The organism is Paenibacillus lacisoli (assembly GCF_030580655.1).
Taxonomy (GTDB): Bacteria; Bacillota; Bacilli; order Paenibacillales; family Paenibacillaceae; genus Paenibacillus; species Paenibacillus lacisoli.
This window is the reverse complement of the sequence record NZ_JAUQTB010000001.1, coordinates 749,730-794,344: the sequence shown is the minus strand read 5'-3', so window position 1 is coordinate 794,344 and position 44,615 is coordinate 749,730. Positions and strand designations below refer to the sequence as shown.

Sequence of the window (44,615 nt, the reverse complement as noted above, 5' to 3'; positions counted from 1 at the left end):
TCACTCGTCCCCTCGTTTGTTTTCATTTTATTTCATACGAGGGTGTTTATCGACTGCATTTTTATCGTAGCACTCCATGATCTGCAAGGGAAGCTTAGTACTGACAATCAATCGCTGCTATACGAGGATATTCACCATGAGTCGCTTCAATTGGTATTTAGGGATCTTGGCGAAGTGGAATTACATAGTATAAGCTCTGTTCAGAGGCAGGTCATTTAAGATTTGCAGAATGGGTTAACCCTGGATAAAGGTAGTATTTTAAGAAGATAAGAAACAAGGATAAAATCGTAAAAACTCTGCAGCTTTGTTATACAAACTGAACTTTTGAATTAAATGCGAATACACAGTCGGTCAATGACTTCATCCGGTCTGGAATTCACCCGTTTCATAAAGGCAGCGACATTGATGCGAATGTGGTAAAACTTCTTGTAAACACGTTATGGACCACATCACTCTTCAACCTGCGTCCAGAAAGTGAATAAAAGCTGGCGTATCTTATCGCTCACCATCGCGGTAGAGCACGTAGCCCGTCTCATAGTTCAATACGCCAAACAGTTTCGCGCCTTCATGACGGCCATACATAGGAACTTTTCGCTGTTGCCCTACCGGAAACCAGTTATATTGCAGTGACTGATATGCCCGAATCATATACTCATCCTCAAACAGTAAGTGGTCGATCTCTTGGTTCATCAACTTTTTTTAGAGATGGAAAGGTATTCGACTTAAAAGCCTCCTGTTCTTCAGGGTCGGCCAGTTCCATCGTATAGGTCGCCTTGGTATGGCTGAATCCCAGTCGATGCAGCAGCACCGACATCCCTTTTTCCGTGTAGCGTTCTCCAAATTTACGCTCGACGAAGAGCATGGCCAATTTTAGAGTCCAGGTATACTTGGCCTCGATCCCCACGTCAACTGGCCGCTTGTTAGCCATCGTGTCGGCAAGGTTCTGTTCTTGCTCATCGGTAAGTCGGCGAGGTTTACCGGGTGAATGTCCAAGTGCTAAACCCTCAATTCCATCACGCTCGTAGCTATGAATGTATCCAGCGGTCGTTTTCTCTGTACGTTTAATCATCTTTGCGATCGCTTTAATCGTACGACCTTCAAGACGATGAAGAACGGCTAAATAACGCTCATACATTCGCTTGTCGGAAGTTTCACGGAGGGCTTGTTCAATACTATGTTTTCAATCTGTAATTGTCATATGATCACATCCTAAATGCTTGTTGTTCCCTTTATTACCCTGTTTAGGAGTGAACGATTTTAGAAAGAGTAGTTCTTTATTTCAGTCTATATAGTAGAGTTTTTTTGAGGAAAACATGACTGAATTAGGTATTATGAACTATTTGAGTACATGATGATAAAAGACTATATATAGATAAATTAGTTCTTTGGAATGAAGACTTTATGACTATTCGCGATTAAGATGTAAAAAGTATCTTTTAAGTATTTATTTAGGAGGAAAAAGATGAAAAGCAAAAAAATTGGCATATTAATTGTTACGTTTGCTCTATTGTGGATTCTTACTCCAAGCCATTCAGCGTTTGCAGCAAATACCTATAAAGGAGGGCTTCTGGATGGTTTGACCTTGCAGAAGGGAACCTCAATTGGCAGCCCCGCGGCTGTGGGAACTACATTGCTGACCGATGATGATGCCGCTACTTCTGAAGTTGTGCAATCCAATAATTTCATTTGGTACAGCTTCTCTGCACCTCAGAAAATATCAGCGGTAATGTTGAGAAAATCTGGTGTAGGAACTATAGAATTCTATGATGCAACCAATGCGTTGCTGTTATCCTATACTCCGGTAGGAAATGATACGATGGAATCTCTTCCTCAAGCTTTAGATAATGTGACGACGGTCGTCTTAAAAGGCAATTCAATCAGAGTCTATGAGTGGAATGTATACACAACGCCATCCGCTCCGCCATCCCCTACAGCAATTAATTGGATTCAGGCAGGAGACCAAGTAGTTAATCTGGAATGGAATACGATTGCCGCGAAATCTTATACTGTGAAAAGAGCTGTGTCTTCTGGAGGACCTTACACAGTTATAGCTTCCTCAGTTACAAGTGTTAATTATCAAGATACAAATGTAAATAACGGCACTACATACTACTATGTTGTGAGTACTAATAACGAATTTGGGGAGAGTGCTAACTCGCCTGAGAAGAGCATAAAACCTAGTTCCACTAAGTATACTAATGGATTGCTAGATGCTGTTGCACTAAAAGTGGGCAAGAATATTAAAGATGGTTCTGATTCAACAAAGTTACTTACTGATAACGATGTGTCTTCGGTTAGTAGTTTATTGATCGTAGCTGGTAATAATAATAACATTGTTTGGCATCAATTTGAGAAACCACAAAACATATCATCCGTCATTGTCAATAAAAGCGGTATAAATAATGCAACCATCGAATTTTATAATGCAAAAGACTTGCTACTAATGTCATATTCAACGGTAACTAGTGATGGGGTAGAGTCACTGCCGCAACAGGTAAAAGATGTAACAACCGTTGTTCTTAGAACACAATCATCAGTTAAAGTCTACGAATGGAACTTATTTGGAACTTCAACAAATCCGCCCAATACAACTGCGATCAGCTGGATTCAAGGTGGGGACAAAATTGTTAATTTGGAATGGAAATCTACAGGAGCTAAAAGTTATAACATCAAACGAGCTTCGTCTTCAGGAGGGCCCTACGCTACTATTGCGACTGGTGTAACCGGCACAGAGTATAAAGATAAGAAAGTAGTAAACGGTACTACTTATTACTATGTGGTTAGTTCAGTGAACGAGGCTGGGGAAAGTGGGAATTCCGCAGAGAAAAGCATGGCGCCAAGCGCAACAAAGTTTACGGGAGGATTGCTTGATGGGCTTACTTTGCAGTCAGGGAGTGCCTACCCGAACGCTACGGGAACCGTGCGAGAACTAACGGATAACAGTGTTGCTACCTCTGCCATGATTCGCCCGACTTTTATGGTATGGTACACTTTTTCTTCTCCTAAAGAGATCACTAGTGTTGTTGCTGCTGAATCTAACATAGCTCAAGATTCCACAATAGAATTTTATGATGATAAAAACGAACTTTTACTTCGTTATACTACAATGACTCTGGATTCAATAGAGACTCTTCCTGTACCAGTAGCGAATGTAAAAACGGTGGTGCTAAAATCAAGCACGGGTATTGGAAGAGTGTATGAATGGAATGTATTTGGTGCGGGAGTAGAACAACCAACCGAGGAGCTTACGCTGTCTGCGGCTGGATCCGAGCAGAAAGTGATTTTGGACTGGAACCTGATTTCCCAAGCCTCTAATTACGTGATTAAACGTGGAACAACAGTAGGTGGTCCATACAAAGAAGTCGCTGCAGTATCGGGTACAACTGCAACCTACACAGATTTTTCTGTAGCAAATGGTACGACCTATTATTACGTCGTTACCGCTGTTATCGGGACCAGCACTTTAGCTTCTTCCAATGAAGCTTCGGCTACACCAAAGGCTAGTGCAGGTGAAGAGCCGAACCCTAATAATCCTACTACGCCACCTGTTGACGAGAACTCTGGTGATCGCGCAATATTATCAATTATGTTGAATACTGGAGAAGTGAAAGAATATGATCTTTCAATGGGAGAGGTAAACGCATTTATCAATTGGTATGAACAGCGAGCGGATGGAACGGGAAGGATTACTTTTGCAATCGATAAACATAGCAACAACAAAGGACCATTTAAAAATCGAAAAGACTATATCATTTTTGACAAGATCATTACTTTTGAAGTGAACGCTTATGATGCATTAAACAACAATTATTAAAATTTATACCAAACCCCTGCGGCTTTGTTGCAGGGGTTTGGTATTTTATCATTTTAGCATACATACTTTACTAAGCCATGGCGTCACTATCTATTCAGCAGGAATGAGAGATAGAGTCTGCTCCATGGCTGTTCAGTATAACAGCATTTGGAGCAGCATCGCTAAATTACTTAGAGAAACATTAGATGTTGTACTATAAGATTAAAAGATACTCGCGTACTGTATTCCAGCAAATTAAAGCCTCACGCAGGTAAGGAGATCAAACAGATGAAATCAATATACAATAAAATTGAAGCCCTATCTGATATTCATGCGAACGCTGTTCAATGACGGCATCCTTCACTGGATCAAGACCTTCCAACCCCAATGGATTTATGAAAATATGATGTTCTGTCATGGAACACCGGATAGCAATTATACGTACCTGACCGAACAGGTGACTCCTGACGGGGCAGTATCCAGGTCTCCTTAACAGCTTGCTGAGGAGCTGCAGCATATTCAGGCAGATTATATTTTCTGCGGCCACAGCCATGTAGGTTGGACAATCGCCCCGAGGAGGTTGGAATAGAGCAGATTTTAGTTGAGTATGACTGGAATGAAGCGGGCCGGCAAGCGAGGCGAACAACCGACCTGATTATGCAGTTCCCATTAAGATCGGATACACGGAAAAAAAGTCTACCTAATATTGGAATATAGTGTTAGGATATTTTTAATGTATACATATCGCTTGACCCGGCTGTCACTGCAGCGGGGTTCTTTTCATTATGGCTTAGGAGGGTGACGGATGATACGCAGCAAGGAGAACGCAGAGCGTTATAATTGGGGAGAGAACTGTGACGGTTGGCGGCTCGTCGATGAGACTGAGCGCAGTATAATCCATGAGCGTATGCCGCAGCATACCAGTGAGACCCGGCATTATCATTTGCAGGCCAAGCAATTTTTCTTCGTATTATCGGGTTGTCTGCAGATCGAGATCGAGGGGAGCATCAACGAGCTTCGTGAAGGAGAAGGCATTGAGGTAATTGCCGGGCAGCGTCATCGGGCTTTTAACAGTGCGGGCGAAGATGTTGAGTTCCTGGTGATCTCCAATCCCAATACGCGAGGCGACCGGTTCGAGGTGGAGCAGGAAGAGGGAACTTAATCGTAGTAGGGGGACAGGTATTATGGAAAATCGTGTGGAAGAGCGTCTGAAGCAGCTCGGAATCGTCCTGCCGACAGCCGGCAATCCTGCAGCGAGTTATACGAACTATGTCATTGTGAACGGGCTCATGTTCGTGTCAGGCAAGGGACCGGCAGGTCACCCCAAAGGGAAGCTGGGACAAGAATATACAACAAGCGAGGGTCAGTATTTTGCCCGACTGGCAGGGATTGAAGTCTTAGCTGTGCTAAAAGATGCGCTGGGTTCACTGGATCATGTGCGGCGTGTGGTCAAAATTCAGGGCTTTGTCAATGCTGCGCCGGATTTTGAGGAACATCATAAAGTGCTTGATGGCTGTTCTGACCTTATGCTGGATGTATTCGGAGAAAAGGGGGTCCACGCCAGATCCGTACTGGGCGCTGTATCGGTTCGTGACAACCTGCCAATCATTGTAGACTCTATTTTTGAAGTGAGGGTGTAGACGGGATGTGCCGAAGAGCATAAGGGGATCTTTTCTAGCAATCGCAGTCTCTGGTTCGTGCCCTGTTCGTATATGTTGTACAGCGCAGACAGATTCAACCCACTGCCTAATGAGAAAAGCTTATCTGGCTTGTGATAAGGCGGGGGCTTTTCAATTTGGTAAATGGTGTTTACTGGTAATGAATCCTTGCTTATAATCAATCCCGTAGACGATTTAATAGAATCATGGTTATCGTTAGGAGAGGACAGCATTGTTTTCCAGTAAACCACAAGCGCACAACAATGATCCGGACGGACAGGCAGGCTTGAATAAAGCATTGCAGGCAGATTGTGAATCATGCTTTGGCTTGTGCTGCACGGCACTTCCTTTTGCCGCTTCAAGTGACTTTGCCTTGGACAAAGCTGCTGGCCAGCCGTGCCGTCATTTGCAGAAAGATTACCGCTGCGGTATTCACAGCTCTCTAAGAGCCAAAGGATTTCGCGGCTGTACGGTGTATGATTGCTTTGGTGCAGGACAGAAGCTGTCGCAGCAGACCTTTGCAGGGAGAGACTGGAGGGAGAATCCGGCATCGGCAAATCTCATGTTCGAAGTCTTCCCGATATTGTGGCAGCTGCAGGAATTAAAGTGGTATCTGACACAGGCATTGTCTTACGAGCCCCCAGTCCCGTTACATACTCAGCTCCGAGAAGCCTTGGAAGAGACCTGCAGACGGAGTGATTTGGATCCGCAGTCTTTACTCAAGATCAGTGTCTCCGTCTGGCGGGCTGAAGTGAACGTTCTGCTGCTGGAGATCAGCGAGCAGATGAGGTCATCGGCCGAACAGCCTGCGGGCAAACCTTCTCCGGAACGCCGGAAGACCGGCCGCGGGGCCGATCTGATTGGGGCCAAGCTGCAGGGGGCAGATCTCCGGGCTGTGAACCTGCGTGGAGCCTATTTGATTGCTGCTGATCTGAGAGGAGTTGACCTGCGCGGGGCCGATCTGATTGGAGCCGACCTGAGGGACGCAGATCTCCGAGGAGCAGATTTGTCGCAAACCCTATTCCTGACCCAGCCTCAGCTGAATGCAGCGAAGGGAGACGGGGAAACCCGCCTGCCGGAGGGATTTGCTATTCCGGAGCACTGGTTGTTGCCTTAAAATTTATTAGAGGCAGGCTTTCGTTTATCTTCGCTTCAGAAGAGGTAATAGATACTAGCAGACGGGTCCGGCCATGCCGGAGCCAAGCATGCAGACAGAAGAATATCAATCTATTACGAAGGAGAGAATTCGTATGGAATCAGTGACAGTAGGATATAAGGTGAACGAAGCGATCGGCAGCCAGCGTGTGATCTGGAGCGAAGATAAGTCCATGCAGATGGAGATCGAAGCGGACTTTTCTAACTTTGATGCTGTGCGGGATGAGGCAGAGACCAAGATCAGTGAAGAGGAGAATATTCCTCCCAAAGAGATAAAAATCCTTAATCTGGAACGCGTGTCCGGCTAAGGGGAGGATGTTTGGAAGCGAAGACCACAATATAAGAATACGAAATGAAAGACCTGCCTAACACTTCGGATCACGAAATGTCGGCAGGTCTTTTTGCTTTACTTAGAGATGGGGCCTTTGCAAAGGGTTTGGTTATCCGGGCTCCTCCCGTTCACGTTGGTACCTGTACACCTTGGCCCGCTAACTTGAAAGGGGTTGAGCCCTGGCTGAATGTCCGCTGAAAGGTCAATGGCTGCCTAGAAAATGCTCCAGTCCAGCTCCTGGGACAGACGCTCGAGCAGGTGCACGCCCGCAATGCTGTTGCCTTTGCTGTTCAGGGCGGGCCCAACGACACCGATGCCGTATTGTCCCGGTACCAGCGTCAAAATCCCTCCGGATACCCCGCTCTTCGCCGGCAGCCCCGCCTGGATGGCAAACTCTCCGGAAGCATTGTACATCCCGCAGGTAATCATAAAGGTCTTGGCGATCTGTACGTACCGGCGTGGAATGAGCGTATCCCCGGTCAGCGGATCCTTTCCGTCAAAAGCCAGAATCAAACCCATACGGGCCAGATCGGCACAGGTCACTTCAATAGCGCAGTGACGGAAATATACTTCGAGCACATCTTCGACACTGCTGCCGCCAAGTACTCCGTTATCCAGCAGGAAATAGGCGAGGGAGCGGTTGCGGTGTCCGGTCTCCGACTCGGAATGATAGACGTCCATATTGTAGTCCAGTGTATCGCTGCCGGCCAGCCGGCGGAAGAATTCCAGAATGCGTGCAGATTTCTCTTCAGGTCCGTCACCTACGATCAGCGAGGAGATCGTAATAGCACCAGCATTAATGAACGGGTTAAAAGGTATCCCCGGCCGCACCAGCTCCAGCTTCAGCATAGAATTAAAATCATCTCCGGTCGGTTCCATGCCCACCTTGGCAAAAATCGCTTCTTCCCCGTGATCCATAAGAGCGAGAATGAGGGTGAACACTTTAGAAATGCTCTGCAGGGTGAAGACATGACCGCAGTCGCCGGCAGAGACATGTTCGCCATTGCCGCACATGATGTGAATTCCCAATGCCTCTTGCGGAGCTTTGGCCAGCTCAGGGATATAGGCGGCTGTACTGCCATGCACGGTCTGAAGCCGGCTCGTTTCCAGCCACTGCGGCAGGACAGAGTTAATGAATTCATAGTTTTTAGCGGAAGTCATAGGGGAATTCCTCCTTCATGATCAACGAATAAGCAAAAAGTGATTTATCATATGATTTTTGTTTTGGATCAGCAGATTATGGGGCCAAAGGTGACATGCCGCTGCGATACTGTCCGGGCGTGATGCCGGTTACTTTCTTGAACGCCTTCGTAAAATAACTCTGATCATTAAAGTTCAGCAGACTGCAAATATCAGACAGTGAATAATCCGAGAGCCTCAGGAGCCGCTTGGCCTCTTCCACACGTTCCTGGCGGATATAATCGGTCAGGCCGGTGCCGACTTCTTTCTTGAACCGTCTGGAAAGATAGCCGGGATGGAGCCCGGTGGCTTCGCCAAGCTTTTGCAGGGAAAGGTCATCGTAAATATGGCTGAAAATATAGCGTCGGCACTCCACAACCGGTTTGGAGAAGGGGAGTTCCCGGTTTTCCCGGACACGCCGGGTGAAATCCATCATCGCATGATCGAGCAGCTTCTGCACTTCGCCTGAGGTCGTCTGTTCCTCAATCTGCTGAATGTAGAGATCGCTGAGTGTAAAAGCAGTCTCCTCTTCCATACCCCCTTCGATCGCTGCCCGGGTATATAGAGTGATGCCACAGATTCCCAGATTCTTCTGGTTGCGAAGAGGGCTTTTGCGTGACAGGGTACCATATTTGGCTTCTCTGCGCTGAACCTCGGCCCAATGCAGCATTTCATGCTCATGCCCTTCACGAATGAACTGGAGCATTTGTTTCTCATAACGGTAATTATGATGCAGGTCAAAATTTTGACGGCTGACAGCAAGGCTGCGGATCAGCTGCTCATCCGTATGAATCATCTCCGTTCTCATGTTCTGCAGATGCACGTCGGCGATATCCAGCTGCTGGCGGTAGATGCTGTAATGGATCAGCATGCCGGCCTGCAGCAGACTTGTTTTACCCACTACGGAAGTAGAAGCGCTCCTGTTCTGAACCGCAGCCTCACCATCAGACTCGTTGTTCGCTTCAAGCAGCCGAACCGGTCCCATCATAACGTGACCCAGGAAGTCACTGCCGTTCTGCAGCCGGATCGTTAGGAAGCTTTCCCCGCCAGCCAGACGGTGAATTAGAGGAAGGGTCGACTGATACACTTCGGACTCCGTATCCATCAGCAGATGATGCAGTACCTCATAGGCTGCTTCTTCGCCGGCTTCAGCTAGCGGAGCAAGCCCTATAGACGGTTCGCCCTTTTCGTTCACGACGACAACCGGAAATTTGTAGCTCTCTGAAGCCAGTTTGCACACATATTCCATCTCTGCCAGCGAGCTGTACACGTTGTTCATTCATCTGCCAATCCTTTCTTTTCTTATTACCCTATCGCCTATCGTACAGTCATTGTTCTCGATTTAGCAACAGAATAACAGCTGTAATTGATTCGAAAAATACAATATAGATGCGAATAATACCATACGCTTTGTTTAAAAGCGATTACAATGATGAAGAAAGCTCTTACACAACCATCAGGCAGCGCTAAGAAATTTTTGAAGGTGTCTGCTGCAGCAAGCATCACAATTCGAATTTATCCATATAGAAGGCGGGGCGTTACAAATGGCAAGAGACATTAAACAGCTGATTTCACAAATGACATTAGAAGAGAAAGCCGGCATGTGTTCCGGTCTGGATTTTTGGCATCTCAAAGGTGTAGAACGACTGGGGATCCCATCCATTATGGTAACCGACGGGCCTCACGGCCTGCGCAAGCAGGCACAGTCAGCGGACCATCTGGGTCTCCACGACAGTGTGCCCGCAACCTGCTTCCCGTCAGCAGCCGGTATTGCCAGCTCCTGGGACCGTGATCTGATTGAGAAGATGGGGCAGGCCCTTGGCGAAGAGTGCCAGGCTGAAGATGTAGCCGTTCTCCTCGGACCAGGTGCGAACATCAAACGTTCTCCGCTGTGCGGCCGTAACTTTGAGTATTTTTCTGAAGATCCGTATTTGTCTTCCCAATTGGCGGCCAGTCATATCCGCGGGGTACAGAGCCAGGGTGTCGGCACATCCCTCAAGCATTTTGCTGTGAACAACCAGGAGCATCGCCGGATGTCGGTGGATGCGGTTGTGGATGAACGTACTTTGCGTGAAATTTACCTGGCAAGCTTTGAGGGAGCCGTCAAAGAAGCACAGCCATGGACTGTCATGTGCTCCTACAATCAGGTGAATGGAGAATATGCTTCCGAGAATGAGATGCTCCTGACCGATATTCTGAAAAAACAGTGGGGACATGAAGGTTTTGTGGTCTCTGACTGGGGCGCTGTCAATGAACGTGCCGAAGGGCTGAAAGCAGGACTTGAGCTTGAAATGCCCTCCAGCAGTGGAGTAGGTGACGCCAAAATTGTAGAAGCTGTACGCAGCGGTGAGCTGGAAGAAGAAGTGCTGGACCGCGCAGTAGAGCGGGTGTTGAATGTAATCTTCCTGGCCGTCGACAACAAAAAGGAAAATGCAGCCTATGACCAGAATGAGCATCATGAGCTGGCCCGCGTCGTAGCCCGTGAGAGCATGGTGCTCCTCAAGAACGAAGACGCGATTCTGCCTCTGCAGAAGGACAGCCGCATTGCGGTTATCGGTCAATTCGCCCAAAAACCGCGCTATCAGGGCGGCGGCAGCTCACACATCAAGCCAACCCGTCTGGATCATATCTACGATGAACTAGTTCGAGCAGCCGGTGCATCAGCCAGTGTGACTTATGCCGCAGGCTATGATCTGAATAAAGATGAAGCAACTTCAGAATCTCTGCAGGAAGCAGCGGATCTGGCGGCTGCAGCAGATACAGCGGTTCTGTTCCTCGGTCTTCCGGACAATTATGAATCTGAAGGTTATGACCGGACGCATCTTCGTCTGCCGGACAGCCAGTTAAAGCTGCTGGAAGCCGTAACAGCGGTGCAATCCCATGTTGTCGTTGTATTAAGCAATGGCTCTGCCGTTGAGATGCCGTGGCTTGGTGATGTCAAAGGGGTGCTGGAAGCCTACTTGGGCGGTCAGGCATTGGGCGGCGCGATTGCGGATCTTCTGTTCGGCGTGGTGAGTCCTTCCGGTAAGCTGGCGGAGACATTCCCGCAGAAGCTTGCCCATACACCGGCCCACCTGAACTTCCCTGGGGAAATGGACCGTGTAGAATACAAAGAGGGGCTATTCGTCGGATACCGTTATTATGATGCCAAGGAGATCGAACCGCTCTTCCCATTCGGTTATGGCCTGAGCTATACCGAGTTTGAATACTCGAATCTTCAGGTTGACCGCAAACAGCTGAACGACAGTGATAAGCTGAAAGTAAGTGTCACAGTAACCAACACGGGTTCAGTTACAGGAAAAGAAATTGTACAAATCTACGTCAATGATGTTCAGAGCACAGTGATCCGTCCGCAAAAAGAACTGAAGGGTTTTGCCAAAGTAGAGCTTCAGCCCGGTGAATCGCGTACCGTTGAAGTAACCCTCGACCGCCGTGCATTTGCCTATTATGATACAGACCTGCAGGAATGGCATGTGGAGAGCGGCGAGTTCTTTATCCTGGTCGGCAAATCTTCAAAGGAGATTGTCTTGTCCAAGTCGGTGACTGTGAATGCTCCGGCAAAGCCGGAACGCCCGGTGACACGTAACTCCCTGGTTGGTGATCTGCTGCATGAAGGCCGCCTGAGCGAAGAGAAGCGTAAGCATGTCATGGATTACGTCCAGTCTTCCATGGGACTGTTCAGTGCATCTGAGGATGACGAGGACGGAAATCCGGAGATGATGGAAGCGATGATGCGCTACATGCCTCTGCGCGCTGTGATTGCCTTTGCCCCGGATAGCGAAGGGGAGAAGAAGCTGCAGAGCCTGATCTCCACATTGAACAGCTGATCACTGCCTAACAGCTTCAGCTGTACCGAAAAAAGAGAGTTTGCCGGATGTAGCTGGCAGGCTCTCTTTTTTTAATAGATTGAACGGAAATAAGGGAATGTATGTTCTTAAAATAGTTGTTTTGGCCCATTGAGGCCGTGAGTCGAGCGTGTTAAGATGAACCGGTTCTACAACCCGATACAGAAAGGAAATTTGACATCATGATGGGAAGAGCTCATCTGGTCATCGGCACCGGGGTGTCCCTGTCACTGCTGCATCTGCAGGGAGTTCCGGTTACTGTGGGCGCGGCGGCAACAGCTCTGGTCGGATCGCTGCTGCCTGATATTGATGAGCCCAATTCACTGCTGATGACTCGCACGATGCCGAACGGTATGCTCCGTGTTCTGCAGCTGGCCATGGTCATTCTGGCAGTCTGGCTGTGTGTGGACGGGGCAGTACAGTCTCCGTGGAACATCGTCTTATCGCTGGCCATCGCGGCTGTATCCTTCCTGCCTTTCCGTGCCCTCCGCAAAGTGCTGATGCTGATCATCGGAGTGGGGCTGGCCGTCTACGGCGGGGATTATACTCCGTGGAATCTGGTTGCCGGGTGCCTTCTTGTCGTCTGCACGGTGCTTCCGCACAGGGGCCTGACTCATACTGTCTATGGTCTTGCTGTATGGACCGCACTGCTTTACGGAACGACATCGAACAGCGGTGACAGCATTTGGCTGGCAGGCGGAATAGCCTACTTGCTGCATTTGCTGGCAGATTCCTTAACGAATCGCGGCATCAAGCCGCTGCCGCCGTTCAAATGGCGCCTGCGCTTCAATCTGATGAGCACCGGTACAAGACATGGTGCCATCGTGGAGAATGTGTGTATTTTGCTGACCCTGCTGCTGACTGGATTTGTATTTTTACCAGGCTGGGGATGGGGGAACTAGCCGTTCTTCAACTCTTATTGGGAATAGAAAAGGCCTTTCATGGCTGCTCTCGGGCAGCGGATGAAAGGCCTTTTTATTAACGTTCAGGCTTATGCCTGTTCAATAATGGTGTTCAAGGTGGTGCGATCCAGATTCTGTACGAGCTTGATCAGCAGCTCTTTCGCTGCATCATAATCGTCGGTATGCAGAATGGAGGATGAAGTATGGATATAGCGGGCGCAAACACCGATTACGGTGGATGGTACCCCGATGCCGCTCAAATGAACTTGTCCTGCATCGGTACCCCCCGGTGAAATGAAGTATTGATATTTGATTTTGTGCGTGTCAGCCATATCTTTTACATATTCCACAACACCGCGGTGAGTCAGCATGGTCGGGTCAAATACACGCAGGAGCGCGCCGTGGCCCAGGTGGCCGAAGGCTTTTTTGTCCCCGGTCATGTCGTTCGCCGCACTGCAGTCCAAGGCAAAGAAGATATCCGGCTGAATCAGATTCGCTGCCGTACGCGCACCGCGCAGGCCCAGCTCCTCCTGAACGGTAGCGCCCGAGTAGATCGTGTTCGGCAGCTTCGTCTTATGCAGGGCTTCCAGCAGCTCGATAGCCAGTCCGACACCGTAACGGTTATCCCAGGCTTTGGCCATAATTTTCTTCGGATTCGCCAGCGGGGTGAAGTCACATACCGGGACAATGGCTGTGCCAGGCACGATGCCCAGGTCTTCCGCTTCCTTCCGGCTGTCTACGCCGATATCCAGGTACATCGATTTCAGATCAACGGGACGGTTGCGCTGGGAATCATCCAGCAGATGGGTTGGGGTAGAGCCTACAATTCCAAGAACCGGTCCATTTGGCGTGATTACCTGCAGGCGCTGAGCCAGAACGACCTGGCTGAACCAGCCGCCGAGCGGCTGGAATGTAATCATACCCGTCTCGGTAATTCCGTTAACCAGGAAGCCTACTTCGTCAAAATGACCCGCGACCATTACTTTGGGACCGTTCTCCTCACCGCGCAGCACCCCGAAAAGGCTGCCCAGCCGATCCTGTACAAACTCCTCCGTATATGCAGACATCTTTTCTTTGACCCAGGCGCGAAGCTCGCGCTCATGACCCGGAACCGAAGGGAATTCGGTTAGGGTTTTGAACAATTCCAGCGTTTGCTGTTCCATCTCGCTATTCACTCCTTCAAATTAATCAACCAGTGGTTATCCATTCTAGTATGAAGGCATCTGCCGGTATTGTCCATTACTTGGGAAAGGTACAAGCACGGTACCTGCACCCGGTACATACGGTATAACGGGCTGCCAGAAGCAGCTGTCGGAAGGGAGTCCTCGACCATGTTAACGGTAGAACGTGCTGTACAGGTTATCCTTATTCTTGTTCTGTTTCTGCTGCTCGTCATCGCGATTTTCTTCCTTTAATACTCACCGGAATGGTCAGGGTTTATGTATGCTTTTCACGGCAGGACCTGGTGTCCTGTCCTGGGTCCGATTGGACAAGCAAGATGAGCGATCTTTTTCCAATCATAACAATCAGGATCTAAGCGAATAATGTAAGCATCAAATACCAAGATGGAGGTGCGCGCAGTATGTCATCTACAACCCAGCAGGGCGGTGGAATCCGCAAAGAGAGTCCCGCTTTGTCTCTGAGCCAGGAGGAATATAAGTCCATTGCCAAAAAGCATGAGCCCAAGCGGAAAGCGTTCGCGAACTGCCTGCGGGCTTTTGTCGTCGGCGGATTGATTTGCGTGTTGGGTCAGGCGATCATTGAATTTTTCAAAGCAGCCTTCGACATGACTGCCAAGGAAGCCAGTAATCCTACCGTTGCCGTTCTGGTACTGATCTCGGTCATTCTCACTTCGCTTGGTGTGTATGACAAGATGGCTCAATTCTCAGGTGCGGGTACTTCTGTGCCGGTAACAGGCTTTGCCAACTCCATGTGTTCGGCGGCGCTGGAGCACCGTTCCGAAGGACTGGTGCTTGGTGTAGGCGGCAATATGTTCAAAGTAGCAGGCGCAGTTATCGTATTTGGTGCTGTCGCCGCTTTTATCATCGGCATTATTTATGCAGTCCTTGGCGTGGGGGGAAATCATCTATGAAGCGGGTCGGTGGGCATACGTGGGAGTTTGAATCCGGTACACGAATAATGGCCAGTGCGACCGTGGTCGGCCCTGAAGAAGGACAAGGCCCGCTGTCTCTGGACTTTGACTACATTTATGACAACTTGAAGATCAATGAGAGCACCTGGGAGAAAGCGGAACGCCGCTTGTTCGAACAGGCAGGAGAGCTCGCCTTGGTGAAAGCAGGTATTCAGAAAGAAGATCTGCAGTTTTTTATTGGCGGAGACCTCATGAACCAGATTATCAGCAGCTCCTTTGCTGCCCGTAAACTGGCGGTGCCTTATCTGGGCGTCTTCGGCGCCTGCTCCACATCGATGGAAAGCCTAGCCCTCGCCGCGTTGATTGTGGATTCGGGCGGTGCGGACCATGTTCTGGCCGGAACCTCAAGTCATAACTGTACGGTTGAGAAACAGTTCCGCTACCCGACAGAATACGGTGCCCAAAAGCCGCCGACAGCGCAGTATACCGTAACCGCATCGGGCTGCGCCGTTGTAGCCCGCGAGGGGAACGGGCCGCTGATCAAGCGGGCAACGGTAGGCAGGGTGATGGACATGGGGATCAAGGATCCGTTCAATATGGGGGCTGCGATGGCGCCGGCGGCTGCAGACACAATCAAAACCCATTTTAAAGATACGGGACTGGTGCCAGGTTATTATGACCTTATTATTACCGGTGACCTTGCTTCAGTCGGATTGCCTATAGCCAAGGAGCTACTCAAGAACGAAGGTGTGGCCATGGACCAGACGGAATTCAGCGACTGCGGGCTGCTGATCTTTGACCGGGAGAAACAAAAGTATGTCATTGCCGGAGGAAGCGGCTGCGGATGCTCTGCTGCAGTTACGTATGGTCATTTGGTCCGGCGCCTGAATAAGGGAGAACTTAAAAAAATATTAGTTGTGGCCACCGGTGCGCTGCTGTCGCCGCTTTCTTATCAGCAGGGGGAAACGATCCCATGTGTGGCCCACGCCGTGGCACTCGAAGCGGAAGGAGGGAACAGCGAATGATCTTTGTATGGGCTTTTATTATCGGCGGTCTGATCTGTGTCGTGGGACAGCTTATGATGGATGTATTCAAGTTAACGCCTGCGCATACGATGAGTACCCTTGTCGTTGTTGGCGCCGTGGCGGATGCCGTGGGATGGTATGATCCGTTAGTCAAATTTGCAGGTGCGGGTGCCTCGGTTCCTATTACCAATTTCGGCAACTCCCTCGTTCATGGTGCGCTGACGGAACTGGAGAAGGACGGCTGGATTGGTGTCATCACCGGGATGTTCAGTCTGACTAGTGCAGGGATTTCAGCAGCTATCATTTTCTCCTTCATTGCAGCTCTTGTGGCCAGGCCGAAGGGGTAAGGATTTTTCTTGTTTATGAACCATAGATGAGCAAATGATTCGAACACCCTGAGACAAGTTTCAGGGTGTTTTGTCATGGGTATAACCGGGTATTTGGTCATAAAAAGAGGTTTAAGGCTCGCGGCAAGTGTACTATGAACCCGCCATCATGTACAATAATAGGAAAACCTGTCTTATTTTCATAAGATATTATACAATGAGGTTCACATTTTGTACGTTACAGGGTCTTTATTTACTTTTAGGAGGTTTCTGAATATATGCCCGTAAGCAAAGAATCCATTCAAATCGTATCAGCAGTACGTTCCAATCTGGAATCTGCCATTCTAGGCAAATCCTTCGAAATACAGCTTCTTCTTACCGCATTGCTGGCCGGCGGACATATTCTGATTGAGGATGTTCCAGGTACGGGCAAAACGCAAATGATTAAGGCGCTGGCCAAATCGATGCGCGGTGATTACCGCCGCGTTCAGTGTAATCCAGATATTCTGCCGAGTGATATCACAGGTGTCTCCGTATTTCACCCCCGCGAGGAACGCTTTTTCTTCCGGCCAGGTCCGGTCATGACCAACATTCTGCTGGCTGACGAAATTAACCGTGCGACGACCAAAACCCAATCGGCCCTGCTGGAAGTTATGGAAGAGCGTAATGTGACGGTGGACGGGGAGACCTATGAGCTGCCGCATCCGTTCATGCTGTGTGCAACTCAGAACCCGATTGATTTCGAAGGGACTTACATGCTGCCGGAAGCGCAGCTTGACCGGTTTATGCTGAAGATTAGTCTGGGTTATCCGGATGCTGCCACGGAAAAGGAGCTGCTTATGCGCCATCAGCAGGGCCAGCCTGTGGACAAGCTGCAGTCGGTTACGCATATGGATCAAATCTCAGCGATTCAGAAGGAGATTCGCCTTGTGTTTATGGATGAGGCGGTTACAAGCTATCTGCTGGATATCGTCCGCAGTACCCGTGAACATCCGTCGGTGCTGCTCGGAGCAAGTCCCCGGGCTTCACTGGCTTTCATGCAGGCTGCCAAGGCGTTTGCATTCCTGCAGGGCCGTGAATATGTCATTCCGGATGATGTGAAGACGCTGGCACCGCATGTGCTGGGTCACCGTATTCTGCTTCGGCCGGAGGCAAGACTGGATCACGCCAATTCGGCTGCGGTCCTGCAGACCATTCTGCAGAGAGTCAGTGTGCCTGTGCAAATGGAGCGGATTTAATCTATGAGCAAAATACGGACTGCCGGCAGGACCGGCAAGCCCTCATTTAAAATCTGGATGCTGCTGGCTGTCTGGCTGGTATGCCTGCTGTATGTCCTGTTTCAGGGCGGGAAAACGTCATTCATGCTCCTGTCCATGGTAACCCTGTTCGGGGTCTATTTGTGGCTTGGAGCATTCAGTGGTGTCCGTCGCGTCAGAGGCCGCAGGCATCTCGTCTCCGGTCCGGGCTACAGCGATCTGCTGCACGCCGGCGATCAGGTGCATGTTCAGCTGGACATGCAGATCCCGGGCTTCATGCCGCTGCCTTATATGATTGTCCGGGATGTGCTGAAACGCCATACAGGCGAATCCTGGTCGTTTGAGGAGAGCGTGATCCCGAACATGAAGGGAAAAGGTGAGCTGACCTTTCAGACGCCGCCGCTGGAGCGGGGGCTGTATCATTTTGCAGCTACGGAAAGTGTAACGGAAGATATATTCGGACTGATGGAACATAAAGGCCGGTTCGCTGCGCCCGGCGAATTTCGTGTGCTGCCCCGCAGTGTCTTCATTCCTTACTGGCATCTGTTTGACCGCAATTCCCGGTTATCCGGGCGGCAGACGACGTTAACCAAATCCAGACGGGAGACGACACAGATTAACGGGGTCCGCGATTATGTATATGGAGACAGGCTGTCGCGCATTCACTGGAATGCAACGGCCAAGACCGGCACCTGGAAGTCCAAGGAATTTGAACATGAATCCATTCCCAAAATCATGCTCGTCCTTGATACGATCGCCGAACATTATACCCGTGCAGAGCAGTTTGAGCTCGCCGTGTCTACTACGGCCTCCCTGCTGGATTACGGCACACGCGAACGTCTGGGTGTTGGACTCTGTACAGCAGGAGACAAGACGAGCCTGTTTGCGCCTTCTGAAGGGATGTCCGACCGACAGCGTATGCTTCATCACCTGGTCGATCTGTCGATGCAGAAGGGCGGGGGGCTTCAGGAACAGCTGGAGAATCAGCTGCGCCTGTTCCCGCAGGGTTCCTTCTTTGTCCTCATTTCTCCATTGACCGGGGATAGAGCCTTGCAGGTGCTGCGCTGGGCAGAGTCCCGCGGTTTTACACCCTGTCATATCGGCATTCAGACAGCGGAATCGCAGACGAATTCGGAGTGGACTGCGATGCTGCGGATGAGAGGCATTAAGAGCTTCTCAGTGAATCAGCTGCAGGAGCTGCCTACGGTGATGGGAGGGGGAACTATATCATGAAATGGCTCCGAGCCATGCGCTCATCCTGGCATCATGCATTTGCTGTTCTTTGGATCATGGTGATCGCCGTCCAATGGATTTCCTTCGGGTCATCCATCTGGTATGACGAAACATCCAGTCTTGTATTGGGAACATTAACGGTTCTGGCTGTCATTGAGATTCTGATTCCATTTCGTTCAATATGGAAGCTGCTTCTCAAGGCAGCTGCCGTTTTTTATATGTTGTTCCGAACCCTTCATACTTATGCTATCTATGAATTCAGCGGGCATTCGCTTAAGAATCTTGAAGAACTGGTCTCATCGCTTACTCCTTATATCTGGTTCTCGCTGATTGCTTGGATTCTCCTGGAGGGTGTTATGCTGTCGGTAACAACAAAGGGAAGGATTCTGGCATTTACTGGTCTGAACGTGGCGGGTTTTGCTGTATTGGATTCCTTTACTCCGGTTCTGCTCTGGAAAGAGGTAGCTTGGACCGTGTTTGCCGGAATGGCCTGGCTCGTTACACGGCATTTTTATCAATTCAAACAGCGGTATCCGCAGGGATGGAAGCATTTGCGCCGTTCACCGCTCAAAATTGCTTCTAATATCGCAATTATTTTTGCTCTCATCATTGTCGCTGGTGTGAATATGCCTGAAGTACCCCCGACTCTTACCGATCCGTATACTGCATTTATTAATGTTAACGGGGCAGGTACGACGAACGTATCTCTGAATGGTAACGTGAGCGGTGGACAAGGCTCAACCGAGTCGGGTTACAGCCGGGATGACGATTCCCTGGGGGGCGGGTTTAATTTTGATTACTCTCCTGTGATGAAAATTCAATCAACCGACCGCAGTTATTGGCGCGGCGAGACGAGAATGACGTATTCTGGCTCCGGCTGGGTGGACCGGCCGGGCAGCCGCCGTTCTTACGAGGATGTTGAAACCGAGCAGACGCTGACGAACAACGAGGGCTCCTCGCTGCCCGGCAAGCAGGTAACACAGACGGTAACCATGCTGAATGATCAGGTATATCCGGTGATGTTCGGCGCCTATGCCATCCGTCAGGTGGACTCTCTCGACAGCCAGTTCCCGGTATCCTCCATGCGCTGGAAGCCTCAGCAGGCTGAGCTTCACTGGAACAGCACTTCGTCGGACCCTGGATATCCGAGATCCTACACCGTGGTTTCACGTCTTCCGATTATTCCGGAACAGCAGCTTCGGACGCGGACTTACGAGCAGCTGTACAATGGTTCGCTGGATCAGGATTATTTGCAGGTTCCTAGTAACTTCCCTGAGCAGGTGTCCCAGCTGGCGAAGGATATTACAGCCTCGGCCAATACGCCTTATGAAAAGGTGGCGCTGCTTCAGCAGTACCTGCAGCAAAAATACCCGTATACGAATAATCCGGATCTGTCACGCAAGAAAAGCCAGGATTTTGTATACAGCTTTCTTTTTGAGATTCAGGAGGGGTATTGTGATTATTACTCCACGGCTCTTGTGATGATGGCCCGCTCGCTGGATATTCCGGCCCGATGGGTAAAAGGGTATGCTCCGGGGCAAGCTTCATTTGGAGACGAGTTGAATAATAACGGTGATTCGGACGCCCGTACCACCTACACGGTAACGAATGCAGATGCCCACTCCTGGGCCGAGATTTATTTTGGCGAGCAGTACGGCTGGATTCCGGTGGAAGCGACACCCGGTTTCAATATGCCGCTGCTAACTCAGCAGGAGGATTCGTCTGCACCTGTGGATCAGCCCGAGGACGAGCCGCAGGAGCAGACGCCGACACCAGATCAGCCTGAACAGACGCCGGCGGTGGATGAGCCGTCTTCCCCTTACACGGCTATTGTTGTATGGGCAGCAGTGGCTGTGCTCATCCTATGGGGGGCATATATTGTCTGGCGCAACCGTGTGACCCTTCACTTCGCACTGCTTCAGTTCCGTAAGGGCAAGCCGCTGTCGGCGGATGAGAAGGTTGTCGTGGAGACCGAGCGCTGGATGCGGTATCTGAGGCGTAAAGGTCTGCAAAGAGGAACCCACGAAACATTGCGTGAATCTGTTCAGCGGTGGGGCGATTCCTCTCCGGAGGTGCGTGGAATTTTGGCTCAGCTGCTGTCTCTCTTCGAGAAAGCAAGGTACAGTCCTGCCTCGGTAACCGATGAGGAATGGAGAACAGTACAGGCCTATGCAGGTCAGCTTCGCAAGAGCTTCAAAGCAGCGCGCGCATAAGCCCAGTAACCTGTGTCAGACCGCCGTCCGCAGCCGCGGACGGCTTTTTACTAACTACCAAGATTATGGTATAGTTTGTCGTATGAAACCGAGGTGACCCAGTTTGTTTGAAATGTTAATGCCTAAATTACGGGTAAATACCGTTTTTGATATCGATCTGGAAGCGTTGTACAAGCAAGGCTACCGCGGTATTATTACAGACCTGGATAATACGCTGGTAGGAGCCAAAGCTCCCAACGCGACACCGGAGCTGGTCGTCTGGTTCGAGAAGGTCAAGCAGGCCGGATTCCAGCTGGTGATTGTATCCAACAACAAATTGAACCGCGTATCGCTGTTTGCGACACCGCTGGACATTCAATATGTGCATGAAGCACGCAAGCCTTCCAATGCGCCGTTCCGCAAGGCGATGAAGATGATGGAGCTGACACCGGAACAGACGGTTGTTGTCGGTGACCAGATGCTGACTGACGTGTATGGCGGCAACCGACTCGGATTGTATACGGTCCTGGTACTACCGATCTCAATCGGGGACGAGGGCTTTTTTACACGGATTAATCGTCAGGTTGAACGGATTGCCTTAACACGCTTGCGCAAGAAGGGTTTATGGATGGAGGAGGAAAAAAGGAAATGACAGAACGATTAGACGGCCTTGCCGTCAGATGCAGTGGGTGCGGGATTCCGCTCCAAACAGAGAACCCGGATCAGCCAGGCTATCTGCCGGAGAAGGCGCTCGAACGTGAACCGGTAATCTGCCAACGCTGTTTCCGCATCAAAAATTATAATGAAGCTTCTTCTGTAACAGTGGATCAGGATGAATTCCTGGCGCTGCTAAGCAAGATCGGCGATAAGGATGCACTAGTCATTCATATCGTAGACTTGTTTGATTTTGAAGGGAGCATGATCTCGGGTCTGCAGCGGTTTGTAGGCAACAATCCGGTCCTGCTTGTAGTGAACAAGATTGATCTGCTGCCGAAGGTAAGCAATTGGAACAAGATTCGTAACTGGGTACAGCATCAAGCCAAAGAACAAGGCTTGAAGACCGTGGATATTGTATTATGCAGTGCCCGCAAAAATCAGGGATTTGACCGTCTGCTGGAGGCCGTAGCCGAATACCGCGGGGATCGTGACGTGTATGTGGTGGGTGCAACGAATGTCGGCAAGTCCACACTGATCAACCGCCTGATCCGGGATTACAGTGATCTGGAGCAGGAGCTGACGACTTCACGTTATCCCGGAACGACACTGGATATGGTCAATATTCCGCTGGATGACGGACGGGCTATTATCGATACGCCGGGGATCGTTTATCCATGGCGTTTCAGTGAGATCGTATCCCGCAGGAACCTGGGAATTCTGATGCCGGACAAACCTCTGAAGCCGGCTGTATATCAATTAAATGCTGGCCAGACGCTGTTTTTCGGCGCAATGGCCCGGTTTGATTTTATAGAAGGGGAACATCAGTCCTTCACCTGCTACATTGGCAGCGGTCTTGGTATTCACCGTACGAAGCTGGAACGTGCGGATCAGCTGTTCGCAGAGCATGCTGGGGAACTGCTGTCGCCGCCTACGAAGGAAGAACTGGATGAGATGCCGGAATGGACACGTCATGAATTCCGCATTTCGCGTAATTCCCAGTCGGATGTATTTATTTCGGGGCTCGGCTGGATCCGGATTAACGGGACGAACGGTGCGCTGATCGCGGTTCATGCTCCACGAGGCATTCGTGTATTGGTTCGCCCTTCGCTGATTTGATCGGTGTCAATGGAAGCTGAGGAGGGTAAAACATGAGCACGAAGGATCAACAGACCATAGTTCAAGCTCCGGGTAAAGGGGTTCATAACGGAGGCAGAGTGCTGCTGGGAGTTATGGGTGACCCGATTGGTCATTCCAAGTCACCGGCGATGCATCAGGCTGCGCTGCAGAAGGCAGGCATTACCGGTGCCTACGTGCCGCTTGAAGTTACTGACAGCAGTCTGGAGGCGGCTCTCCTTGCTGTCAAGACGCTCAATTTTCGCGGAGTCAATGTGACAATCCCCCATAAAGTTGCTGTTATGGACTATCTGGATGAGATTGATGAGGAGGCCCGCCGGATCGGAGCCGTGAATACGGTTGTGAATGATCATGGTACACTAAAGGGCTATAATACGGATGGACGGGGATACGTCCGCTCCCTGAAGGATGAAGCCGTTCCCGTACTGGCAGGCAAGACCTTCATGGTATTGGGTGCTGGTGGTGCAGCACGGGGAATCATCTATGCTCTGGCCCAGGAGAAGCCGGCGAAGATCATCATTGTGAACCGGACACGAGACAAAGCAGAAGCGCTGGTACAGGAGTGGTCTGATCTGGCTTTGATGACGAGCTGCACCTACGAGGATGCCGTGCATTGGCTGCCTGTTGTCGATGTTCTGATTAATACGACCTCTGTAGGGATGCATCCGCATACCGATCAAATGGCATTACAGCTGGAAGGGCTGCGTTCCTCTGCAGTGGTCAGCGACCTGATTTATAATCCTCTGGAGACGAAGCTTCTTCGTGAAGCAGCTCGTCTGGGCTGTACAACTCATGGTGGACTCGGCATGTTTATTAATCAAGGAGCCATCGCGTTCGAATACTGGTTCGGGTTTGCTCCTTCTGTAGAGACAATGAGAGCCACCGTGCTGTCCAGTCTGAATAAGGAAAGCTAATGTCCCCAGAGGGATTAATTTTGCAGAATGGCTCTGTGAGCCATTCATTTTTGCATGTTCGATGGTACAATATATAAGCAGATTCCTGTATGGAGAGTTTCTGCAGCGGATTGTCAAATAAGAAGAATGTTACTGCCTGCAGCTGATACTGACGGGCAGAAGCGATAAAGGAGTTAAAGAATATTTATGTTAACCGGCAAGCAAAAGCGTTACTTACGTTCCCTCGCACACCATCTTGACCCCATTTTTCAGGTGGGTAAAGGGGGAACCAATGAGCATCTCATGCGTCACATTAATGATGCGATCGAGAAGCGCGAGCTGATGAAAGTCTCTGTTCTGAACAACTGCCTGGAGGACAAACACGATATTGCGGCAGAGCTGGCGGAGCAGACAGGTTCCGAACTTGTACAGGTCATCGGCAGCGTTATTATTCTGTACAAGCCGTCACGGGATCACAAGCAGATCGAACTGCCATAAGACCCGGCAGACATTAGAGGCGGTGATGAGATGAAAGTGGGTCTGATGGGCGGTACTTTTGATCCTATTCACATGGGGCACCTGCTTGCAGCGGAATCAGCGAGGGATACGCATGATCTGGATGAAGTCTGGTTTATGCCTTCTCATATTCCGCCGCACAAGCATGAAGCAGGCGCTACTGGAGAGCAGAGGCTGGACATGACGCATGCAGCGGTCGATAGTCACCCTCAGTTCTCGGTTCTGGATCTCGAGATCAAGCGTGGTGGAGTCTCATACACCATTAACACCATCCGCGAGCTACAGCAGATGTATCCGGAGATCCGTTTTTATTTTATTATCGGAGCGGACATGGTGAATTATCTGCCGAAATGGGAAGAGATCGAAGAGCTGGCGCAGCGGCTTGAATTTATAGGCGTCGAACGTCCTGGATACAAGCTTCAGCTGCAGACGCTTCCAGACTATCTTCAGGACAGGGTCCATCTGGCTGAAATGCCTGAAATGGACGTATCCTCGACTTCCATTCGCGAACGTGCGGCCGAGGGGCGGTCCATCCGTTACCTTGTCCCGGATCGTGTGTACGAATACATTATAGGGAGCGGAATCTATGCGATACAGCAGGGATGAGTTGATGGCGGCCGTATCCGGACAAATGCCGGAGAAACGCTGGAAGCATACGCTGGGCGTCATGGAGACGGCTGTCAAGCTGGCTGAACGATTCGGTGCAGATCCGGCAAAAGCCGATCTGGCGGCAATTCTGCATGATGTGGCCAAATATTGGCCGGTAAAGGATATGGAGCAGGTCATCCGGGACAATCCCGAGCTGAATCAGGACCTGCTGAATCATGATAAGCAGCTATGGCACTCGGAAGTAGGCGCACTTGTAGCCCGCCGTGATTACGGAATTGAGGATCCGGATATACTGGATGCCATTCGCTGGCATACGTCAGGAAGGGTCGGGATGAGCCTTCTGGATAAAGTAGTCTGCCTTGCGGATTACATAGAACCAGGGCGGGATTTCCCTGGCGTGAATAATATCCGTGAACTGGCTCAACATAGCCTTGAAAAGGCTTTGATCGCGGGGTTTGATTCGACGATCAGCTTCCTGCTGCAGCAGCAGCGGGTAATCTATCCATTGACGGTTCTTTCACGTAATGATTTGATCCAACATTTGATACCTACTGGAGGTTCATGAATGACATTAAAACCAAATGAATTGATGAATATGGCAGTTACGGCTGCTGATGACAAAAAAGCAATGAACATCGTAGCACTGGATCTGCGCGGCGTTTCCATGGTGGCTGATTATTTTGTAATCTGTCACGGTAATTCCGATACACAGGTGCAATCCATCGTGACGGAAATCCGCAAACGTGTCCACGAGGCCGGCGGCGTAGTCCGCGGCGTAGAAGGTCTGGATTCTGCCCGCTGGGTGCTGATGGATCTGGGTGATGTGGTTGTCCATGTCTTCCACCGCGATGAGCGTGAATATTATAATATTGAGCGTCTGTGGTCAGATGCCAAGGTTGTGGAGACGGTATGAGTCTGATTGCTGGTACTTATGTTACGCTTCCTGTTGCCCGCGAAGTATCGCCTTTTGGTTACTTCCTGTCTTCCGGGGACCAGGATGTGCTGCTGCATTATACTGAATTGACGCGTAAAATCGCCATCGGTGAGCAGCTGGACGTGTTTATTTTCTACGATACAGAGGACCGCCTGGCCGCAACTATGAAACGTCCTTATCTGTCACTGGGTGAGCTGGCTAAGCTGCAGGTGGCAGATGTGCATCCGCGTCTGGGCTGCTTCCTCGAGATGGGACTGGGGCGTCAGCTGCTGCTGCCGATCCGGGAGCTGCCTGAGATCAAGGAACTTCATCCGAAGGTCGGTGACCACGTATTCGTCATCATGGAGCATGACAAACAGGGACGTCTGCGTGCAAAGCTCGCAGGTGAGCAGGAACTGGCGCCACGGGCGTTTCACGCTCCCTCCTCGTGGCTGAACCAGTGGGTACAGGCTACGGTGTACAGACCATTGCAGATGGGAACCTTCGTCATTGTTGACGGGGGCGTGCTGGGCTTTGGCGCGATCGGCATGATTCACGCATCGGAACGTCCTCGGATGCTTCGTCTTGGGGAAGAGGTTCGCGTCAGAGTGACTCTTGTCCGTGAGGATGGGCGTGTGAATCTGGGGATGTCAGAGCGCAAGGAAGTGGGTCGCGTAGAGGATGCAGATCGTCTGCTCGATTTCCTTAAGGAACGACCGGGCGGCGGCATGCCGTATTCTGATGCAACCCCGCCGGATATTATCAAGCAGCGTTTTGGCATCAGTAAGTCTGCGTTCAAAAGAGCACTAGGCAAGCTCATGAAGGAAGGCAAGGTTACCCAGAAGGAAAACTGGACGTATCTGGCAGATCGCAGCCAGGCAAATGATGCTCCAGGATCGTCTTCGAACGAGTAATAATTACCGGCTGATACAGCTGAGAAACAGGTTCTAGAAAGTGCGGTGTAACATGGCATCATACCGGAGATTCGCTTACGTATACGATGAGTTGATGGAGGACATGCCTTATCCCGATTGGCTGAGATTTGCACGTACGGCCTGGGAGAAATATGGTATGCCCAAAACGGTGGCCGAGCTCGGCTGCGGGACAGGCTCCATCACGATTCCGTTGGTAAACTCGGGATTCGAGGTCAGCGGGATCGATCTGTCGGCTGATATGCTGTCTGTGGCCCGGCGTAAAATGGAAGCGACCCCGCAGGGGCATCGCCTGTTCCGGGAAGGCAGTGTGCGCTGGCTGCAGCAGGATATGCGGGAATGGCGTCTGCCTGAGATGGTAGACAGCGTGATTTCTTTTTGTGATTGCGTTAATTATCTTCTCAATGAAGACGATATTATCGCTACCTTCCGTCAGACCTATAAAGGGTTAAAACCGGGAGGGACGTTCCTTTTTGACGTGCATCATCCGAATACATTGGTCCGTTATGATGAAGAACAGCCATTTGTTCTTGATGAGCGCTCGGTATCCTATATCTGGACCTGTGACTATGATGCAGGACGCCGTGAGATTGAGCATCATCTCAGCATCTTTGCGAGATCGGAAGAGGCGGGACGAGATATGTACCAGCGTTTCGAGGAAACCCATAATCAGCGGGCCTATGATCCGGACTGGATGAAGGTGGAACTGGTCAAGGCGGGCTTCACCGATGTTAAAGTTTATGCGGACTTTGAATGGGTTGAAGCCGGTGAGGATGCGCAGCGTCTCTTTTTTGTAGCGGTAAAATAGGATCTTGTATTATTTTCCATTCTATTATATGATGGGCTCAATGATATTGATTTCTCGCGAAGCACGCGGGCTGATTTCTTCCATAAGGAGGAACAGCCCGCTTTTTTATTTTCATATTGGAAAAATCAGATAAAAAAGCTAGAATGTGCTTATTCATTTACTTTAAGAGAAGAGGATGGATTTGATGAGGACAAAAATGCTGTATTCCGTGTTGGCTGTTTCTACCGTACTGACGATGCTTACGATGGGGGCACCGGTCCAAGAGAACGTTAAAGCTGCTGGCCATGTATCTTTACCATTTACGAATGCGGCGGTTCAGAGCACGGTCCTGCCTGCCGGCTTTAAGGATATCCGGGGACATTGGGCAGAGGCTGCCATTCAGCAGGCGCATAGTCTGAAGCTGATCTCTGGTTATCAGGATGGGACATTCCGGCCGAATGCCAAGGTTACCCGGGCTGAGTTTGCGGCAATCCTGAGCCGTACGACTCGTTTGAAGGCGGATGAGAGAAAGCAGCCGTTTGCAAATATGAAGGGACACTGGGCAGAACCTGCATTGACACAGCTTTTGTATCAGGGGCTGATCCAGCCTGAGGACTACTCCAAGGGGTTTAATCCTAATACAGAGCTGACCCGTTACGAGATGATGAAGTGGATGGCGAACGGGTTAATGCGTTCGAGCGACTCTTTTAAACAGGCATATGAGGATACAAAAGATACACTGCTGCCAACGACGGAAGGTGTGCAGGGGAAAATTAGTGCTGAGAAAGTCCCGTATATCGCGGTGGTGCGAGGGACTGATGTAGTTGGAGGTTTTGAAGACGGATCTATTCGTCCAGATGCGACAACGACGCGGGCTGAAGTAGCATCCATCCTGTTGAGATACATGAATACTGAAGGTAAAGATGCAAGTACATATCAAGCTTTGAATGAACTGCGGGAAGTAGGAACAACAGGGACCAATTTAATGACAATTAGTAATTATAAGTACAGAACAGGTTCTGCTAAAATTTCAGATATCGCCAAGAGCACGATTACCTTGAAAAATAAATCAGGAATTTTGCAGCTGCATCGCTATATTGTTGTGGACGCGACAACCAGTAAGCCTAAAGGGGTTTATGCACAGTTGTTTATGCCAAAGATGTATGCCCCAGGGGCTTACAAAACTTTTGCAGACATTTCATTTACGTCAAACCTAGATAGGGCAGATTTAATCACTTTTAATAGCGGTGTTAACAGTGGGCTTATAGCATTTAATCGAGTGAACATACAAGCAGCTGAAGCTAACGGTATACCAACTATTCCTACTAGTTCTAAACAATTTATCAGAAAAGGCCAAAAAAATCGTTTTTGGATATCCACCGCTTTGAGTAAAGTGAACTGGTTGTATTCTTTAAAGTCAGATACTGAAGGCATTCTAGAGATTGAGAATTAGTAATAGACTGGCGGTGTCAGAACATGAAAAAAAAGAGAAATTTATTTTTGGTGATTGTCTTGTTTTTTTTTTCGTTTGCCACATCATTGCCACAGATAGTAAATGCTGAAAATGAAATAACAAATCCTTATGGACCCAAATCTATGGAGAATCCCAACAAAATTATAGTGAAATCAGAACCTGAAATAGGTAACCCGGGAGTCTACTGGTATCAACAAGATAACGGGAGATTTAAGGCTGATCATGTTGGTGGTCCTACTTTTGCAAATAATGCTGGATCATGTACTGCTCCCTACCCCGCAGCCACAGAAGTACCTGATAGTGTTGATTTTAGTCGATGGCCCGCTCGAGGGTGGAAAGAGTACAATGGAAAAATGGTTGATAAAAACACTATTACATCAATTCGTATAAGCGATGTGAATTATCAGCCGCGCAGTAGACAGGATTCTTACCAAGGTGTAAACGATCCAACTCCTCCTTTTCCATCAACTATTGTTCCAATTAGAACGATTACGGGCGGCTACAACACATATACTACTGCAGATCCTTTTGCAAACGGAGGAAAGACTGACGCGGGATGTCCTAAATATGAGGTCGTCTACTACACACCAATGGATATCATCTGGGAGGGAGACCTAACCGAGGAGAAAGAAATTGATGTTGCCCCGGATGCAACCATTAAGGTTAATGCAACGAAGCAGCTCACGGCCAAAGTCAAAACGAAAAATTATGGCTCCTCAATCTGGGAGACTCCAATTGATGTGAGTTCAAGGACTGAAACCAAATGGTGGTCGTCAGACGATACCATTGCTAAAGTCAGCAGCTCCGGCTTGGTAACTGCACAGAAACCCGGTAAAGTCACCGTACGCGCCATTTGGAACAACGGAACCTATCTGATCTCTGACACAGCAGAAATTACGGTAACCGCCGAGCCGGGTCTGGCATTACACCTCCCAGACAATGCTTGCACTTCAGACAGGACACCAAAGCAGGCTTCTGCAACACTGACCAAGCCGGATAAGAGTACGATTACCCTCACTGCTCATCCAAGCTTGACGTGGACAAGCTCCAATCCGGCAGTGGCGTCCATTGGCCGAGATGGTAAAATTACTGCAGCCGGCCTGGCAGGGATTACCGAGATTACAGGGCGCTTCGTAGATGCCAGTCAGGCGATTGATTCGTCAGACACTCAGACTTACACCGCAGCCAACTGTACAGGAGGCGGAGGCGGGGGACCAGGAGGGCCAGATAATGCGTGTTCGATTACGATAGGCTCACCTGTTCAGGGAGCAGTGAATCAAGTGTCTTTTATGAATCCGAATGCAACTGGTGCAATCAAAGCGGATCAGAGAGGCGCCGAACAGTTTGACGTGTTCAAAGGAATCCCGACCTCCGAGAATCTCTACGCTAATATCTTTGGGCTCAATTATCTGGTTCAGCACCGTTTTGGTAATATGAGAGGTCAGGTGACATACACCGTACCAGTCAAAAAAACCTATGTGCTCACCTGGAAAATTAAAGGCACACCACCCACTGCCACCAGTCCAGGAACACCCGATACCCCGCAGCAGGATACACAGGTGGTGGAGAAAAAAATACAGATAACAAGGAACTTTTCATACTGGAAAGTGGATAATCTTGAGGTGTATCGATTAGGGAAAGCAGCTGTATCTAACTACGCGCTGCCTAATGGAGGGGTAACCTTGCGTCCTGCCAATTACACGGCTCCTGAAGTTCTTTCCAGCAGCAGTGATGGCGTGAAGGACCATGTTCAGACGGCCAGCTGCTCTGCACAGGATTTAGGAAGCGAGACTAAGGACGGCGGCTACTCCAGGCCTTCACTTCCCAACGATGCGAGCCTCTTTACCAGCAAAGCCGAGTCTGCAGTCGGCAAAAACCAGGTGAAAAACGACATGGTTAGCTTTAACGGAAATGTTATTATGAATCCGAGCTGGACAGCAGAGACTGCCCCATCCCCTGTTAGCATCCCTGCGCCCTCACTTATTGGACAGGATGTGCTCTACGGTAAAGGCTACACGATAAGCAAAAGTTTGACGAACAAGCTGAATACCGCAAGCTCCGGCACCATTTATTATTATCTGCTGCCGGGCAGTATCCAGGGCGGAAGCGACAAGTCTTTTACGATCAACGGTCTGAACACGGTTACGGTGCATACTCCGGTCGTGATCTATGCTTCTATCTCCGATGACCAGCAGCACAACCAGAAGACGAATCCTGCTGCTAGCCGCAGTGCGGCCATATTAGATCGGCCGTTCACCATCTATATGCCAACCGATGGACAACATCGAAATATCCCCGGGTATGGTAACCGGGATTATGCCGCATACGTAAGAGAGAAGCAGGTGTGGTTCCCTTTTGACGTCTATAACGGAGACAAGAGCAGATTTTACCCGAAAAATTCATGGATCACCATTCCGGTGGATCAAAAAAGCACAACCTTTTTTATGCCGGTGTGGGTGGATGAAGGTTATTATAATGTTCTCTTCCGCACGATTGCTGAGAACGCCCCTACGGGCTTTACTACCGAGTCACAGGCGAATAAAGACTTCATCAACCATACAGCGACCGACGTTATCGCCGTGGATGTAATTGGGAGGCTATACGATTTTCACATTACTGATATTGCGGATTACAACTGGGAAACGGTATTTCGTTCAAGTAAGGGCATCAGCCTGCATACAGGCCAATCCTATTGGACAGGGCTTCAGGCTATCGACGGGCAGGCGCGGGGCAACAGCAAACCGTTCATGCTGCCGATCTTACCAGGCAGCCATCCACAGCAGGGATTTAAGAACATATCTATTAAGACAGGTTATCATTTTAAATTTGATCTAAAGACCAAAGGCAATATGTTCGGTACACAGGATGGGATCCGGATTACTCCTCAGTTTTATTTTGTATCCAGGAACGGAAGCGGGAGGGTCCCGGTTGACCTGTACACGCATGTTAGTAGTAAGAATCTGATCAAAATCGGTTCCGCACAGGATCGTGAGAAGAGATACGTAATCCTGAATGACCGGCTGCGCAATGTACCTTCAGCAGAAATGAAGGATACGGCCCATTATACCTACAACCATCTGCTGAGCCAGCAGGACAGGAGCAAATGGACGCTCTCTCAGTATGTAGAGCAGTATGTATCCGGGTTTGCCAAGCAGAAGATCTGGATTGGCCGATATGACTGGCTTGTGCTGCCAGCCCAGCTGCGAACCCTGATTGGACCAAAGACATCCTTACCGGAAGGAGTTAACGTGGATCGTGCTAATGCGTCTATTCAGCGCTGGTATGGTGAATACAGCCTGCCCGCCGATGTCTATGCGGTTAAGCAGGGGACCGATCTGACTAAGCTTTCCAGGATGGGCACCCTAGACGAAAGAAATCCTGTTTTTCTACGGGATGGTTATATCATCGTTAATTTCAATCTGGAGACCCTTAGGGAGGGAAATGCTGGTCAGCCGCATCTGCAGTACATCCATGCTGCCCTTATGAATCAGTGGAGACTCGAAGGGGGGAGGTCTCAGGTGCAGGATTCTTACTTTAATAAGTTCAACTTGCTGGACGGAGACGTTGTTTTTTATCATGCGGATCATTCCAGCCGGGGGGACTTTGCTTCACAGGTACCGCATTAACCAATGGGCAATCTGCGTATTAGGACAGGTAAGAAGACTTACAGGCGAGCCGGCGTTGACTTTTCCAATTTTCTTAATTATAATGGTTCCATTCTTATGACTTTACAATCCATGAAGAGGATCAGTAATTTCTACAGTGGCATAACAGAGAGCCGGCGGTTGCTGCAAGCCGGTTGCCTATGTGAGATGAACTCGCCTCGGAGATATGCGTTCGAACGGATGCTGACGAATATGCTGACTGGCTGTCAGTTTCGCGGCATACTTTAAAACGCGTCGGCTCACCGCCGTTACCGGTGTAAAGGGAGTGGAACACGAAGCACGTCGTTCCGCTAACTAGGGTGGTACCACGGGAATCAGACCTCTCGTCCCTAGCGCTGACACGCTACGGGATGCGAGGTTTTTTTATGTTCAGATGACATGAGGAGGAAATGGAATGAGCGACACGACACAGCCGAAGCACGGCTATCAGCCGCAGGCCATTGAGAGCAAGTGGCAGAAATATTGGGAGGAGAACAAAACCTTCCGTACAGGTGAAGAGGCGGGAAAACCGAAATTCTACGCTCTTGATATGTTCCCATACCCGTCCGGAGCGGGTCTGCATGTAGGCCATCCGGAAGGCTACACAGCAACAGATATTGTATCCCGTTACAAGCGAATGCAGGGTTACAACGTTCTCCATCCGATGGGATGGGATGCGTTCGGTCTGCCAGCGGAGCAGCATGCCATTGATACGGGTGAACATCCGCGCGACATCACAGTGAAGAACATCAACAACTTCCGCCGTCAGATTAAGTCATTGGGTTTCTCCTACGACTGGGAACGCGAGTTCAGCACAACAGATCCGTCCTATTACAAATGGACACAGTGGATCTTTATTCAGTTGTACAAGCGGGGATTGGCTTATGTTGCGGAGATTCCGGTGAACTGGTGTGAAGCACTGGGTACGGTACTGGCGAACGAAGAAGTCATTGACGGCAAAAGTGAGCGTGGTGGTCACCCGGTCGTACGTAAACCGATGCGCCAATGGGTACTGAAAATCACTGAATATGCCGAGCGTCTTTTGGAAGATCTGGAAGAGCTGGACTGGTCCGAAAGCATTAAAGATATGCAGCGTAACTGGATTGGTAAATCGACAGGTGCCGAAGTGAAATTTGCGATTGAAGGCCATGATGCACAGTTGACCGTTTTCACAACCCGCCCCGATACCTTGTTTGGTGCGACCTATGCGGTACTGGCACCGGAGCATGAACTGGTGGAGGCCATTACTACAGAAGAGCAGAGGGCTGCAATCAAAGCATACCAGGAGCAGGCGTCCCATAAGAGTGATCTGGAGCGTACGGATCTGGCCAAAGACAAGAGTGGAGTATTTACAGGTGCTTATGCCATTAATCCTGTAAACGGTGCGAAGCTGCCAATCTGGATCGCTGATTATGTCCTGGCCGGTTATGGCACAGGAGCCATCATGGCAGTACCGGGACACGATACACGTGACTGGGAGTTTGCCAAAAAATTCGATCTGCCGATCGTTGAGGTTGTAGCTGGCGGGGATGTCCAGGAAGAAGCTTATACCGGTGAAGGTCCGCACGTGAATTCGGATTTCCTGAATGGACTGGACATGGAAGAAGCGATTGCCAAGGCCATTTCCTGGCTGGAAGAGCAGGGTAAAGGTCAAGGCAAAGTTACCTATCGTCTGCGGGATTGGCTGTTCAGCCGTCAGCGCTACTGGGGTGAGCCGATTCCGATCCTGCACCTGGAGGATGGAGCAATGAAGACAGTGCCGGAAGACCAGCTGCCGCTGGTACTGCCGGAAGTCGACCAAATCAAGCCATCTGGAACAGGTGAGTCACCGCTGGCGAACGTTACCGATTGGGTGGAGACGATTGATCCTGAGACCGGAATGAAAGCCCGCCGTGAGACTAATACCATGCCGCAATGGGCCGGCAGCTGCTGGTACTACCTGCGGTTTATTGATCCGCATAATGATAAGGAGCTTGTCTCCAAAGAGAAGCAGCGCGAATGGCTGCCAGTGGATCTGTATATCGGGGGAGCTGAGCACGCCGTGCTGCATCTGCTGTATGCCCGTTTCTGGCACAAAGTGCTGTATGATCTGGGTGTAGTGGAGACGAAGGAACCATTCCACAAGCTGGTTAACCAAGGTATGATCCTGGGCACCAACAATGAGAAAATGAGCAAGTCACGCGGCAATGTTATTAACCCGGATGATATTGTCAACGAGTTCGGGGCTGACACACTGCGTATGTACGAAATGTTCATGGGACCTCTGGAAGCGACGAAGCCTTGGAACACCAATGGTGTAGAAGGTTCGCACCGTTTCCTGGCCCGTGTATGGCGTCTCTTCATTAATGAAGACGGTACGCTGAACAGCAAAATTTCGGATGATGCTGGCAGCGACGAATTCAAGCGCACATGGCACAAGACGATTAAGAAAGTAACTGATGATTACGAGAATCTGCGCTTTAACACAGTGATCAGCCAATTGATGATCTTCATTAATGAAGCGTACAAAGCGAACTCCCTGCCTCGCGAAGCTATGGAGAATTTTGTCCAAATGCTGTCCCCTCTTGCACCTCACATTGCAGAAGAGCTGTGGAACCGTCTGGGGCATGAAGGAGGCATTACTTACGTGGCATGGCCGACCTTTGATGAGGCGTGGACAGTGGATGCCGAAGTAGAGATTGTCATTCAGGTGAATGGTAAAATCGTTCAGCGTGCCAAAATTGGCAAGGATCTTGACCAGAAGGCGATGGAGGAGTTCAGTATGTCGCTTCCGAATGTGAAGCAGGCACTGGAAGGCAAAACGATTCGCAAGGTTATCGCCGTTCCGGGCAAGCTCGTTAATATTGTTGCCGGTTAACTTCTGAAATGTCGAACTGCCGATCCAGCTTATGAACATCCTCGTCGTATTTGGCTTGGGTGGTCATGATCAGCTGCTCAAAAGCGTTATTCAAGTGAGCATCCAGCACGGCAAGAGCCTCTGCGGTAATACCGCCGCGGACACTGACTCTTGCCTGCAGTTCACCTGGTGTCAGACCACTCTCGGTCAGCAGTTTACCTGTACCCAGCAGCATCTCTCCTGACAGGCGGATTAGATCCTGCTGTTCCATTCCCGTCAGCTTAACGGCGGCTGCAATCCACTGGTCCAGGAAAAAAGCCAGAAACGCCGGTCCGCAGCTGGAGAAATCGGATGTGATCCTTGTAAAATTTTCGCTCACCTGCAGCGGCCGGCTGATGGAAGCAAATAGCTCCTCCAGCAGGGACCTGTCCTCCATCTGCATTCTGTCTCCATGGATGCAAAGAGAAGCACCGCTGCCGGCCAGGTGGGTGATACTGGGGATGATCTTTGATATTTTGCAGGGGAGCCGGGATTCAAGATGACGCAGCTGAACCGGACTGGTAATGGATACGGCAATCTGGTCCGGGGTAGTGACATCCTGAATTTCCTGCAGAACATGATGGAATTCGAGCGGTTTAACACATAGAAACAAAATATGGCTGCAGGCAGCCGTCTCCCGGTTGTTCGCAGCCGACTTGAGTCCGGGATACCGCTCCGACAGCTGTTCTGTTTTGGTACGGGTACGGTTGCTTGCCGTGATCTGATGTGGTTCAAGAGCGCCTGCGGCGATAAATGCATCAATTAACAGACTTCCCATGTTACCGGTTCCGATGAAGCCTACTTTCATCGTTCATCAGCCTCCTTTCCTACTGTACGGCACTGACGCAGTTCTTCTTCATATGTTATGCACCCGGTCTTGGCCGACATGACTATTATTATGTGAACCCCATGGCAGAGAACTTTGTTGAAGCTGCATGGTCTTGTACGGAGATCAGCTTCAGGGCGCAGGAATACATCACCGTCATCCAAGAACTTGACATGACTTTGAATTGAACGGAGGAAGAGGGATTGAAGAAAAGCTGGACGGGAGCGGCTGTTATTTTGGCAGTGGTTGGAGCCGTATTCATTTTGCTGTCAGGGACGCATAAGGAAGAAGTCGATGCAGGCTGGCAGCCGCTGAATGCAGCGGCTGAACTAGCCTTGCATACGCGAGGAACGCAGGACAAGAATGATAAACAAGCGGCCTCATTCTCACCTAAGCAGCAGACAGAGACAGGTGCTGGGGTTAATACGAAAGCAGGTTCATCATCCGCTTTAGTCCAAAACCAGACGGCAGCTGCCGCTGTGCCTGAACTGCCAGCTGCGAATAACTCTTCAGGTTCAGCAGAATCTGTTGTTAAGTCTGTGGAGTCCGGAGAACAGGCCGCTGTGCCTGCTTCATCTTCAGCTGCAGCCTCGTCAACTCAGCCGGCGATTCCTGAAGGTGCGGTGTTCATTAACACTGCTAGCCAGACTCAGCTGACTGAGCTGCCTGGAATCGGGGAGAAGAAAGCTCAGGCTATTCTGAACTACAGGAATGAACATGGTCCTTTTCGATCCGTGGAGGAACTGCTCAAGGTAAAGGGAATCGGCCAGAAAATGCTGGAGAAGATGAGAGCTTATATTGTTCTATAAATTTCTTGGGAGCGAACGACATGAGTACAGCATTGCGTAAAGACTGGGACACCTACTTTATGGATATTGCCTACATGGTTTCTACACGATCCCGCTGTTCCCGCCGTCATGTGGGGGCCGTACTGGTTCAGGGGAAAAAGCTGCTTGGAACAGCTTATAACGGAGCACCTTCTGGAGTTCCAGATTGTTCTGAGGCAGGCTGCATGATTTCTGAAGAGGTTGAGGTTATCGTACAGAATGGTATAGAGCAGCTGGTAAAAAAGCAGCGCTGTGTCCGGACCATCCATGCGGAGCAAAATTTGCTGCTGTTTACGGACCGCAATGACCGGGAAGGCTCCTCCGTGTACGTGACAGATGAACCGTGCTGGACCTGTGCGAACATGCTGGCTAACAGCGGAATTGTGGAAATTATTTATCATCGTCCATATCCGAAGGATACCCATAAAGTGACGGATCTGATGGAGAAGAAAGGCATTGTGTTTCGCTGCCTGGAAAACTATCAACCGCCGCAGGAGACCATGATGACGGTCTCGAATTAGATTCATAGCGATTCAACGGTCAAACGAGGAAGAACCTCTGCTTATCAGGCAGAGGTTCTTTTTGTATTTCATCAGGGAAGGAGGGAGACGGCATTGCGAGTAAGACCGCTGCTGGCTTTTACGGTGTGCTGGGTGTTCGGCTCGAGCTTGGCCTGTCTGCTGTCAGGGATCAGCCTTTGGGCTGCATGGGCAGGATGTTCGTTATGTCTGCCGCTGCTTCAGCGGCTCACAGCTCAGAGGATGGGGCTTGTGCTGATGTGCTGGCTGTCTTTGACTCTGTCTGCACTCTACTGGGAATGGACGGACAGCCGCAATAGCAGTGAATTGCCCGGCCAGCTAAATATCAGCGCCGAGGGCCTTCAGGGATCGATGGTACACGTTACAGGGGCTCTCGCAACAGGTGTAGAGGTGGATGGAGACAAAGCCCAGTTCCGGCTGCGCTTGCAGAACATCCAGCTGCGGCAGGGTCCGATAGTCCAATCTTCAGAGTTAGTGCTGATCCAGATCAAGTTAAACGCTCAGCCGGAACAGAAGTTAGCACAAAGCTGGCGGCGGGGAGATGTCGTGCGGTTAACTGGTGAACTGCAGCAGCCGGCACGTGCCGGTAATTTCGGCGGTTTTGATTACCGCAAATATTTGCGAACTCAGCGCATCCACTGGCTGCTAAAAGGAGCGGGCGCCTCCAATCTGCAGATGTTAAAGTCCCCGAGCTGGAGCAGATACAGTCTGCTGCGGCTGAATGATGGGATCCGGGCTAGTCTTAGCGAGAGTATGAACAGTCTGTTTGAGCCTAAAGTGAACGCCGGTTACATGAAAGGACTGGTATTAGGGATTACGGATGATTATGATCCAGAACAGTACCGGCATTTTACCCTGCTCGGATTGACCCATATTTTGGCCATATCCGGTATGCATGTAGCTGTGTATGTAGCGGTTCTTCACCGCTTGTTTTTATGGCTGCGCTTCAGCCGGGAACGATCGCTGCTCCTGATCATGCTGCTTGTACCGGTCTATGTGCTGCTGTCTGGCGCTTCGCCCTCTGTTGTCCGTGCGGGTATCATGTCTATCATCGGTTTATATGCGCTGCGTAAGGGGGTGCTGCGTGACGGGATGAATATTTTGAGCGCGGCTGCATTGATCATGCTGCTGATAGAGCCTTACTTTTTGTTGAATGTGAGCTTTCAGCTGTCTTTTCTCGTTACCGCTGGTCTGATTGTGTATGTGCCCCTGCTGCAGCCATTACTTTCACGCCTGCCGATCATACTGCGGGGTTCAATTGCTGTTACGGTGGCGGCACAGATGGTTTCCTTTCCTTTAACCATTTATTACTTTAATCAGTTTTCGATACTCTCCCTTGCAGCTAACTTTATACTGGTTCCGTTTATCACCTTCCTCGTGCTCCCTCTGGGTGCTGCTGCACTGCTCGTCTCCTGGGTCTGGCTTGACGGAGCGCGTGGAATGGCTTGGCTGGCCGAACGGCTGAATACGCTGACCTTTGCTGTCGTCCAGTGGATGAACGGTTATGAGTCTTTCCGTACCGTGTGGGCATCACCTTCTCTGCTGTGGATCTTCATGTATTACGTCATGCTGTATATGCTTTTCAAGCTCTTTCAGCAGTGGCATGCAGTCAGAAATCCGCCGACAAGCCGCTGGAGCGAGGAGGACACGGTTCCTCTTATCCATTCGGATAACCGGACAGAGATATCCCGAGGACCTGGTGTCCGATCGTCCGATTTACATCCAGCTGCTGCAGGCTCTCCTGAATGGTCCGCGATTACAGGTGGGCGTGACAGGCTGCCGGGAGCAGGGACCGCTGTAGGCCGCCGTTTCGGACTATATCAAGGGCTGGCCCTAGTTCTCTCCGCTATCATTCTATTCGCAATGCTGAACGGTGCCTATTCAAGCAGCGGTGCATATGGCGGAAGAGGAATCGTTCAATTTCTTGATATCGGGCAGGGTGACAGTATTCTCATCACTACACCAGCAGGCAGGCACCTGCTTGTAGACGGAGGCGGTACGATTGATTTCGGGAAACCGAAGGACACATGGCGTCAGCGAAGAGATCCTTATGAAGTCGGGGCCAAAACGCTAGTGCCGCTGCTCCAGCAGCGCGGTGTCCATCAGCTGGATGCTGTTATTGCGACCCATGGGGATGCAGACCATATTGGCGGGCTGCAGGCTGTGCTTGATACTCTGCCGGTAAAGAAGCTTGTCTTTAACGGGACCCTCACAGGCAAGGACAAGCTGGATCGGTTAATCGAGACGGCGCTGGATAAGCATATTCCGTTGTACCAGGCAGAACAGGGAATGGGCTTGACCGTCGATAAAAACACCCGCCTGGAATTTATTTTCCCTGGAGTTTCAGAACAAACTTCCGAGAGCTCCGTCTTGCCGATCGTCAAGGAGCAAAATCCGCTGTCACTCGCATTCCGGCTCGACATGGAAGGAGGGTCGTATCTGTTTACCGGTGACATGGACATTGGCGCAGAGACACAGCTGCTGGGTGATATCCGTACGAGTGGGCAAAAAAATCAGTCGGGGGACAGCTCGACCGCTCTGTCAGCCCGGCTGATGTATTCGCCTGTAGACGTACTCAAAGTAGCGCATCATGGAAGCAAGAGCTCTACCTCAGCAGACTGGCTGGAATTCTGGCGCCCCAAGGCATCTGTCATATCGGCAGGCAAGCATAACTTATACGGACATCCGAATGCCGATGCCTTGAAACGGCTGGGGGAAGCCCACAGCCAAGTGTACCGCACGGATACGATGGGTGAGATCCAGATGCAGGCCATTGACGGCAAAGTAAAAGTCCGGACCATGTACAGCGGTGATAAATAATTGCTGTTCTCCATGGTGAACTGCTGATCCTGCCTCATCTTACAGAACAGTGAGTAATTCTAACGAACGATCTACCCGTTTGTGCGGAGTGCCAATAATTGTTTCAGGTTATTATCGATAAATTGATTATCGGCTCTGTTGATTCCACGACCGGCAAAATGGCCCCAGACCGACGGGATCGGTTTAAATTCAGCACGAGGGATCAGCTTTGCTTCGTATGCATTATCATCCGCTGTGCAGAAGAGATCCGTGCTCCCTGGCATGATACAGGCAAGTGCTTTGATGCTCCTGAGTGCTTTGTTAAAATCACCGTTATAGGATGGGTTTGCGCTAATATCGGCATGTTGGCCTGTCCATAACATGGCCAGCACATTATGCGGGTCCATATTCATAAAGCTGCTCTCCCAGACGCCCGCTACAAAATCCTCCAGGGATTTAAATCCCATTTCACGGTAAAGCTCCTCCCTATAAAATGCATGGGTTAGTCCCCACCCTGCATAGACCCGGCCAACAGCGCGCATGTCTGCGGAGGTCAGCTCGCTTAGCTTGCTTGAATCGAAGCCAACAGCAGCCAGCAGCGAAGCTTTTAGACTGTCCAGGACCACAAAGGTATGGGGCCAAGGTTTCGCAATTCCTGCGAAAGGGGCAATTCGCTCTACCATCTCTGGGTAGCTTGCACCCCATTGAAATGCCTGGATGCCTCCCATTGACCATCCAACGACGAGCGCAATTTTTTGAATGCCGAATTTCTCTGTCACCAGCCGATGCACGAAAAGGGTTGCCACTATCGAACGATGTTTGACCGGTCATTTGAGAAAGAAGGCATAGATAGCATTACATATTTGGAGTTTCAAAGTGCTGAAGCCATAAAACAATGTGCCATTTCGGAGATTGGAATTGCCTTTCTTCCTGAAATCGTAACGGAAGCCGAGGTTAAAGGGGGACAACTTGTTGCACTGCCATGGCAGATTCCCGATCTGCATGTCTATACACAGATGTTATGGCACAAAGATAAGTGGCTTTCACCAGTTATATTATCTTTTATAGAAGCAGCAAGAGATGCTTTTGCCTTGCAGGACAAGTAGATTTTTTGTCTTCGTATGAGGAGTTAAGAGCTGACACCGTTCACTTAGAATACTTCACGTCCCTCATCCTGAGTGGTGCAGCTCTCGTTTTGGGCTATCTTTTTTGTTATGCACAGACTGTATTACTTTGCTAAAGTCCACGTTACTTAAATAACTTATACCAATAAAGAGTGGTTTCAATGTCAGGCTTATATGACTGCTCTAGTGTGTCAACTCCACCCAGTATGTATCCTTGTTTCACATAAAATCTGCATGCACCAAGATTATCATCTTGTGCTTCCAGGGACATGCCAAGATACAGAAAGAGCCATTAACGAGAAGAATGTTGACACGATTCTTATTATGTAATATGCTTACACCAAGCAATAAATCTTTAATTAGAGATAAGTCAATTGAAAGTAAAATAATACACCAGAGCAATACTTCATACATAAAAAGTGATATGAGAGGAGTTCTTGAAATGATCCGTGAGAGCAAGCGGTAGATTCATTAAAGAACATATAAAGTTGAAGTAAGGGAATATGGTATGAATAAACTTATATCTTAACGTAAAGATAAATTCAAGATTAAGGATACTATTATACTCTTATACATTACGTTTTAAGATGATCATTTAAATGATATTAGGAGGAACAACGATATGACAGACTTTATGGAATTGATCAAAAACAGACGCTCCGCCAGCAACTTTCTTCCAGACCATCCAATCTCACAACAGGAACTTAACGAAATTTTTGAACTGGTCAAGCTGGCACCTTCGGCATTCAACCTGCAGCATGCCCAATATGTGGCTGTTCGTGATTCGAGTGTCAAGGAGCAGCTCAAAGAAGCTGCCTACCGGCAGTATAAAGTAGGCAGTTCTTCGGCGGTCATCCTGGTTCTGGGTGACAAAAGAGCACATGACCATGCGCCTGAGATCTATGAAGGATTAAAGACGCTGGGTGTTCTGAACAAACAGGAATATGACCAGATGGTCCAGGATACAGTCTCTTTTTACGAAACCCGCGGCCCCGTCTTCCAGAAGGATGAAGCGATCCGCAATGCCTCTCTCTCAGCGATGCTGTTTATGATGGCTGCCAAGGAGAAGGGCTGGGACACCTGTCCGATGATCGGTTTTGATTCCGAAGCGGTGCGGGAAATCCTGAACATCGACGACCACTATGAGGTTGTACTTATGATTACCATCGGTAAAGAAAAGGTAGAGAGCCGCAGACCGCGCGGATACCGCAAGCCTGTAAACGAATTTGTAACGCATATCTGATCGAATCCAATTGAACGGAGGAATAACGGTGGCTAAAAGAACAGCAGGCATTCATCATATTACCGCGATTGTAGGGCATCCGCAGGAGAACGTTGATTTCTACGCAGGCGTGCTGGGACTTCGGCTGGTAAAACAAACGGTCAACTTTGACGATCCAGGCACCTATCATCTTTATTTCGGCAATAATAGTGGTAAGCCGGGAACGATCATAACCTTCTTTCCATGGGCGGATGCGTATCTCGGAACAATCGGTGATGGCCAGGTTGGGGTCACTTCCTATATGATTCCTGTAGGAGCAATGCCATTCTGGGAGCAGAGGCTGACACACTTCAATGTGGCTTTTACCCGGATAGAACGTTTTGGCGAACAATACCTGGAATTTGATGATCCACACGGACTCCACCTGGATCTTGTTGAACGGGCAGAAGGTGAAGCTAATGACTGGAGCTTTGGCGGAATTACTGCTGAGTATGCGATTAAAGGGTTTGGCGGTGCCACATTGCTCTCCTCACAACCCGCTCAGACAGCGCAGCTGCTGGAGAAGGTCATGGGACTGGAATATATCGGTCAGGAAGGAGATATCGCGCGCTATCGTTCCTATGCAGACATCGGTAATGTTATCGATCTGAAACTGTCGTCGTCCGGAGAGGGAAGCATGGGCGTGGGGACGGTGCATCACATTGCCTGGAGAGCCGAGGATGACCGTGACCAGCTGGAGTGGCAGGAGTTCGTCGCTGATCAGGGTTACGGGGTGACTGCTGTAAGAGACCGGAACTATTTTAACGCCATCTACTTCAGGGAGCACGGAAATATTCTGTTCGAGATTGCGACCGATCCTCCTGGCTTCGCCCATGATGAATCCTATGAAACGATGGGCCAACAGCTGAAGCTGCCTGCCCAATATGAACCTCACCGCAGCATGCTGGAAAAAGTACTGATTCCGATCCATATCAGGGAATTGGATTAACTTCCACAGCAGCCACATACAGCAGCTCTAGAATAACGCACAAATAAACCGGAAGCAGGGGATTCCCCGGCTTCCGGTTCTGCCGTTTCATCATATTATGCAGGTTAAAAGGGACTATTGCTGTTTAGCCAGTTTATTAGCGTATGCTTCAAACTCTGTATTAAACTGGTCGATCAGTTTACGGCCGGCTGCGAGCTTATCATTGGCCTGGTTGAACAGCTTGTAGTTAATTTTTTGAGAGTAGAGGGACTGCTTGAACAGCATTAAACCTTCCAGCTGCAGGTAAGCGCCTCTTGTATATTTGTAGTGCAGATATTTCAGGTCGCTGTTTGGCGTTTGGATCGCTTTGAGGCCTTGCACAAACTTCGTATAATTTGGCACAATGATATTGTTAAAAGCGAGGAACGTTGTTTTGCGATTGGCGGCGTTCACATAATTATTGTTACGGTATGTATCGATCGCTTTATCTTCATAGACGCCCAGCGGCTCAAGCGCGGCTGTATAATCCTGCAGCTGCTGTGCAAGCGGGCTTAGTGGAGCGGTCGTGCTGTCTGTCGCTGAATAAGTTGTGCCTGGAACGGAAGTGTCGGCGGAAGCGGCTGCAGGCAGCACGATCAGTGCGGACATGGCGGTTGCCAAAATCAGGGATAACCATTTTTGTTTTTTCATGTGTGAGATACCTCCGAAAGATAATTTCTGCTTAACGGTAGAACGATGTTTCCTGCTGTGCAGGAACGACGAAATGGATGAGGAGTTAACACTGCGTGATGAACGGCATACCTCAATTACTATTAAACACAAAAGCATCCATTTCAATCGGTCTGGGGTGGCATTTTGCAAAAAAATCCGTACTGTTCAAGTTATGCCAA

General features: G+C 49.8%; 39 protein-coding genes, 4 pseudogenes and 1 other annotated feature. Of the genes and pseudogenes, 34 read left to right on the top strand and 9 right to left on the bottom strand.

Annotated features, from left to right (window positions below; translation table 11 throughout):
* A pseudogene (locus Q5741_RS03810) lies at positions 1–219 on the top strand (hypothetical protein); the annotation flags it as partial.
* Positions 220–495: 276 nt separating this feature from the next.
* Here Q5741_RS03810 and Q5741_RS03805 read toward each other — a convergent pair.
* Complete coding sequence (locus tag Q5741_RS03805; protein WP_305022693.1) at positions 496–648, bottom strand: hypothetical protein; 153 nt, start codon at positions 646–648, stop codon at positions 496–498.
* A 10-nt stretch (positions 649–658) separates the two neighbouring features.
* Positions 659–1,135, bottom strand: coding sequence for a winged helix-turn-helix domain-containing protein (locus tag Q5741_RS03800; protein ID WP_305022692.1), 477 nt, complete (start codon positions 1,133–1,135; stop codon positions 659–661).
* A 327-nt stretch (positions 1,136–1,462) separates the two neighbouring features.
* On the opposite strand from Q5741_RS03800, the gene Q5741_RS03795 reads away from it, so the two are divergent.
* The 6 genes from Q5741_RS03795 to Q5741_RS03770 all read left to right on the top strand — a co-directional run bounded on the left by Q5741_RS03795 (position 1,463) and on the right by Q5741_RS03770 (position 6,914).
* A complete protein-coding gene (locus tag Q5741_RS03795) occupies positions 1,463–3,814 on the top strand; it encodes a fibronectin type III domain-containing protein (protein WP_305022691.1) in 2,352 nt (783 codons plus the stop codon).
* A 310-nt stretch (positions 3,815–4,124) separates the two neighbouring features.
* Entirely contained in the window at positions 4,125–4,286 is a 162-nt protein-coding gene (locus tag Q5741_RS03790; RefSeq protein WP_305022690.1) for a hypothetical protein, read from the top strand.
* A 312-nt stretch (positions 4,287–4,598) separates the two neighbouring features.
* Positions 4,599–4,955, top strand: a complete 357-nt coding sequence (locus Q5741_RS03785) for a cupin domain-containing protein (RefSeq protein WP_305022689.1) — start codon at positions 4,599–4,601, stop codon at positions 4,953–4,955.
* A gap of 22 nt (positions 4,956–4,977) precedes the next feature.
* On the top strand, positions 4,978–5,433 hold the full coding sequence (locus Q5741_RS03780; RefSeq protein WP_305022688.1) for a RidA family protein: 456 nt from the start codon (positions 4,978–4,980) through the stop codon (positions 5,431–5,433).
* A 250-nt stretch (positions 5,434–5,683) separates the two neighbouring features.
* Entirely contained in the window at positions 5,684–6,568 is an 885-nt protein-coding gene (locus Q5741_RS03775; RefSeq protein ID WP_407074308.1) for a pentapeptide repeat-containing protein, read from the top strand.
* 133 nt (positions 6,569–6,701) lie between these two features.
* A complete protein-coding gene (locus Q5741_RS03770) occupies positions 6,702–6,914 on the top strand; it encodes a hypothetical protein (protein WP_305022687.1) in 213 nt (70 codons plus the stop codon).
* A 236-nt stretch (positions 6,915–7,150) separates the two neighbouring features.
* Here the strand turns inward: Q5741_RS03770 and glsA are convergent, their stop codons facing one another.
* Together glsA and Q5741_RS03760 are read right to left on the bottom strand one after the other, a co-directional pair.
* A complete protein-coding gene (glsA, locus tag Q5741_RS03765; RefSeq protein ID WP_305022686.1) occupies positions 7,151–8,098 on the bottom strand; it encodes a glutaminase A in 948 nt (315 codons plus the stop codon).
* Between the two features lie 76 nt (positions 8,099–8,174).
* Positions 8,175–9,395: a helix-turn-helix domain-containing protein gene (locus Q5741_RS03760; RefSeq protein WP_305022685.1), complete on the bottom strand. Its 1,221-nt coding sequence runs from the start codon at positions 9,393–9,395 to the stop codon at positions 8,175–8,177.
* A 265-nt stretch (positions 9,396–9,660) separates the two neighbouring features.
* Between Q5741_RS03760 and Q5741_RS03755 the strand changes: the two genes are divergently transcribed.
* Entirely contained in the window at positions 9,661–11,943 is a 2,283-nt protein-coding gene (locus Q5741_RS03755; RefSeq protein WP_305022684.1) for a beta-glucosidase, read from the top strand.
* Between the two features lie 200 nt (positions 11,944–12,143).
* Positions 12,144–12,863 (top strand): metal-dependent hydrolase, encoded by a 720-nt coding sequence (locus tag Q5741_RS03750; protein ID WP_305022683.1) that lies wholly within the window; start codon positions 12,144–12,146, stop codon positions 12,861–12,863.
* A gap of 89 nt (positions 12,864–12,952) precedes the next feature.
* Here Q5741_RS03750 and Q5741_RS03745 read toward each other — a convergent pair whose 3' ends face one another.
* Positions 12,953–14,026: a M42 family metallopeptidase gene (locus Q5741_RS03745; RefSeq protein WP_305022682.1), complete on the bottom strand. Its 1,074-nt coding sequence runs from the start codon at positions 14,024–14,026 to the stop codon at positions 12,953–12,955.
* Between the two features lie 69 nt (positions 14,027–14,095).
* Between Q5741_RS03745 and Q5741_RS03740 the strand changes: the two genes are divergently transcribed.
* From Q5741_RS03740 to leuS, 19 genes are all read left to right on the top strand, one after another.
* The gene (locus Q5741_RS03740; RefSeq protein ID WP_305022681.1) at positions 14,096–14,278 is read left to right on the top strand and encodes a hypothetical protein; all 183 of its coding nucleotides are present in this window, start codon (positions 14,096–14,098) and stop codon (positions 14,276–14,278) included.
* Positions 14,279–14,445: 167 nt separating this feature from the next.
* Entirely contained in the window at positions 14,446–14,955 is a 510-nt protein-coding gene (spoVAC, locus tag Q5741_RS03735; RefSeq protein WP_305022680.1) for a stage V sporulation protein AC, read from the top strand.
* Positions 14,952–15,980, top strand: coding sequence for a stage V sporulation protein AD (spoVAD, locus tag Q5741_RS03730; protein ID WP_305022679.1), 1,029 nt, complete (start codon positions 14,952–14,954; stop codon positions 15,978–15,980). The genes spoVAC and spoVAD overlap by 4 nt, the downstream gene beginning before the upstream one ends.
* Positions 15,977–16,327, top strand: coding sequence for a stage V sporulation protein AE (gene spoVAE / locus Q5741_RS03725; RefSeq protein ID WP_305022678.1), 351 nt, complete (start codon positions 15,977–15,979; stop codon positions 16,325–16,327). The genes spoVAD and spoVAE overlap by 4 nt, the downstream gene beginning before the upstream one ends.
* Before the next feature lie 257 nt (positions 16,328–16,584).
* Entirely contained in the window at positions 16,585–17,544 is a 960-nt protein-coding gene (locus tag Q5741_RS03720) for an AAA family ATPase (RefSeq protein WP_305022677.1), read from the top strand.
* A gap of 3 nt (positions 17,545–17,547) precedes the next feature.
* Positions 17,548–18,795 carry a DUF58 domain-containing protein gene (locus Q5741_RS03715; protein ID WP_305022676.1) on the top strand — a complete coding sequence of 416 codons (1,248 nt, stop codon included), beginning with the start codon at positions 17,548–17,550 and terminating at the stop codon, positions 18,793–18,795.
* Positions 18,792–21,008: a DUF4129 domain-containing transglutaminase family protein gene (locus Q5741_RS03710; protein WP_305022675.1), complete on the top strand. Its 2,217-nt coding sequence runs from the start codon at positions 18,792–18,794 to the stop codon at positions 21,006–21,008. Before Q5741_RS03715 ends, Q5741_RS03710 begins: the two co-directional genes overlap by 4 nt.
* A 103-nt stretch (positions 21,009–21,111) precedes the next feature.
* Positions 21,112–21,639, top strand: a complete 528-nt coding sequence (locus Q5741_RS03705) for a YqeG family HAD IIIA-type phosphatase (protein WP_305022674.1) — start codon at positions 21,112–21,114, stop codon at positions 21,637–21,639.
* Positions 21,636–22,760 carry a ribosome biogenesis GTPase YqeH gene (gene yqeH, locus Q5741_RS03700; RefSeq protein WP_305022673.1) on the top strand — a complete coding sequence of 375 codons (1,125 nt, stop codon included), beginning with the start codon at positions 21,636–21,638 and terminating at the stop codon, positions 22,758–22,760. The genes Q5741_RS03705 and yqeH overlap by 4 nt, the downstream gene beginning before the upstream one ends.
* Positions 22,761–22,792: 32 nt before the next feature.
* Complete coding sequence (gene aroE / locus Q5741_RS03695; RefSeq protein WP_305022672.1) at positions 22,793–23,692, top strand: shikimate dehydrogenase; 900 nt, start codon at positions 22,793–22,795, stop codon at positions 23,690–23,692.
* Between the two features lie 186 nt (positions 23,693–23,878).
* Positions 23,879–24,169, top strand: a complete 291-nt coding sequence (yhbY, locus tag Q5741_RS03690) for a ribosome assembly RNA-binding protein YhbY (RefSeq protein ID WP_305022671.1) — start codon at positions 23,879–23,881, stop codon at positions 24,167–24,169.
* 30 nt (positions 24,170–24,199) lie between these two features.
* Positions 24,200–24,793 carry a nicotinate-nucleotide adenylyltransferase gene (gene nadD / locus Q5741_RS03685; RefSeq protein WP_305022670.1) on the top strand — a complete coding sequence of 198 codons (594 nt, stop codon included), beginning with the start codon at positions 24,200–24,202 and terminating at the stop codon, positions 24,791–24,793.
* Positions 24,774–25,361: a bis(5'-nucleosyl)-tetraphosphatase (symmetrical) YqeK gene (yqeK, locus tag Q5741_RS03680; RefSeq protein ID WP_305022669.1), complete on the top strand. Its 588-nt coding sequence runs from the start codon at positions 24,774–24,776 to the stop codon at positions 25,359–25,361. Before nadD ends, yqeK begins: the two co-directional genes overlap by 20 nt.
* Positions 25,362–25,709 carry a ribosome silencing factor gene (rsfS, locus tag Q5741_RS03675; RefSeq protein WP_305022668.1) on the top strand — a complete coding sequence of 116 codons (348 nt, stop codon included), beginning with the start codon at positions 25,362–25,364 and terminating at the stop codon, positions 25,707–25,709.
* Positions 25,706–26,623, top strand: a complete 918-nt coding sequence (locus tag Q5741_RS03670) for a CvfB family protein (protein WP_305022667.1) — start codon at positions 25,706–25,708, stop codon at positions 26,621–26,623. The genes rsfS and Q5741_RS03670 overlap by 4 nt, the downstream gene beginning before the upstream one ends.
* A gap of 52 nt (positions 26,624–26,675) precedes the next feature.
* Positions 26,676–27,449: a class I SAM-dependent DNA methyltransferase gene (locus Q5741_RS03665; protein ID WP_305022666.1), complete on the top strand. Its 774-nt coding sequence runs from the start codon at positions 26,676–26,678 to the stop codon at positions 27,447–27,449.
* Between the two features lie 184 nt (positions 27,450–27,633).
* Positions 27,634–28,881: an S-layer homology domain-containing protein gene (locus Q5741_RS03660; RefSeq protein ID WP_305022665.1), complete on the top strand. Its 1,248-nt coding sequence runs from the start codon at positions 27,634–27,636 to the stop codon at positions 28,879–28,881.
* A 611-nt stretch (positions 28,882–29,492) separates the two neighbouring features.
* The gene (locus Q5741_RS03655) at positions 29,493–32,528 is read left to right on the top strand and encodes a DUF5704 domain-containing protein (protein ID WP_305022664.1); all 3,036 of its coding nucleotides are present in this window, start codon (positions 29,493–29,495) and stop codon (positions 32,526–32,528) included.
* Between the two features lie 102 nt (positions 32,529–32,630).
* Positions 32,631–32,901: a binding site (T-box leader), on the top strand.
* A 60-nt stretch (positions 32,902–32,961) separates the two neighbouring features.
* Positions 32,962–35,403, top strand: coding sequence for a leucine--tRNA ligase (gene leuS, locus Q5741_RS03650; RefSeq protein ID WP_305022663.1), 2,442 nt, complete (start codon positions 32,962–32,964; stop codon positions 35,401–35,403).
* Here the strand turns inward: leuS and comER are convergent.
* On the bottom strand, positions 35,384–36,229 hold the full coding sequence (comER, locus tag Q5741_RS03645; protein WP_305022662.1) for a late competence protein ComER: 846 nt from the start codon (positions 36,227–36,229) through the stop codon (positions 35,384–35,386). The genes leuS and comER overlap by 20 nt on opposite strands.
* Before the next feature lie 221 nt (positions 36,230–36,450).
* Here comER and Q5741_RS03640 point away from each other — a divergent pair, with 221 nt between their 5' ends.
* From Q5741_RS03640 to Q5741_RS03630, 3 genes are all read left to right on the top strand, one after another.
* Positions 36,451–37,056: a ComEA family DNA-binding protein gene (locus tag Q5741_RS03640; RefSeq protein WP_305022661.1), complete on the top strand. Its 606-nt coding sequence runs from the start codon at positions 36,451–36,453 to the stop codon at positions 37,054–37,056.
* Between the two features lie 20 nt (positions 37,057–37,076).
* A complete protein-coding gene (locus Q5741_RS03635; RefSeq protein WP_305022660.1) occupies positions 37,077–37,595 on the top strand; it encodes a deoxycytidylate deaminase in 519 nt (172 codons plus the stop codon).
* Between the two features lie 93 nt (positions 37,596–37,688).
* A complete protein-coding gene (locus Q5741_RS03630) occupies positions 37,689–40,433 on the top strand; it encodes a ComEC/Rec2 family competence protein (protein WP_305022659.1) in 2,745 nt (914 codons plus the stop codon).
* 71 nt (positions 40,434–40,504) lie between these two features.
* Here the strand turns inward: Q5741_RS03630 and Q5741_RS03625 are convergent.
* Positions 40,505–41,200, bottom strand: a pseudogene (locus Q5741_RS03625) (hypothetical protein); the annotation flags it as partial.
* Here Q5741_RS03625 and Q5741_RS03620 point away from each other — a divergent pair.
* Positions 41,201–41,518 (top strand): annotated as a pseudogene (locus tag Q5741_RS03620) (substrate-binding domain-containing protein); the annotation flags it as partial.
* A gap of 142 nt (positions 41,519–41,660) precedes the next feature.
* Here Q5741_RS03620 and Q5741_RS03615 read toward each other — a convergent pair.
* Positions 41,661–41,813, bottom strand: a pseudogene (locus tag Q5741_RS03615) (GNAT family N-acetyltransferase); the annotation flags it as partial.
* A 345-nt stretch (positions 41,814–42,158) separates the two neighbouring features.
* On the opposite strand from Q5741_RS03615, the gene Q5741_RS03610 reads away from it, so the two are divergent.
* Both Q5741_RS03610 and Q5741_RS03605 read left to right on the top strand, forming a co-directional pair.
* Positions 42,159–42,779, top strand: a complete 621-nt coding sequence (locus Q5741_RS03610; protein WP_305022658.1) for a nitroreductase family protein — start codon at positions 42,159–42,161, stop codon at positions 42,777–42,779.
* Positions 42,780–42,807: 28 nt separating this feature from the next.
* On the top strand, positions 42,808–43,746 hold the full coding sequence (locus tag Q5741_RS03605; RefSeq protein ID WP_305022657.1) for a ring-cleaving dioxygenase: 939 nt from the start codon (positions 42,808–42,810) through the stop codon (positions 43,744–43,746).
* Positions 43,747–43,860: 114 nt separating this feature from the next.
* Here Q5741_RS03605 and Q5741_RS03600 read toward each other — a convergent pair whose 3' ends face one another.
* Positions 43,861–44,415: a hypothetical protein gene (locus Q5741_RS03600; RefSeq protein ID WP_305022656.1), complete on the bottom strand. Its 555-nt coding sequence runs from the start codon at positions 44,413–44,415 to the stop codon at positions 43,861–43,863.
* Between the last annotated feature and the right edge of the window lie 200 nt (positions 44,416–44,615).

Bases quoted from the DNA above. Each gene is read 5' to 3' on its own strand.
- Q5741_RS03755 (WP_305022684.1), top strand. From the start codon at position 9,661: ATGGCAAGAGACATTAAACAGCTGATTTCACAAATGACATTAGAAGAG.
- Q5741_RS03780 (WP_305022688.1), top strand. From the start codon at position 4,978: ATGGAAAATCGTGTGGAAGAGCGTCTGAAGCAGCTCGGAATCGTCCTG.
- Q5741_RS03795 (WP_305022691.1), top strand. From the start codon at position 1,463: ATGAAAAGCAAAAAAATTGGCATATTAATTGTTACGTTTGCTCTATTG.
- aroE (WP_305022672.1), top strand. From the start codon at position 22,793: ATGAGCACGAAGGATCAACAGACCATAGTTCAAGCTCCGGGTAAAGGG.
- glsA (WP_305022686.1), bottom strand. From the start codon at position 8,098: ATGACTTCCGCTAAAAACTATGAATTCATTAACTCTGTCCTGCCGCAG.
- Q5741_RS03760 (WP_305022685.1), bottom strand. From the start codon at position 9,395: ATGAACAACGTGTACAGCTCGCTGGCAGAGATGGAATATGTGTGCAAA.
- Q5741_RS03670 (WP_305022667.1), top strand. From the start codon at position 25,706: ATGAGTCTGATTGCTGGTACTTATGTTACGCTTCCTGTTGCCCGCGAA.
- Q5741_RS03600 (WP_305022656.1), bottom strand. From the start codon at position 44,415: ATGAAAAAACAAAAATGGTTATCCCTGATTTTGGCAACCGCCATGTCC.
- Q5741_RS03770 (WP_305022687.1), top strand. From the start codon at position 6,702: ATGGAATCAGTGACAGTAGGATATAAGGTGAACGAAGCGATCGGCAGC.
- Q5741_RS03660 (WP_305022665.1), top strand. From the start codon at position 27,634: ATGAGGACAAAAATGCTGTATTCCGTGTTGGCTGTTTCTACCGTACTG.
- Q5741_RS03750 (WP_305022683.1), top strand. From the start codon at position 12,144: ATGATGGGAAGAGCTCATCTGGTCATCGGCACCGGGGTGTCCCTGTCA.
- yqeH (WP_305022673.1), top strand. From the start codon at position 21,636: ATGACAGAACGATTAGACGGCCTTGCCGTCAGATGCAGTGGGTGCGGG.
- yhbY (WP_305022671.1), top strand. From the start codon at position 23,879: ATGTTAACCGGCAAGCAAAAGCGTTACTTACGTTCCCTCGCACACCAT.
- nadD (WP_305022670.1), top strand. From the start codon at position 24,200: ATGAAAGTGGGTCTGATGGGCGGTACTTTTGATCCTATTCACATGGGG.
- comER (WP_305022662.1), bottom strand. From the start codon at position 36,229: ATGAAAGTAGGCTTCATCGGAACCGGTAACATGGGAAGTCTGTTAATT.
- Q5741_RS03655 (WP_305022664.1), top strand. From the start codon at position 29,493: ATGGATATCATCTGGGAGGGAGACCTAACCGAGGAGAAAGAAATTGAT.
- Q5741_RS03800 (WP_305022692.1), bottom strand. From the start codon at position 1,135: ATGTATGAGCGTTATTTAGCCGTTCTTCATCGTCTTGAAGGTCGTACG.
- Q5741_RS03665 (WP_305022666.1), top strand. From the start codon at position 26,676: ATGGCATCATACCGGAGATTCGCTTACGTATACGATGAGTTGATGGAG.
- leuS (WP_305022663.1), top strand. From the start codon at position 32,962: ATGAGCGACACGACACAGCCGAAGCACGGCTATCAGCCGCAGGCCATT.
- yqeK (WP_305022669.1), top strand. From the start codon at position 24,774: ATGCGATACAGCAGGGATGAGTTGATGGCGGCCGTATCCGGACAAATG.
- Q5741_RS03710 (WP_305022675.1), top strand. From the start codon at position 18,792: ATGAAATGGCTCCGAGCCATGCGCTCATCCTGGCATCATGCATTTGCT.
- spoVAC (WP_305022680.1), top strand. From the start codon at position 14,446: ATGTCATCTACAACCCAGCAGGGCGGTGGAATCCGCAAAGAGAGTCCC.
- Q5741_RS03785 (WP_305022689.1), top strand. From the start codon at position 4,599: ATGATACGCAGCAAGGAGAACGCAGAGCGTTATAATTGGGGAGAGAAC.
- spoVAD (WP_305022679.1), top strand. From the start codon at position 14,952: ATGAAGCGGGTCGGTGGGCATACGTGGGAGTTTGAATCCGGTACACGA.
- Q5741_RS03790 (WP_305022690.1), top strand. From the start codon at position 4,125: ATGCGAACGCTGTTCAATGACGGCATCCTTCACTGGATCAAGACCTTC.
- spoVAE (WP_305022678.1), top strand. From the start codon at position 15,977: ATGATCTTTGTATGGGCTTTTATTATCGGCGGTCTGATCTGTGTCGTG.
- Q5741_RS03715 (WP_305022676.1), top strand. From the start codon at position 17,548: ATGAGCAAAATACGGACTGCCGGCAGGACCGGCAAGCCCTCATTTAAA.
- Q5741_RS03610 (WP_305022658.1), top strand. From the start codon at position 42,159: ATGACAGACTTTATGGAATTGATCAAAAACAGACGCTCCGCCAGCAAC.
- Q5741_RS03805 (WP_305022693.1), bottom strand. From the start codon at position 648: ATGATTCGGGCATATCAGTCACTGCAATATAACTGGTTTCCGGTAGGG.
- Q5741_RS03635 (WP_305022660.1), top strand. From the start codon at position 37,077: ATGAGTACAGCATTGCGTAAAGACTGGGACACCTACTTTATGGATATT.
- rsfS (WP_305022668.1), top strand. From the start codon at position 25,362: ATGACATTAAAACCAAATGAATTGATGAATATGGCAGTTACGGCTGCT.
- Q5741_RS03720 (WP_305022677.1), top strand. From the start codon at position 16,585: ATGCCCGTAAGCAAAGAATCCATTCAAATCGTATCAGCAGTACGTTCC.
- Q5741_RS03745 (WP_305022682.1), bottom strand. From the start codon at position 14,026: ATGGAACAGCAAACGCTGGAATTGTTCAAAACCCTAACCGAATTCCCT.